The 55,874-nt window shown below is 73.4% G+C and carries 51 protein-coding genes, 4 tRNA genes and 1 riboswitch (1 of these 56 running past the window's edge); of the genes, 25 read left to right on the plus strand and 30 right to left on the minus strand.

Annotated features, from left to right (window positions below; all coding sequences use genetic code 11):
• From FSY66_RS06625 to FSY66_RS06635, 3 genes are all read left to right on the plus strand, one after another.
• Positions 1-120, plus strand: a 120-nt coding sequence (locus FSY66_RS06625; protein ID WP_144792580.1) for an S-layer homology domain-containing protein, incomplete at its 5' end; no start/stop codon positions are given.
• A gap of 133 nt (positions 121-253) precedes the next feature.
• Entirely contained in the window at positions 254-700 is a 447-nt protein-coding gene (arfB, locus tag FSY66_RS06630; protein ID WP_144792583.1) for an alternative ribosome rescue aminoacyl-tRNA hydrolase ArfB, read from the plus strand.
• A gap of 98 nt (positions 701-798) precedes the next feature.
• Positions 799-2,268 (plus strand): MFS transporter, encoded by a 1,470-nt coding sequence (locus tag FSY66_RS06635; protein WP_260853542.1) that lies wholly within the window; start codon positions 799-801, stop codon positions 2,266-2,268.
• A 210-nt stretch (positions 2,269-2,478) separates the two neighbouring features.
• Here FSY66_RS06635 and tpx read toward each other — a convergent pair whose 3' ends face one another.
• Positions 2,479-2,973: a thiol peroxidase gene (gene tpx / locus FSY66_RS06640; RefSeq protein ID WP_144792588.1), complete on the minus strand. Its 495-nt coding sequence runs from the start codon at positions 2,971-2,973 to the stop codon at positions 2,479-2,481.
• Positions 2,974-3,137: 164 nt separating this feature from the next.
• On the opposite strand from tpx, the gene FSY66_RS06645 reads away from it, so the two are divergent.
• Both FSY66_RS06645 and FSY66_RS06650 read left to right on the plus strand, forming a co-directional pair.
• A complete protein-coding gene (locus tag FSY66_RS06645) occupies positions 3,138-3,539 on the plus strand; it encodes a DUF3054 domain-containing protein (protein WP_144792591.1) in 402 nt (133 codons plus the stop codon).
• Positions 3,540-3,669: 130 nt separating this feature from the next.
• A complete protein-coding gene (locus tag FSY66_RS06650) occupies positions 3,670-3,948 on the plus strand; it encodes an Lrp/AsnC family transcriptional regulator (RefSeq protein WP_144792594.1) in 279 nt (92 codons plus the stop codon).
• A 111-nt stretch (positions 3,949-4,059) separates the two neighbouring features.
• Here FSY66_RS06650 and trpD read toward each other — a convergent pair whose 3' ends face one another.
• On the minus strand, positions 4,060-5,130 hold the full coding sequence (gene trpD / locus FSY66_RS06655) for an anthranilate phosphoribosyltransferase (RefSeq protein ID WP_144792597.1): 1,071 nt from the start codon (positions 5,128-5,130) through the stop codon (positions 4,060-4,062).
• Between the two features lie 171 nt (positions 5,131-5,301).
• Here trpD and ctaE point away from each other — a divergent pair, with 171 nt between their 5' ends.
• The 5 genes from ctaE to FSY66_RS06680 all read left to right on the plus strand — a co-directional run bounded on the left by ctaE (position 5,302) and on the right by FSY66_RS06680 (position 10,591).
• On the plus strand, positions 5,302-5,937 hold the full coding sequence (gene ctaE / locus FSY66_RS06660) for an aa3-type cytochrome oxidase subunit III (protein WP_144792600.1): 636 nt from the start codon (positions 5,302-5,304) through the stop codon (positions 5,935-5,937).
• Between the two features lie 67 nt (positions 5,938-6,004).
• Positions 6,005-6,793, plus strand: coding sequence for a cytochrome bc1 complex diheme cytochrome c subunit (gene qcrC / locus FSY66_RS06665; protein ID WP_144792603.1), 789 nt, complete (start codon positions 6,005-6,007; stop codon positions 6,791-6,793).
• 82 nt (positions 6,794-6,875) lie between these two features.
• Positions 6,876-7,979: a cytochrome bc1 complex Rieske iron-sulfur subunit gene (gene qcrA / locus FSY66_RS06670; RefSeq protein WP_260853544.1), complete on the plus strand. Its 1,104-nt coding sequence runs from the start codon at positions 6,876-6,878 to the stop codon at positions 7,977-7,979.
• A complete protein-coding gene (gene qcrB, locus FSY66_RS06675; RefSeq protein WP_186304480.1) occupies positions 7,979-9,676 on the plus strand; it encodes a cytochrome bc1 complex cytochrome b subunit in 1,698 nt (565 codons plus the stop codon). Before qcrA ends, qcrB begins: the two co-directional genes overlap by 1 nt.
• A 375-nt stretch (positions 9,677-10,051) precedes the next feature.
• Positions 10,052-10,591, plus strand: coding sequence for a GNAT family N-acetyltransferase (locus tag FSY66_RS06680; protein WP_144792609.1), 540 nt, complete (start codon positions 10,052-10,054; stop codon positions 10,589-10,591).
• A gap of 135 nt (positions 10,592-10,726) precedes the next feature.
• Here the strand turns inward: FSY66_RS06680 and ribH are convergent, their stop codons facing one another.
• The 11 genes from ribH to FSY66_RS06730 form a co-directional block, all read right to left on the minus strand.
• Complete coding sequence (gene ribH, locus FSY66_RS06685) at positions 10,727-11,206, minus strand: 6,7-dimethyl-8-ribityllumazine synthase (RefSeq protein ID WP_144792614.1); 480 nt, start codon at positions 11,204-11,206, stop codon at positions 10,727-10,729.
• Between the two features lie 92 nt (positions 11,207-11,298).
• Positions 11,299-12,027, minus strand: coding sequence for a GTP cyclohydrolase II (locus tag FSY66_RS12565; protein ID WP_186304481.1), 729 nt, complete (start codon positions 12,025-12,027; stop codon positions 11,299-11,301).
• Positions 12,024-13,430: a 3,4-dihydroxy-2-butanone-4-phosphate synthase gene (gene ribB, locus FSY66_RS12570; RefSeq protein ID WP_186304482.1), complete on the minus strand. Its 1,407-nt coding sequence runs from the start codon at positions 13,428-13,430 to the stop codon at positions 12,024-12,026. The genes FSY66_RS12565 and ribB overlap by 4 nt, the downstream gene beginning before the upstream one ends.
• 86 nt (positions 13,431-13,516) lie before the next feature.
• Positions 13,517-14,593, minus strand: coding sequence for a bifunctional diaminohydroxyphosphoribosylaminopyrimidine deaminase/5-amino-6-(5-phosphoribosylamino)uracil reductase RibD (ribD, locus tag FSY66_RS06695; RefSeq protein ID WP_260853546.1), 1,077 nt, complete (start codon positions 14,591-14,593; stop codon positions 13,517-13,519).
• Positions 14,590-15,381 (minus strand): nicotinamide riboside transporter PnuC, encoded by a 792-nt coding sequence (pnuC, locus tag FSY66_RS06700; RefSeq protein WP_144792618.1) that lies wholly within the window; start codon positions 15,379-15,381, stop codon positions 14,590-14,592. The genes ribD and pnuC overlap by 4 nt, the downstream gene beginning before the upstream one ends.
• Before the next feature lie 193 nt (positions 15,382-15,574).
• Positions 15,575-15,752: riboswitch (FMN riboswitch) on the minus strand.
• A gap of 48 nt (positions 15,753-15,800) precedes the next feature.
• Positions 15,801-16,466, minus strand: a complete 666-nt coding sequence (rpe, locus tag FSY66_RS06705; protein WP_144792621.1) for a ribulose-phosphate 3-epimerase — start codon at positions 16,464-16,466, stop codon at positions 15,801-15,803.
• 32 nt (positions 16,467-16,498) lie between these two features.
• Positions 16,499-18,100, minus strand: a complete 1,602-nt coding sequence (locus tag FSY66_RS06710) for an RsmB/NOP family class I SAM-dependent RNA methyltransferase (RefSeq protein ID WP_144792624.1) — start codon at positions 18,098-18,100, stop codon at positions 16,499-16,501.
• On the minus strand, positions 18,097-19,038 hold the full coding sequence (locus FSY66_RS06715; RefSeq protein WP_144792627.1) for a methionyl-tRNA formyltransferase: 942 nt from the start codon (positions 19,036-19,038) through the stop codon (positions 18,097-18,099). Before FSY66_RS06715 ends, FSY66_RS06710 begins: the two co-directional genes overlap by 4 nt.
• 9 nt (positions 19,039-19,047) lie before the next feature.
• Complete coding sequence (gene def / locus FSY66_RS06720; protein WP_144792630.1) at positions 19,048-19,596, minus strand: peptide deformylase; 549 nt, start codon at positions 19,594-19,596, stop codon at positions 19,048-19,050.
• Positions 19,597-19,643: 47 nt separating this feature from the next.
• Entirely contained in the window at positions 19,644-20,486 is an 843-nt protein-coding gene (locus FSY66_RS06725) for a cytochrome (RefSeq protein ID WP_144792633.1), read from the minus strand.
• Between the two features lie 141 nt (positions 20,487-20,627).
• A tRNA-Val gene (locus FSY66_RS06730) sits at positions 20,628-20,699 on the minus strand.
• A gap of 342 nt (positions 20,700-21,041) precedes the next feature.
• Here FSY66_RS06730 and FSY66_RS06735 point away from each other — a divergent pair.
• The 4 genes from FSY66_RS06735 (at position 21,042) to FSY66_RS06750 (ending at position 21,765) form a co-directional block, all read left to right on the plus strand.
• Positions 21,042-21,114: transfer RNA gene (locus FSY66_RS06735), tRNA-Gly, on the plus strand.
• Between the two features lie 66 nt (positions 21,115-21,180).
• Positions 21,181-21,251, plus strand: a tRNA-Cys gene (locus FSY66_RS06740).
• Between the two features lie 37 nt (positions 21,252-21,288).
• Positions 21,289-21,363 (plus strand) — tRNA-Val (locus FSY66_RS06745).
• A 198-nt stretch (positions 21,364-21,561) separates the two neighbouring features.
• Positions 21,562-21,765, plus strand: a complete 204-nt coding sequence (locus FSY66_RS06750) for an antitoxin (RefSeq protein ID WP_260853547.1) — start codon at positions 21,562-21,564, stop codon at positions 21,763-21,765.
• A gap of 179 nt (positions 21,766-21,944) precedes the next feature.
• Here the strand turns inward: FSY66_RS06750 and zapE are convergent, their stop codons facing one another.
• Positions 21,945-23,006, minus strand: coding sequence for a cell division protein ZapE (gene zapE, locus FSY66_RS06755; RefSeq protein WP_144792636.1), 1,062 nt, complete (start codon positions 23,004-23,006; stop codon positions 21,945-21,947).
• Between the two features lie 206 nt (positions 23,007-23,212).
• Between zapE and FSY66_RS06760 the strand changes: the two genes are divergently transcribed.
• Both FSY66_RS06760 and FSY66_RS06765 read left to right on the plus strand, forming a co-directional pair.
• Positions 23,213-24,121: a sulfurtransferase gene (locus FSY66_RS06760; protein WP_144792639.1), complete on the plus strand. Its 909-nt coding sequence runs from the start codon at positions 23,213-23,215 to the stop codon at positions 24,119-24,121.
• Entirely contained in the window at positions 24,118-24,579 is a 462-nt protein-coding gene (locus tag FSY66_RS06765; protein WP_144792643.1) for a SufE family protein, read from the plus strand. The genes FSY66_RS06760 and FSY66_RS06765 overlap by 4 nt, the downstream gene beginning before the upstream one ends.
• Positions 24,580-24,598: 19 nt before the next feature.
• On the opposite strand, the gene FSY66_RS06770 is transcribed toward FSY66_RS06765, so the two are convergent.
• Positions 24,599-25,990, minus strand: coding sequence for an alpha/beta hydrolase family protein (locus FSY66_RS06770; RefSeq protein ID WP_260853548.1), 1,392 nt, complete (start codon positions 25,988-25,990; stop codon positions 24,599-24,601).
• Positions 25,991-26,180: 190 nt separating this feature from the next.
• Between FSY66_RS06770 and msrB the strand changes: the two genes are divergently transcribed.
• From msrB to FSY66_RS06785, 3 genes are all read left to right on the plus strand, one after another.
• Positions 26,181-26,681 (plus strand): peptide-methionine (R)-S-oxide reductase MsrB, encoded by a 501-nt coding sequence (msrB, locus tag FSY66_RS06775; protein WP_144792649.1) that lies wholly within the window; start codon positions 26,181-26,183, stop codon positions 26,679-26,681.
• 133 nt (positions 26,682-26,814) lie between these two features.
• The gene (locus FSY66_RS06780; RefSeq protein ID WP_313955541.1) at positions 26,815-27,408 is read left to right on the plus strand and encodes a DUF3000 domain-containing protein; all 594 of its coding nucleotides are present in this window, start codon (positions 26,815-26,817) and stop codon (positions 27,406-27,408) included.
• Positions 27,409-27,476: 68 nt separating this feature from the next.
• Positions 27,477-28,805 (plus strand): HRDC domain-containing protein, encoded by a 1,329-nt coding sequence (locus FSY66_RS06785; protein ID WP_144792656.1) that lies wholly within the window; start codon positions 27,477-27,479, stop codon positions 28,803-28,805.
• Between the two features lie 159 nt (positions 28,806-28,964).
• Here the strand turns inward: FSY66_RS06785 and FSY66_RS06790 are convergent, their stop codons facing one another.
• The 5 genes from FSY66_RS06790 to FSY66_RS06810 form a co-directional block, all read right to left on the minus strand.
• Positions 28,965-29,318 (minus strand): hypothetical protein, encoded by a 354-nt coding sequence (locus tag FSY66_RS06790; RefSeq protein WP_186304483.1) that lies wholly within the window; start codon positions 29,316-29,318, stop codon positions 28,965-28,967.
• A 132-nt stretch (positions 29,319-29,450) separates the two neighbouring features.
• Positions 29,451-31,541, minus strand: coding sequence for a 1-deoxy-D-xylulose-5-phosphate synthase (dxs, locus tag FSY66_RS06795; RefSeq protein WP_144792659.1), 2,091 nt, complete (start codon positions 31,539-31,541; stop codon positions 29,451-29,453).
• 190 nt (positions 31,542-31,731) lie between these two features.
• Complete coding sequence (acnA, locus tag FSY66_RS06800; protein ID WP_144792662.1) at positions 31,732-34,413, minus strand: aconitate hydratase AcnA; 2,682 nt, start codon at positions 34,411-34,413, stop codon at positions 31,732-31,734.
• Between the two features lie 185 nt (positions 34,414-34,598).
• Complete coding sequence (locus FSY66_RS06805) at positions 34,599-36,134, minus strand: class I SAM-dependent RNA methyltransferase (RefSeq protein ID WP_144792665.1); 1,536 nt, start codon at positions 36,132-36,134, stop codon at positions 34,599-34,601.
• A complete protein-coding gene (locus FSY66_RS06810; RefSeq protein ID WP_396350883.1) occupies positions 36,131-38,254 on the minus strand; it encodes an APC family permease in 2,124 nt (707 codons plus the stop codon). The genes FSY66_RS06805 and FSY66_RS06810 overlap by 4 nt, the downstream gene beginning before the upstream one ends.
• A gap of 58 nt (positions 38,255-38,312) precedes the next feature.
• Here FSY66_RS06810 and FSY66_RS06815 point away from each other — a divergent pair, with 58 nt between their 5' ends.
• Positions 38,313-39,041: a potassium channel family protein gene (locus FSY66_RS06815; RefSeq protein ID WP_144792668.1), complete on the plus strand. Its 729-nt coding sequence runs from the start codon at positions 38,313-38,315 to the stop codon at positions 39,039-39,041.
• Complete coding sequence (locus FSY66_RS06820; RefSeq protein ID WP_144792671.1) at positions 39,038-39,796, plus strand: potassium channel family protein; 759 nt, start codon at positions 39,038-39,040, stop codon at positions 39,794-39,796. Before FSY66_RS06815 ends, FSY66_RS06820 begins: the two co-directional genes overlap by 4 nt.
• A gap of 7 nt (positions 39,797-39,803) precedes the next feature.
• Here the strand turns inward: FSY66_RS06820 and FSY66_RS06825 are convergent, their stop codons facing one another.
• From FSY66_RS06825 to dut, 4 genes are all read right to left on the minus strand, one after another.
• Positions 39,804-40,646 carry a DUF3159 domain-containing protein gene (locus FSY66_RS06825; RefSeq protein ID WP_144792674.1) on the minus strand — a complete coding sequence of 281 codons (843 nt, stop codon included), beginning with the start codon at positions 40,644-40,646 and terminating at the stop codon, positions 39,804-39,806.
• Entirely contained in the window at positions 40,646-41,116 is a 471-nt protein-coding gene (locus FSY66_RS06830; RefSeq protein WP_144792676.1) for a hypothetical protein, read from the minus strand. The genes FSY66_RS06825 and FSY66_RS06830 overlap by 1 nt, the downstream gene beginning before the upstream one ends.
• A complete protein-coding gene (locus tag FSY66_RS06835; RefSeq protein ID WP_144792679.1) occupies positions 41,113-41,925 on the minus strand; it encodes a DUF3710 domain-containing protein in 813 nt (270 codons plus the stop codon). Before FSY66_RS06835 ends, FSY66_RS06830 begins: the two co-directional genes overlap by 4 nt.
• 104 nt (positions 41,926-42,029) lie before the next feature.
• Complete coding sequence (gene dut / locus FSY66_RS06840) at positions 42,030-42,542, minus strand: dUTP diphosphatase (protein ID WP_396350884.1); 513 nt, start codon at positions 42,540-42,542, stop codon at positions 42,030-42,032.
• Between the two features lie 89 nt (positions 42,543-42,631).
• Between dut and FSY66_RS06845 the strand changes: the two genes are divergently transcribed.
• The gene (locus FSY66_RS06845) at positions 42,632-43,078 is read left to right on the plus strand and encodes a DUF3093 domain-containing protein (protein ID WP_144792682.1); all 447 of its coding nucleotides are present in this window, start codon (positions 42,632-42,634) and stop codon (positions 43,076-43,078) included.
• A 186-nt stretch (positions 43,079-43,264) separates the two neighbouring features.
• Here the strand turns inward: FSY66_RS06845 and FSY66_RS06850 are convergent, their stop codons facing one another.
• The gene (locus FSY66_RS06850; RefSeq protein ID WP_006214887.1) at positions 43,265-43,567 is read right to left on the minus strand and encodes a DUF4193 domain-containing protein; all 303 of its coding nucleotides are present in this window, start codon (positions 43,565-43,567) and stop codon (positions 43,265-43,267) included.
• A gap of 430 nt (positions 43,568-43,997) precedes the next feature.
• On the opposite strand from FSY66_RS06850, the gene sepH reads away from it, so the two are divergent.
• The gene (sepH, locus tag FSY66_RS06855; RefSeq protein ID WP_144792685.1) at positions 43,998-45,548 is read left to right on the plus strand and encodes a septation protein SepH; all 1,551 of its coding nucleotides are present in this window, start codon (positions 43,998-44,000) and stop codon (positions 45,546-45,548) included.
• Between the two features lie 27 nt (positions 45,549-45,575).
• Here the strand turns inward: sepH and FSY66_RS06860 are convergent, their stop codons facing one another.
• The 4 genes from FSY66_RS06860 to FSY66_RS06875 form a co-directional block, all read right to left on the minus strand.
• Positions 45,576-46,802, minus strand: coding sequence for an alkaline phosphatase family protein (locus tag FSY66_RS06860; protein ID WP_144792688.1), 1,227 nt, complete (start codon positions 46,800-46,802; stop codon positions 45,576-45,578).
• Entirely contained in the window at positions 46,799-47,389 is a 591-nt protein-coding gene (locus tag FSY66_RS06865; RefSeq protein ID WP_144792691.1) for a DUF5998 family protein, read from the minus strand. The genes FSY66_RS06860 and FSY66_RS06865 overlap by 4 nt, the downstream gene beginning before the upstream one ends.
• Positions 47,390-47,471: 82 nt before the next feature.
• Positions 47,472-49,340: a protein kinase domain-containing protein gene (locus FSY66_RS06870; RefSeq protein ID WP_186304484.1), complete on the minus strand. Its 1,869-nt coding sequence runs from the start codon at positions 49,338-49,340 to the stop codon at positions 47,472-47,474.
• A gap of 7 nt (positions 49,341-49,347) precedes the next feature.
• Positions 49,348-52,098, minus strand: coding sequence for a bifunctional acetate--CoA ligase family protein/GNAT family N-acetyltransferase (locus tag FSY66_RS06875; RefSeq protein WP_144792697.1), 2,751 nt, complete (start codon positions 52,096-52,098; stop codon positions 49,348-49,350).
• Positions 52,099-52,211: 113 nt separating this feature from the next.
• Between FSY66_RS06875 and FSY66_RS06880 the strand changes: the two genes are divergently transcribed.
• Complete coding sequence (locus FSY66_RS06880; RefSeq protein WP_144792961.1) at positions 52,212-54,752, plus strand: DNA gyrase/topoisomerase IV subunit A; 2,541 nt, start codon at positions 52,212-52,214, stop codon at positions 54,750-54,752.
• Positions 54,749-55,297, plus strand: a complete 549-nt coding sequence (locus FSY66_RS06885; RefSeq protein ID WP_144792700.1) for a GNAT family N-acetyltransferase — start codon at positions 54,749-54,751, stop codon at positions 55,295-55,297. Before FSY66_RS06880 ends, FSY66_RS06885 begins: the two co-directional genes overlap by 4 nt.
• 28 nt (positions 55,298-55,325) lie before the next feature.
• Here FSY66_RS06885 and FSY66_RS06890 read toward each other — a convergent pair whose 3' ends face one another.
• Positions 55,326-55,874 carry the 3' portion of a malate dehydrogenase gene (locus FSY66_RS06890; protein ID WP_144792703.1) on the minus strand. It continues 492 nt past the right edge of the window, so 549 of the gene's 1,041 nt are visible here — the last part of the coding sequence; its start codon lies off the right edge, out of view; the stop codon is at positions 55,326-55,328.

Raw genomic sequence — 55,874 nt, forward strand, 5'->3', positions numbered from 1 at the left:
GAGATCCACTGGGCCCGAGCCCAGGGCATCACCACCGGCTGGCCCGACGGCACCTTCCGCCCGATGCACCAGACCCACCGCGACGCCATGGCCGCATTCCTCTATCGTCTCGAGCACTGATGATCCCGGGCACTGATCGGCCCGGCCGGTGGAGTGGGAGGACGAGCCGGCATCGAGGGCCGCTCGGCGGGATCGGCTGAGCAGGCCGATCATCGACCTGGACGCGAGACCCCGAGGGAAGGACGGTGGCCGCATGGAGGATCTCAGGATCCCCCCGGGCCCCGGCATCCCCCGGGGTCTCGTCGTCCCCGCCGCCGAGCTCGACGAGCGGTTCACGCGGTCCTCGGGCCCCGGGGGCCAGTCGGTGAACACGACCGACACCCGGGTCCGGCTGCGGCTGGACCTCGCCTCCTGCACGGCCCTGACCGACGACCAGCGCCGACGCGCCATGGCGTCGCTGCGCTCCCGGCTCCGTGGGAGCGAGCTGGCGGTCGAGGCCTCCGAGCACCGCTCCCAGCTGCGCAATCGGAAGGCCGCCCGGCAGCGCATGGCGGAGCTGCTCAGGGAGGCGCTGGCGCCCCCGGCTCCGCAGCGCAGGCCGACGAAGCCCACGCGCGGCTCCCAGCGACGGCGGCTCAGGGCCAAGAAGGTCCGCTCGGGGATCAAGGCCGCCCGGAAGCAGCCCGGCCCGGACGCCTGAGCGGCTCGGGTGCCCCCCCTTTCCGGGCAGCACGGGGCATGCCCCGCGGCCGCGGCGGGCCGCCCGCCTCCGCCGAGGCGAGGAGTAGCATCCCTCGGGTGCCCGATCCCGTCTCGCCCGCAGCGCCCTCGTCACCCGCCGTCGATCCCCGCCGCTCCCGCATCCTCGCGGTGCTGCTGTCCTCGCTGTTCATGTCGCTCGTGGCCGTCAGCATCATCAACGTGGCGCTGCCGGCGATCCAGAGCGATCTCGATGCCACCTCCACCGACCTGCAGTGGGTGCTCTCCGGCTACGCGCTGTCCTTCGGCGTGGTCCTGGTGGCCGCCGGGCGCGCCGGCGACCTCTTCGGGCGCGAGCGGATCTTCGTGGCCGGGATGGCGCTGTTCTGCCTCGCCTCCCTGGCGGCGGCCCTGGCGCCCTCGGCCCTGGTCCTCAACCTCGCCCGCGTCGTCATGGGCATCGGCTCGGGGCTCATCAATCCCCAGGTCTCCGGGCTGATCCAGCAGCACTACCGCGGCAGGGAGCGAGCGTGGGCCTTCGGCCTGTTCGGCGGGATCGTCGGCATGGCGGTGGCGATCGGCCCGGTCATCGGCGGCCTGCTGATCGGGCTGCTGCCCTCCGGGATCGGCTGGCGCGCCACGATCGGCGTCAATGTGCCGCTGGGGGCGCTCATCCTCCTGCTGTCGCTGCGCTGGCTCGACCTGCGCAGGAGCCGATCGGCCGAGGACCACCGCTCGCACGACCTCGACCCGGTGGGCGCGGTCCTGCTGGGCCTGGCCGTGCTGACGATCATGCTGCCGTTCATGATCGCGGAGCAGGAGCCCGCCGCCTGGTGGCTGCTGCCCGTCGGAGCGCTGCTCGTCGCGGCCTGGGTCGGGTGGGAGCGCCGCTACCAGGCCCGGGGCAGGGCGCCGATGGTCGACCTGCGGCTGTTCCGCACCCGCAGCTACACGCTCGGCACCCTGATGATCGCCGTCTACTTCACCGGGGGGACCACCATCTGGGTCATCCAGGCGCAGCTGGTGCAGCAGGGCCTGGGCGAATCGGCGCTGGTCGCGGGGCTCCTGGCCCTGCCCGGCGCGATCCTCAGCGCACTGGCCGCGCAGCTGGGAGGGCGGCTCGTGACGCGGATCGGGCGCTGGACGGTGGTCACCGGCCTGGTCGTCGTCCTGTACGGCCTCGGCGCCACGATCCTCAGCACCCCGCAGATCGTCTCGGGGGCCGCACCGGTGTGGCTGCTCAGCGTCGTCATGGCCCCGATCGGCTTCGGTGCCGGCATGGTCACCAGCCCCAATCAGACGCTCACCCTCCGGGAGGTCCCGGTGGCCGAGGGCGGCACGGCGGCGGCCATCATGCAGACGGGCCAGCGCATCGGCACGGCCGTGGGCTCCGCCGGCGTCATGGGCGTCTACTTCCTCCTGCTCCCGCGCGGAGCCGATCAGGCGGCCGACGCGGCCTACCTCATCATCGGCACGATCGTGGCCCTGGCCCTGATCGTCGCGCTCGTCGACGCGTTCAGCTCCCCCGCCGGCGGACGCGTGGGCGGGCGGAGGGCGGTCGAGGACTGAGGCCTTCATCGCCGCGCCCGGTCCGCAGGCGTCGCCGGCGCCGGGTCCGCAGACGGGCGGGGGCCCGACATCATCGGCGCTCGGACGTGGACGGAGGCCGACGGCCGCATGCAGGATGCGGCCGCCGGCCTCCGATGCCCGGAGGGGCCCCGCGCCGCGCCGGCGACCGCCTGACCCGGCGGCCGGGGGGGGGTAGAGGGCCCGCGATCCTCAGGACAGGACGCTGACGACGGCCTGGTAGTCCGGCTCGTTGGCGATCTCGTCGACGAGCTGCGTGTAGACCACGCTGCCCTCGGGATCGATCACCACGACGCTGCGCGCGAGCAGGCCGGCCAGCGGGCCGTCGGCCATGGTGACTCCGTAATCCTCGCCGAAGCTCGAGCGGAACGCGGAGGCCATCGTGACGCCTTCGATGCCCTCGGCACCGCAGAAGCGCTCCTGCGCGAACGGCAGGTCCTTCGAGACGCAGACGACGGCGGTGTTCTCGAAGCCGGCCGCGAGCTCGTTGAACCGGCGCACCGAGGCTGCGCACGTCCCGGTGTCGACGCTCGGGAAGATGTTCAGCACGACGCGCCGGCCGCTGAAGTCCGAGGCCCGCACGGATCCCAGATCGGAGCCCACGAGATCGAAGTCGGGAGCCGCCTCGGCGGCCCTGGGGAGCTCGTCGACGGTGCGGACGGGTTCTGCCTTGAATGCGGTGTCCATGGTGCCGACCCTAGCGCGCCGAGCCGTCCCGGAGCAGTGACGGGGCTCAAGGGCCGGACTCGCTCCCGCTGCGCCCGTGGGCGATGATGGGGGCACCGGTGCCCGATGACGGGTACGGGCATTCCCCGCCCACGATTCAAGTTTCGCCTGAGAGTCGAGAGAAAATGACTGGACCTGTACCTGAAGTCGAAGTCCGCGACGAGCCCGCCCGACGCATCCAGCCCTTCGTGATCCTCTGGATCGCCCTGGACGCCGTCCTCGTGTGCGTCTTCGCCGCGATCGGGACCTCGTCGCACGGCGGGGACCCGTGGGCGTTCTTCGAGCCTGCGTGGCCCTTCCTCGTCGGGCTCGCGCTGGGCTGGCTCGGCGTGGCCTGGCTGCGCCGCCCCGGACGGGCCCTGGTGCCCGGTGCGCTGATCTGGATCGTGACCGTGGTCGTCGGCGCCCTGCTGCGGGTCGCGTCCGGGCACGGCGCCCCGCTGTCCTTCCTGCTGGTCACGTCGCTCGTGCTCGCCGTGTTCCTGCTGGGCTGGCGGCTGATCGCCCTGGCCCTCGTGCGGGACTGAGGCGCCCCGGCCGCGCGGCCCGCCACCCCTGCCGGGCCGGCGGGGCGAGCGGGTCGGATCGCTACAGTGGACGGCGGACGCGCCGGGCGCGATCCGCCCCGTCAGCACCCCGTCCGCTCAGGAGGCAGCCATGTTCACCGCCATCGTCATGATCAGCACCGATCCGGAGCGCATCCCCGAGGTCGCCCAGGAGATCTCCGATCTGCGCGGGGTCTCCGAGGTCTACTCCGTGACCGGGGAATGGGATCTGATCGCCCTGGTGCGCGTGCGCCGCCACGAGGAGCTCGCGGACGTGATCGCCGATCGCCTCTCGAAGGTCCACGGCATCCAGGAGACGGTCACGCAGATCGCCTTCCGCACCTACAGCAGCCACGATCTGGAGGAGGCGTTCTCCCTGGGCATGGACTGACGGGCCACCGACCCGGAGCGCAGCGGGCCCCCTTCCGACGCGGAAGGGGGCCCGCTTCCGCGCGGAGCCCTGTGCCGGGCACCCGGGGATCGCGAGCGGGGCCCGATCCGCTCAGGACCGGGTATGGGCCACCCAGCGGTCGAGCACCTGCTGCGCCGCACCGGTGTCGATCGACTCGGCGGCTCGGGCGATGGCGCCGGCCATGCGCTCCTCGAACGAGCCGGCGGCGGGCCCGTCGTCGAGGGCCATGAGCGCGGCAGCGGAGTTCAGCAGGACCGTGTTGCGCACGTGCCCGTCGTCTCCCGAGAGAACGCGGCGGGCCACGGCCGCGTTGTACTGCGCGTCCTGCCCCCGCAGGTCCTCGACCGTGCCGCGCGGCATCCCGTAGTCCTGCGGCTCGAGCGCGTGCCGGGTGATCTCCCCCTCGCGGACCTCCCAGACCTCCGAGGCCTCGGTGATCGTGAGCTCGTCGAGCCCGTCGCCCCCGCGGAAGACCAGGGCCCGGTGCCCGCGGTCGCGGAAGACCCCGGCCATGACCGGCGCCAGCGCGCGGTCGGCCACGCCGATCGCCGAGGCCTCGACGAGGGCGGGGTTCGTGATCGGCCCCAGGAAGTTGAACGCGGTGGCCACGCCCAGGGTCCTGCGCGCCGCGGCGGCGAAGCGCATGGAGGGGTGGAAGGTCTGGGCGAAGCAGAAGGTGATGCCGACCTCGCGGGCGCAGGACTCGACCATCGACACGGGCATGTCCAGCTGCACGCCCAGCGCCTCGAGGCAGTCGGCCGACCCCGACTTCGAGGACGAAGCGCGGTTGCCGTGCTTGACCACGCGGGCCCCTGCCCCCGCCGCCACGAGGGCGGACATCGTGGAGATGTTCACCGAGCGCAGGCGGTCGCCGCCGGTCCCGACGATGTCCACGGCCGGACCGGGCACGTCCAGCGGGCGGGCGTGGGCCACCATCGCGTCGGCCAGGCCCTTGAGCTCGTCGACGGTCTCCCCCTTGGCCCGCAGCGCGACCAGGAAGCCGGCCAGCACGGTGTCCTGGACGTCGCCCTGCATGACGGCGTCCATGGCGGACCATGCCTGGGCCGCGCTCAGATCTCGGCCCTCGATCAGGGCGGTGGTGATCTCGGGCCAGTCCGGCGGCGCCGAGGCGGACGTGTGGATGTCGCTGTCGGAAGTCACAGCCCGACTCTATCCCCGGCGCGGCGCCGCATCCCCGGCACAGCGCGGCACGGCTGCCTCGGGCCCTTCGAGCCCGCCGGATCGGGCCTTCCCGGAAGGGAACGGAATCCATGGTTCTCCCCGGGGTGTCTCAGTTGGTTCGCAGAACCGTTTGGCGACATAATGTCGATCGTGACGACTGCAACCCATGCCCCAGCCAGGCCCGCCCCGGTCATCAACCGCCCGAACCTCACCGCAGTGGGGACCATCGTGTGGCTCGCCTCCGAAGTCATGTTCTTCGCCGGCCTGTTCGCGATGTACTTCACTCTGCGCGCCACGGTTCCGGAGGTCTGGGACGAGGGCACCTCGCTGCTCAACATCCCCCTGGCCACCGTCAACACGATCGTGCTGGTGCTGTCCTCCGTGACCTGCCAGTTCGGCGTGTTCGCCGCGGAGCGCCTCCAGCCCCGACGCACCGGCGGCCTCTTCAACGTGGCCAAGTGGGGCATGGTCGAATGGTTCATCCTGACCTTCATCATGGGGGCGTTCTTCGTCTCGGTGCAGATCTTCGAGTACGCGACCCTGTACTCGCACGGCCTGAGCATCGCGTCGTCGGCCTACGGCTCGGCCTTCTACCTGACCACGGGCTTCCACGCCATCCACGTGACGGGCGGGCTCGTGGCCTTCCTCGTGATCATCGGCCGCGCCTTCCTGGCGAAGCGCTTCGGCCACTACGAGGCCACCTCGGCGATCGTCGTGTCCTACTACTGGCACTTCGTGGACGTCGTGTGGATCGCGCTCTTCGCGATCGTCTACTTCCTGCAGTGACCCGGCACCGCCGCCCCGACCGGCGCCTGCGCCAGCCCAGCACCACATCGAATCGAGGACTCCTGACGTGAAGGCTCTCTCACAAAAGCGTCGCCATCCGCTCGCCATCCTGGCGCTGCTCCTGAGCGCCCTGCTGCTCACCGGTGGTCTCTATGCAGTCGCCACCACCTCGAACCAGGCGCAGGCCGCGGAGGACTACACCGCAGAGGACGTCACCGAGGGCGAGGCCCTGTTCCTCGCCAACTGCTCCACCTGCCACGGCATGGACGGCCAGGGCACCGACGCCGGCCCCTCGCTCGTCGGCGTGGGCGCAGCGGCCGTCGACTTCCAGGTCGGCACGGGCCGCATGCCGATGCAGATGCAGGGCCCGCAGGCCCAGCAGAAGCCGGAGCAGTTCAACGACGAGCAGACCCGCCAGCTCTCCGCCTACGTCGCCTCGCTCGGCGCCGGCCCCGCGGTCCCCGAGGACGAGTACCTCGACACCTCCCAGGGCGATGCCTCCAACGGCGCCCAGGTCTTCCTGGCCAACTGCGCCATGTGCCACAACGCCGCCGGCGCCGGCGGCGCGCTGACCCGCGGCAAGTTCGCCCCGTCCCTCATGGGCGTCGAGGAGAACCACATCTACGAGGCCATGCAGACGGGCCCGCAGAACATGCCGGTGTTCAACGACGCGAACATCACCCCCGAGGAGAAGCGCGACGTCATCACCTACCTGAAGACGATCGAGACCAACACCGACCCCGGCGGCTTCGGCCTCGGCTCGCTCGGCCCGGTCTCCGAGGGCCTGTTCATCTGGACCCTCGGCCTGATGATCATCATCGGCTTCACGGTCTGGCTCACCACCAGGTCGGCCTGATCCTCCACCCGCACGCCGTGGCCCGGCGGCCTCAGCGCCGCCGGGGCCCAGCATCACGTTTCGAGAAAGAATGAGGGACCACATGGGTAGCCATCGTGACGGCCTCCCCGAAGGCAAGAAGGGGAACGTGCTCGACCGCGGCGCGGACACGCCCCGCACCTTCGAGAACCCGGGGATGCCCCCGCACAGCCCCAGGACCACGGACGTCGGCCCGCAGGCCGCCAAGCGCGCCGAGCGCCAGGTCGTGCTGCTGTTCGTCCTGTCGATCCTGGGCTCGATCCTGTTCTTCGTGGGCTACTTCGGGATCCGCGTCGACGGCGAGTTCTACGACGTGATGAACCCCGAGCCCACGTCCCAGCTGCGGCTGCAGAACCTGCTGCTGGGCGGCGGGATCGCGCTGGGCATGCTCGGCATCGGCATCGGCATCGTGCACTGGGCCAGGACGCTCATGCCCGATCACGAGGTCGCCGAGAGCCGTCATGAGATCCGCAGCGAGGCCGACCGCGCCGAGGCCGCCGACATCATGGACACGATCGTCGACGAGTCCGGCATCAAGCGCCGCCCGCTGATCCGCAACAGCCTCATCGGCGCCATGGTCCTGGCTCCCCTGCCCTTCGTCGGGCTGCTCAAGGACCTCGGGCCCTGGAACCTCCAGCCCATGAAGCACACCCTCTGGGACGAGGGCGTCCGGCTGGTCCGCGACCCCTCCGGCACACCGATCAAGGCCTCCGACATCACGCTCGGCTCGACCTACCACGTGCTCCCGGAGAACCTCCTGGGCATGGGGCACGACGAGGGCTACCTCAACGAGAAGGCCAAGGCCGTGGTCCTGGTCATGCGCCTGGACCCCGCCGACGTCGACGTCTCCGAGGACCGCACCGACTGGAACGTCGACGGCATCTTCGCCTACTCGAAGGTCTGCACCCACGTCGGCTGCCCGGTCGCGCTCTACGAGCAGCACACGCACCACCTGCTGTGCCCGTGCCACCAGTCGACCTTCGACCTCACGAAGGAGTGCGAGGTCATCTTCGGCCCGGCATCCCACCCGCTGCCCCAGCTGCCCATCACGGTCGACTCCGAGGGCTACCTGGTCGCCCGCAGCGACTTCCACGAGCCGGTCGGCCCGGCCTACTCGCAGCGCATCATGCACAAGAACCAGCTTGAGGACGAGAAGGAGAACGCCTGATGTCTGCACAGACCACTGACATGCGTCGTCCTCAGCACGACGAGTACCGCGCCGACACGAGCGTCGGGCGCATCGCCAACTACGCCGACACCCGCGTGGGGCTCTCCCCCATCGTCAAGGAGTTCGGCCGCAAGATCTTCCCGGACCACTGGTCCTTCATGTTCGGCGAGGTGGCGCTCTACTCCTTCATCATCCTGCTGCTGTCGGGCACGTTCCTGGCGCTGTGGTTCGACCCCACGATGGTCTCGACGGAGTACACCGGCTCGTACGTGCCCATGCAGGGCATCGAGATGTCCGGCGCCTACGCCTCCTCGCTGAACATCTCCTTCGACATCACGGGCGGGCTCTTCCTGCGCCAGCTGCACCACTGGTCGGCGCTGCTGTTCGTCGTGGCGATCGTCGTGCACATGCTCCGCGTGTTCTTCACCGGCGCGTTCCGCCGCCCGCGCGAGCTCAACTGGGTCGTCGGCGCGCTGCTGTTCGTGATGGCCATGGCCGCCGGCTTCACCGGCTACTCCCTGCCGGACGACGTGCTCTCGGGCAACGGCCTGCGCATCGCCGACGGCATGGCGAAGTCCATCCCGGTGATCGGCACCTACATCTCGATGCTGCTGTTCGGCGGCGAGTTCCCCGGCCACGTCGTCATCCCGCGCCTGTACATCCTCCACGTGTTCCTGATCCCGGGCGTCATCCTGGCGCTGATCGTGGTCCACCTGTTCATGGTCGTGGTCCACAAGCACACCCAGTACCGGGGCCCGGGCCGCACCGAGGACAACGTGGTCGGCTACCCGATCGGCCCGGTCTACGCGGCCAAGGCCGGCGGCTTCTTCTTCATCGTCTTCGGCATCCTCGCGGCGCTGGCCGGCATGGTGCAGATCAACGCCCTGTGGAACTACGGGCCGTACGATCCCTCCCCCGTGCAGGCCGGCACCCAGCCCGACTGGTACATCCTCTTCGGCGACGGCGCGCTGCGCCTCTTCCCGGGCACCTGGCCCTGGAACTGGGAGTGGAACCTCTTCGGCCTGGTCACCCTCCCGCTGGCGGTGTTCATCCCGCTGATCATCATGGGCCTGCTGATCGGGGCGATCTTCGCCTACCCGTTCCTCGAGCGCTGGATCTCGGGCGACGACCGCGAGCACCACCTGCTGGACCGCCCGCGCAACGCCCCGACCCGCTCGGGCCTCGGCGCCGCGGCGATCGTGTTCTACACCGTGATGATGGTGGCCGCCACGGGCGACCTCATCGCCACCCACTTCCACCTGTCGCTCAACGACGTCATCTACGTCCTGCGCACCCTGTGGATCGTGGGCCCGATCCTCGCGTTCATCATCGTCAAGCGCCTGTGCCTGTCGCTGCAGCGCAAGGACCGCGAGATCGCCCTGCACGGCCGCGAGACCGGCCGCGTCCAGCAGCTGCCGCACGGCGAGTTCATCGAGGTGCACGAGCCGCTGAGCGCGTACGACCGCTACGAGCTGGTCAGCTTCGACTCGCCCGCGCCCCAGGCCCCGCGCCGCAATGCCAAGGGCAAGGTCACGGGCGCGGAGAAGCTGCGCTCGCGCCTGTCGAGCTTCTTCTACGAGGACCGCGTCGCCCCGGTGACGCCGGCCGAGCTCGAGTCCGCTCACCACGAGCACCAGGACGACCTCGGCTCGATCGGCGCGGGAGGCAGCACCTCCGCCCGCGAGCTCGGCAGCTGACCTGACGGTCCGCTGTCCAGGCCCCCGGCTCCCTCCCGGAGTCGGGGGCCTCTTCCGCTCCCGGTCGATGCTCCTGGCGTCGGGCCCTCCGGTCGTCAGGCGACTGCCGCGGGCGGCCGAGGAGCCGCGGGGGGGGCAGGCAACCCGTCATGGTCACCGCCCCAGGATCGGCCATCGCCGGACGCGGCGGACGATTGGGTACGCTGAGAGCCCCCGCTGGGGATCATCAGGATCCGCCCGCACAGACCCCGTCCCTTCGGACCCGGCGACCTCCGCTCCTGCCCGAGCGATCCTGCCCGTCGGCCCCTTCCGCTCGGCGCGCCGAGCGGGCGGGCGCCGCAGAACCTGTCCCGCCTCACGATCTGGAGACACCGAATGACTGGGAAGATCGTCCTCATCGGACGCACTGCCGACCTGTCCCCCGCCCGCTCCGACAAGAGCCTGCTCAGCACCCGGCCGGCCTCCGCGGACGATGTGCCGGCGCTGGCCGATCTCTACTCCGCGGCCTACCAGGCCTCATCGTCCTCCGATGCCGTCGATGTGGCGTCGGCGGAGGAGGCCCGCGAGATCCTGACCAAGCTGTTCGAGGGCGAGTACGGCCGGGTCCTGCCCGAGGCCTCCCCCGTCGTGACCGACGAGGACGACTCGATCGTGGCCGCCGCCCTCGTGGTCGAGCGCCGCGCCGGGGAGGGCGTGCCCGAGGACCCCTATCTCTTCGAGCTGTTCACCCATGCGTCCTACCGGCGGCAGGGCCTGGGCGAGAAGCTGGTGCGCTCGGCGGCGTCGTCGCTGGCGGCCTCCGGCTACGACCGGCTGAGCCTGCGGATCTCGGAGGACAACTCCCCCGCCCTGGCGCTGTACCTGACCCTCGGCTTCAGCCGCTGGCAGGCCGCCGAGGAGGACGACGAGATCTGAGCCGGCGCCGAGCGGCCGCATGCCGCCGGTCCGAACGGCTGCGGCGGCGACGGCCCCGACGACGCAGGAGCCCGGCATCGCACTGCGCGATGCCGGGCTCCTGCCGTGCGGCCTGCGAAGCCCCCGGTCGCGGCCTCAGACGCCGAGGCCGCGCAGCGCGAGGGCGGCATCGATCGCCGCCACTGCGGCGTCGTAGCCCTTGTCCTCCTGCGAGCCCTCGAGGCCGGCGCGCGCGATCCCCTGCTGCTCGTCATCGGTCGTGAGGACGCCGAAGCCGACGGGGACTCCGGTAGCGGTCGAGACGTCGGTGAGGCCCATCGTGGCGGCCTGGCAGACGTAGTCGAAGTGCGGCGTGCCGCCGCGGATGACGATGCCCAGGGCGATGATCGCATCGGCCGTGCCCGCGAGCCTCCTGGCGGCCACGGGCAGCTCGAAGGACCCGGCCACGCGGACGACCCGCGGCTGCTCCACGCCGGCCTCCGCAAGGGCCCGCTGCGCGCCGCCGAGCAGCCCGTCCATGATCTGCTCGTGCCATCGCGAGGCCACGATGACCACGTCCAGTCCCGACCCGTCCAGGTCCGCGGCCGCCAGGGCCGGTGCTCCGTGTCCGCTCATGATGTGTCCTCTCCTGCTGCGATCGCGCCTCGCAGGCGACGCAGCGTCGTTGGGGGGGGGTCCGCTGATCTCGTGATCCGCGGGTGCTGGGCTCAGCCGCCGTCGCCCGGGGCCTCGCGAGCCGCGATGTCGTCGACGTGCTCCAGACGATGATCCATCCGATCGCGCTTGGCGGCCAGGTAGTCGTGGTTCTCAGGCCGGGCGGGGACCTCGTGCGGCACCATCTCGTCGACCTCGACGCCGAGCGCGCGCAGCTGCGCGACCTTGACGGGGTTGTTGGTCAGCAGCCGGATCCGCGCCAGGCCGAGCTCCCGCAGGATCGTGGCGGCCGCGCCCCAGTCGCGGGCCTCCGCGGGCAGCCCGAGCAGCTCGTTCGCCTCGACCGTGTCGGCTCCCCCGTCCTGCAGCTGGTAGGCGCGCAGCTTGTTGACGAGCCCGATCCCCCGGCCCTCGTGGCGGCGCAGGTAGACCAGGGTGCCGCCCTCGGCCGCGATCCGCTCGAGGCCCAGGTGCAGCTGCGGGCCGCAGTCGCAGCGGTAGGAGCCGAACACGTCGCCCGTGAGGCACTCCGAGTGCAGCCGCACGAGCGGCGCCCGGCCGTCCGGGCCCGGGCCCGCCGCCTGCTCCGCGGAGCCGTCCGGCAGGGCCGTCAGGCTCAGGTGCTCGCCGGCGGTCGCGCCGTCGGCATCGGGGATCTGCCACGCCCGCACCGAGAACCGGCCCTCGGCCGTCGGGATGACGACGGGCTCGGAGGCGGCGCGCACCTCGCGCAGGCCGTCCTGCCGGGCGGCCCCGCCGGAGCCGCGCGGATCGCGCCTCATGAGGAGGGCTCCGCGCGCAGGCGACGGGCGAGGTCGTCGATGCTGATCAGCGGCAGGCGATGGCGCGTGGCGAATCCGCGCAGATCCGGGAGGCGCTGCATCGAGCCGTCGTCGTGGACCAGCTCCGCGATGACCCCGGCCTGCGGCAGACCCGCCAGCCGGCACAGATCGACCGCGGCCTCGGTGTGCCCCCGGCGCTCGAGCACGCCGCCGGCGGCCGCCCGCAGCGGCAGGACGTGGCCGGGACGGGTCAGATCGGCCGCGGTCGAGGCCGGCGAGGCGAGCACCCGGGCGGTCGTGGCCCGGTCCTGCGCGCTGATCCCGGTGCTCACGACGTCGCGGGCATCGCAGGTCACGGTGTAGGCCGTGCCCTTCGCGTCCTCGTTGACGGCCGTCATCGGCGGCAGGCCGAGCTCGTCGGCCCGCTGCCCCGTCAGCGGCACGCACAGCACGCCCGAGCTCCAGCGCACGGTGAAGCCCACGAGCTCGGGCGTGGCATGCACGGCCGCGAAGACCAGGTCGCCCTCGTTCTCCCGGTCCTCGTCGTCCACGACCACCACGGCGCCCCCGCTGCGGATCTGCCGCACGGCCTCCTCGACCGTGTCCAGGGCGATCTCGTCCCGGTCCGCGGCCGCGTCCGACCACGAGGCCGGTGCGACCCGGAACGACGAGAGCCGCGCCGCGTACTTGGCCATGACGTCGGTCTCGAGGTTCACCCGGTCGCCGCGGCTCTTCTGCCCCAGTCCGGTCGCGGCCAGGGTGGCGGGGATGAGCCCGATCTCGAACCAGTGCTGGTCCAGGCGGGCCGCCCGCCCGGTCTGCTGCGGGGCGGGGCTGACCGCCGTGACCGTCAGGGACACGCCGTCGACGGCGATGGCCCCCTTCTGCGCGAGCAGCCCCGCGATCTGAGCCGGGATGCCGATCCGCAGGGTCTCCCAGGAGCCGTGGTCCACGCGCTCGAGGACGGTGCCCACCGCATCCACGTGGCCCTGGACGACGTGCCCGTCCAGCCTGCCGCCGGCCGGGGTGCAGCGCTCCAGGTTCACGGTGCTGCCTGCGCGCAGGCCGCCGAGGGTCGTGCGCGCGAGGGTCTCGCCCATCACATCGGCGACGAAGCGGTGCCTCCCGGCGCCGCCGCCGGCGGCGGCTGTAGCCGCGGCATCGACGCCGGTCAGCGGTGTGGCCGTGAGGCAGACCCCGTCGACGGACAGCGATCCGCCCGTCGGCAGGTCCTCGAGCACGGCCCCGGCCTCCAGATGCAGGCGCACCGACCCGGTGTCCCGCGCGGTCTCGGCGGCGGTCGCCTCGGCCCCGGTCAGGGCGTCCACCGTGGGCATCTCCGTGCCCTCGACGCTCTCGATCTGCACGATCGTGCCGCGCTCCGCGACGATCCCCGTGAACATGTCTGCTTCTCCGAACTGCCCCGTGGGGCGCTGACGTCCTCGACTGTGCTGTGCGCTGCGGCCTGTCTCCCCGATGGCGGGGCCGGTCAGCCCGACGGGCCGGGACGCGGTCTGAGATGCCAGAGCAGATCGGCCCCGAGCCGTCGCACCGGGCCGCCGTCGGCGGGATCCGGCTCGAAGGCCGGAGCGTCGCTCAGCGTGCGCACGGCGGGGATCTCGATCGAGGGGCGGCCGCCGCCCAGTACGAGCGGGGCCTGGTAGACCAGGAGCTCGTCCACCAGATCGGCCGCCAGGAAGGCGCTGGTCAGGCCGGCCCCGCCCTCGATCAGCACATGCCGCGCCCCGCCCTCCCACAGCCGCGCGAGGGCCTCGCGCGGGTCATGCGCGGCGATCCGCAGGAAGCGCCCGTCATCGCCGCGCATCGCCGCCTGCTCCGGGATCTGCCGGCGGCCGATCACGGCGCGCAGCGGCTGGCGGTCCGCGGGCAGCGGGCCGTCCGCGGTCCGGGCCGTGAGCCGCGGATCGTCCGCCAGGGCGGTTCCGGTTCCGACCGCGATGGCATCGGCGCGAGCGCGCAGGCCGTGCCCGTGCGAGCGCGCCTCGGGACCCGTGATCCATCGGCTCGTGCCGTCGGCGGCGGCGATCCGGCCGTCGAGCGACTGGGCGATCTTGGCGGTCACGAACGGGCGGGACTCCCGGCCGGCCCGCGACCATCGCTCGTTGAGCAGGCGCGACTGCTCGGCCAGCAGACCCGAGCGGACCTCGACGCCGGCAGCCCGCAGCCGCTGCGCTCCCCCGGCCCCGGCCTGGGTGTCCTCGACCGCGAAGACCGCGCGCGGGATGCCCGCCTCCAGGATGGCCCGGCTGCACGGGCCCGTGCGTCCGGTGTGATCGCACGGCTCGAGGGTCACGACGATCGTGGTGTCCCCCAGCTGCGTCCCCGCCGCCCGGGCCTGTCGCAGCAGGTCCGCCTCGGCATGCGGGGTCCCGGCCCCCAGATGCCGTCCGGTGTGCAGGATCTCGCCGCGGGAGCCGAGCAGGACGGCCCCCACGAGCGGGTTGGCGCTGCGCGGTCCCTCGAGGGCGAGCTCGAGGGCCCGGTGCATCGCGGCGGTCTCGGCGGCGCTGAAGCCGGCGGACGACGGGGCGGAGGACTCTGTCATCGCGCGCTGCTCCTCCGAGCGCCGGTGCGCGCGGGGGCCTCGGGGCCGGATTCCGAGGACGGCGCGACCCGGACCGTGACGTCGGGGAACGCGGTCTCCACGGCCACCGCCTCCGAGCGCCCGGCGGCCCCGTCGTCGTGCCCTGCGCGCTCGCGGCGCTGGACGCGCCACCACACGAAGAAGCCCGTGAGCGTGAAGCAGCCGTAGAAGAGGTACATGAAGGCCGAGGCCCAGTACCCGGCGGAGATCAGCAGCGGGACGCCCACCAGGTCGACGGCCACCCAGACCAGCCAGAACTCGGTCCAGCCGCGGGCCATCCCCCAGGTCGCCACGACCGAGCCCACGAAGATCCAGGCGTCGGCCCACACGGGCTCGTACGAGCCGAGAGCGCGGAAGACGGGAGTGAGGGCCGCGGTGCCCAGGACCAGCGCGGCGATGATCAGCGCCCGCTCGCGCCCGGAGGCCCAGCGGGGGGTCACCGCGATGCCGTCGCCGCCGCGGGCCCGTCGCCACTGCACCCAGCCGTAGACGGCCACGATGATGAACATGACCTGCCGTCCGGCCTGCCCCAGCAGATCGACCGGGTTCGGCGATCCGAAGACGGTGCCCATGAAGACCGTGAAGAGCAGCACGTTGCCGAGGATGCCGACGGGCCAGGCCCAGACCCTGCGTCGCATCCCGCCCAGGGCGGAGAGCAGGCCGAATACGTTGCCCAGGACCTCGCGCCACAGCACGAAGCCGTCGCCCACCCGCAGCTGAGCGCTGAACAGCCACTCGAAGATCTCCACCGCCGCGCCTCCCGGGCCCTCTGTCTCCGAACGGGCCGGGCGGGCGCCCGGTCCGGTGCGAGCCGACCCCGCGGGGTCGGCTCGGCACGGGTGCCCGGGATCGGGCGGGAGGACGAGGGCCGAGCGCGCACGAGGGCACCGCGACGCGGGCGCCCCGGAAGGCGACCCGGCCGCAGCGGCTCGGACGCGATCGACCGTGCTCCTCCCGTCCAGACTGTTCTGTCGGCACTGGAATCTCACCAGTCAGGCCGGGGACGCTGTCGTCCGGCGCGGGCTCCGGCGATGCCGGGGCGAGCGGTGCGGACGACGACGGCCACCGGTTAGCGGGCTGTCACCGCCGGCTCGGAATTCCACCGATCTCGGAGCACATCGTGTCGTGGCCCCGATTATGGCACGCGCGGCCGACGGCGCCGGACGGCTCAGCCCTGGGCGGAGCGCGCCGCCTCCCGCAGCCCGGCGATGGCCGACGCGGGATCGTCGGTGCCGTAGACGGCGGAGCCGGCCACGAACACGTCGGCGCCGGCCTCGGCCGCGCGCTCGATGGTCTCCAGGGACACGCCGCCGTCGACCTGCAGGGCCACCTCGCCGCCGCCGGCGCGGATCGCCTCGGCAGCGCGCCGGATCTTGGGCAGGGTGACGTCCAGGAAGCTCTGGCCGCCGAAGCCGGGCTCCACGGTCATGACCAGGAGCATGTCGATCTCGGTGAGCAGATCGAGGTACGGCTCCACTGCGGTGGCCGGGCGCAGGGCCAGCCCGGCCCGGGAGCCGAGCGAGCGCAGCTCGCGGGCCAGGCGGATCGGGGCGGTCGCGGCCTCGGCGTGGAAGGTCACGGAGGCGCAGCCGGCCTCGGCGTAGCCGGGGGCCCAGCGGTCCGCGTCCTCGATCATCAGGTGCAGATCCAGCGGCACCGGCGAGACGGCCTGCATCCGCTCGACCACCGGCAGCCCCAGGGTCAGATTGGGCACGAAGCGGTTGTCCATGACGTCGATGTGCGCGGCGTCCGCGCTCGAGATGCGCTGCAGCTCCGACTCCAGATTGGCGAAGTCGGCCGAGAGCACGGACGGATGGATGCAGCAGCGGGACATGGTTCCTCCAGATCGCACGGTGTGCTCCGACCCTATGGGGTCTTCTCGAACAGGGCCATGAACATGCCGTCCGTTCCATGCACGTGCGGCCACAGCTGGACCGTGCGCGCGCCGTCCTCGACGTTCGGCCCGCCCGGGTGCGGGGTCGACGGGTCCGCGGCGCCGTCGAGGGCCCCGGGCAGCGCCGCATCCCGCGCGGGCTGCGCCGCGTCGATCAGCCGGAGATCGGGGCGGGCCCGGAGGAGGTCGTCGACGGCCGCGATCGTCTCGGCCGCGTGCGGCGAGCAGGTGGCGTAGAGCAGGAGGCCGCCCGGGCGCAGGGCGTCGGCGGCGGCGGGCAGCAGCTGCGCCTGCAGCAGGGTCAGATCGGCGAGGTCCGAGGGCCTGCGCCGCCATCGTGCCTCCGGCCGGCGGCGGAGGGCGCCCAGCCCGGTGCAGGGGGCGTCCACCAGGATGCGGTCGAATCCTTCGGCGGCGACGTAGTGGTCCGGCTCCGCCAGGACCGAGGCGATCTCGCGGCCGTCGCCCCAGCGGATCTGCCAGGCCCTCTCGGGCAGCGCCGCCAGGGCGTCGTCCACCAGGCGGGCCCTGTGCTCGGAGACCTCATTGGCCAGCAGGGTCGCGCCGTGCCGATCCGCGAGCGCGGCCAGCAGCGCGGCCTTGCCTCCGGGTCCGGCGCACAGGTCGAGCCAGTGCTCCCCCGGGACCACCGGGCGGGCGGCGGCGAGGGTGCGGGCCACGAGCTGGGAGCCGGAGTCCTGGACGCGGATGCCGCCGGAGCGCACCCCCGCGCTGCGGCGCAGGTCCCCGCCCGCGCTGATCGCGGAATCCGGGGTCAGGGGGCCGGGCTCGGCACCCCCGTCGAGCTCCTCCTCGATGGCCCCGAGACCCGGCAGTGCCGTCAGGTGCACCGAGGCGGGCGCGTTGTCGGCCTCCAGCAGGGCCTCGATCTCGGCGGGCGAGCGGCCGTGGGCGCTCAGCGCCTGACCCATGGCCCGCACGATCCATTCGGGGTGGGCGTGGGCGATGCCCAGGCGCCGCTCCCGGGAGGAGCCCTCGCTGAGCTGCTCGATCCACTCCTCGAGCGGGCGAGCGGCGACCTTGCGCAGCACCGCATTGACCAGCCCCGAGGGCCCGGCGCCGATCTCCGCGCGCGTGAGCCCGACGGTCTGATCGATCGCGGCGTGCACGGGCACGCGCATGGCCAGGATCTGATGGGCGCCCAGGCGCAGGACATCGACCACCGGCGCGTCGAGCCGCTCGAGCGGACGGTCCACGCACCGGGCGAGGACCGCATCCCACGTGCCCTGATGGCGCAGGGCCCCGTAGGCCAGCTCGGTCGCGAATCCGGCATCGCGGCGGTCCAGGCGCTGCTCCCGGATCTGCCGGGGCAGCACGAGGTTGCCGTAGGCGTCCTCCCCGGAGACCTCGCGCAGGGTCCGGAACGCCGCCAGGCGCGCAGGGTCCGCCCCGCGGGTGCGCCGGGACGGGGCCGAGGACGAGTAGGAGCGCTGCTCGAGCGAGCGGCGGTGGCGCTGGCGCCCGGCGCGGTCGCGGCGGTCCCCGTCCGGGCGCCCGCCCGAGCGGCCTCGGCCGCCTCGGCCCTGCCCGCGTGCGTCGTCCGCCGGGCTCATGCGAACACCGTCCTCGTCGTGTCGTCGCCGCGGGAGGAGCCGAGCCGGCCGCGGGCCCAGTCGCCGGCGGCCATGGCCTGCTTGCCCGCGGGCTGGACCCGCAGCAGCTCGACGGCATGCGTCGCCGTGCCGACCAGGACCCTGCCGTCGCGGACGCGGGCCTCCCCGGGAGCCAGGTCCTCGGCCCCGGGGACCTCGACCACCCGGTCCACGAGCTTGAAGCGCTGCCCGTCCAGCTCGGTCCAGGGCCCGGGCTCCGGGATGGTGCCGCGCACGAGCCGGGCGACCTCGGCGGCGGAGCGCGTCCAGTCGATCCGGCTGTCCGCGGTCGTCAGCTTGGGCGCCGTCGTGGGCTCGCCCTCCTGCGGGCTCGGCCGCTCGCCGCGCTCGAGGCGCTGCAGGGCCTCCACCAGCAGCGGCGCGGTCTCGTGCGACATCCGCTGCAGCAGCGTGCCGGCCACGTCGTCGTCGCGCAGCCGCGTGCGGGAGGTGGCCAGCACCGGGCCGGTGTCCATGCCCTCGTCGAGCAGGAAGGCCGTGGCCCCGAGCTCGGCGTCGCCGTGGATCAGCCCGTGCTGGACCGGTGCGGCCCCCCGCCGCTGCGGCAGCAGGGAGAAGTGCAGGTTGACCCAGCCCAGGGGCAGCGCCTCGAGCGCGGGGCGCTTCAGCAGCGCGCCGTAGGCCACGATGGCCCCGGCCTGAGCGCCGGTCCCGCGGATGCGCTCGACGATCTCCTCATCCACGCGGTTGGCCTTGAGGACCGGCAGGCCGAGCTCGAGCGCGGCAGCGGCCACGGGCGACGGGGTCAGCACCCTCTTGCGCCCCACCAGGGCGTCGGTGCGGGTCAGCACGGCGGCGATCTCGATCCCGTCCGCGGCGGCCAGCAGCCGCAGCGGGGCGACGGCCGGCTCGGGGGTTCCTGCGTAGATGATCCTCACGGCTCCTCCTCAGCCTCCGAAGCTCGAACCGAGCGAGCCCGCACGCTTGTCGCGGACCTCGGCCACGGTGCGGGCGTAGTCGCCCGCGCGGATCCGCCGCCACGCCTCCCGGCGGGCCTGCCCCTCCAGCCGGTTCACGTAGAGCACGCCCTGCAGGTGATCGTGCTCGTGCTGGAGGCACCGCGCCAGCAGGCCCTCCGCCTCGAGCTCCCGGGCCTGTCCGTGCTCGTCCAGGCCGCGCACCCGCGCCCGGCTGCGGCGCGGGGTGTCGAAGCCGAGCCCGGGCACCGAGAGACACCCCTCGCCGCCCTCCTGCTCCTCGTCCCCCAGCTCGAGCTCCGGATTCACGAAGACCCCGGAGTCCCCCTCGACGTCGTAGACGAAGACCTGCAGGCCCACCCCGATCTGCGGGGCGGCCAGCCCGACCCCGTCGACATCGCGCATCGTCTCGAACATGTCGTCGACCAGCGTGAGCAGCTCCGCGTCGAAGCGGCGGACCGGGTCGGCCGCCGAGCGCAGGATCGGATCGCCGATCGTTCGGATCGGGCGGACGGTCATGGGGCTCCTCCTGGGGCGGGACAACGAGGGAGATTCTAGGCCGGGGCTCAGGCCGGAGGCGGCGGCACGGGACGCAGCTGCGCGGGGCCCGCGTCCAGGCGGGCCTGGTGGCCCCAGACCCGGCGCAGGGAGCAGAACCGATGCCAGTGCGCCTCGAGGACCTCGGGGACGGCCTGCTGGGCGGAGACCTCGGTCTCCCCCACCGCCACTCCGAGCAGGAGGTCGGCGGCGCCGTACTTCCAGGGCTCCCAGGTCCCGGCCTGGGCATCGACGAGCTGCTCCTCGGCCTTGAGCCCGGCCACGAGCTGGGTCACGACCTTGGGATCCATCTGCTTGACGTGCCCGTTCCGGTCGGTGCCCTTGGTCTTGTAGTCGATGAGGCAGATCCTCCCGCCGATGCGGGCGACCAGATCGAGGGTCCCCGCGTAGCCGACCGTCGCGTTCCAGACGGTGATCTCCGCGGCCAGCGGCTCGGGCCGGTAGAGCTGCCACCACTCGTCGAAGCGCTGGGCGTAGGCGCCCTCGCCGTGGGAGACCAGGATCTCCCGGGCCTCGTCGACCCGGGACTCGCGTCCCATGGCCCGCAGGGCGGTCTGCTCCGCGTAGTCGTGGACGCGGTCCCCGCGCAGCGCGGCCGCGTCCCGGTGGCGCTCGGCCGCGCCTGCGGCATCGCGAGCGATCTGGCGCAGACGGGAGGCGGATCCGACGGCCCCGGGCAGGCGATCATCCGTGATCACGGCCTGGGCGGCGGACCAGCCGTGCCACCCGCCCAGGTCCAGGGCCGCGCAGCCCAGCACGGTGGTGATGGAGGGGACCTCCACCTGCCCGGACTCCCTCCGGGCGTACATCCGCCCGTGCTCGGTCTGCTGCGCCAGTCGGGGCTGGGTCATGCGGACTCTCCATCCTGGACTCTGTGCCGGTGATCGCGGCGCCGCGCTGCGGCCCTGGGCCGCGCTGTGCCGGCGGGGACGGCTCCCATGCAGAAGGCCCCGGCCGGTGGAACCGGACGGGGCCTTCTGGCCGATCGGACGTGCGCGATACTGGGATCGAACCAGTGACCTCTTCGGTGTGAACGAAGCGCGCTACCGCTGCGCTAATCGCGCCTTTCGACCTGAACACCATAGCGCACCTCTCGCCCCGCTCGCCAATCGAGGCGCCCGGGCCCGCCGGCATCGCCCCGCAGCCGTTCTCACGGCCCGGCGATGACGCCGTGATGAGCGCGTCATGGCGGCGCGATGAGCGGCGGCCGCCGTCGATTTGCGCGCCGCGATCCGGGTGCCCTAAGGTTTCTGCCTGTCGGAACGGCGAGCAGCCGGAAGGACGCGGAGCGAGAGCCCCGTCGGACCAGCTGCTCACCGCTGTGCACGGCCCCGGCACCGAGCGAGAGCTGCGGACGGGCTGTGATACAGTTTCCGATCGAACGTCAGCCGGAAGGCCGATGATTCGCGGTTGTAGCTCAGCTGGTAGAGCATCACCTTGCCATGGTGAGGGTCGCGGGTTCGACTCCCGTCAACCGCTCGGAGCGCACGTTCCCCGAGTTCGTGCGATCACATGAAGGCCAAGTCCGCAAGGACGACAGGTCCCGGTGGGGTGGCCGAGTGGTTAGGCAGCGGCCTGCAAAGCCGTCTACGCGGGTTCGAATCCCGTCTCCACCTCGGTGCCCACACCAAGCTCGCTCCCCGTGGAGCACGAGCGCGATTGGCGCAGCGGTAGCGCGCTTCCCTGACACGGAAGAGGTCACTGGTTCGATCCCAGTATCGCGCACCACCTCGGCAAGGCCCCGACCGGATCCCCGGTCGGGGCCTTGCGCATCCCCGGCACCCGCCGCCCCTCTCCTCCGAGCGCAGCCCCCCGGATGCGGCGCCGCTCACCGCGGCGTCCCGCCTGGGTTCTCCCGCCCGTGCGCGGACGACGCGCCGTCGGGTCCGCAATGCCGACGCATCGATGCCCGGCAGTGGAGAGTGTGTGCCGTCAGATGACATCGAACGAGAGGAGACCGTCATGGTGGATCTCGGAGGAATGGCAGACAAGGCCAAGCAGGCTGCTTCGGACAACCCCGAGGCGGTCGACAAGGCCGCTGACACCGCCAACGACAAGACCGGCGGCAAGCACGAGGATCACATCAACACCGCCAAGGACAAGCTCACCGGCGGTGGCGACGAGAACTGATCCTCGGATCAGCTGCGTCGATCGGCCCCCGGGCCGATCCTCATGCGCCTGAGGGGCGGCACCATCCGGTGCCGCCCCTCAGTGCATCCCTGCCGAGCCCGGGACGCGGCAGCCCCGCTGCGGCCGCGTCCGCCGCTGCGATCGGGCCGCCCCCTCTCCCCCGCCCGTGCGGGAGGGGATCACAGCGACGGCTGCTCCGGCATCTGCCCCTCGCGCGCCAGGGCCGTGAGGCGCGAGACCGCCCGGGAGTACTTCTTCTGGTAGCCGCCGGCCATCATCTCCGGGGTGAAGAGCTGATCGAAGGGCACTCCCGAGCTCAGGATCGGCAGGTCGCGGTCGTAGAGCCGGTCGGCGAGCACGACCAGGCGCAGAGCCAGCGCCTGCTCGTCGACGGTGCGCACGCCCCGCCACACGATGCCGCCGAGACCCTGGACCATGGCCCGGTAGCGCGAGGGGTGCACGCGGATCAGGTGCTCGAGCACGTCCTCGAAGTCGTCCGCGGCCACCGTCGTGCGGTCGTCGAAGCGCCGGGCGGTCGCGGCCTCGAGCTGGTCGTCGGCCAGCGGGGCCGGGGCCTCGGGCAGACCGCGGTGGCGGTAGTCCTCGCCGTCGATGCGCACGACCTCGAACTGGTCGGAGAGCACCTGGATCTCGCGCTGGAAGTCCTGCGCCGCGAAGCGCCCCTCGCCCAGCGATCCGGGCAGCGTGTTGGACGTCGCGGCCAGGCGCACGCCGGCATCGGAGAGCTCGCGCATCAGGCGGGACATGAGCACGGTGTCCCCGGGGTCGTCGAGCTCGAACTCGTCGATGCACACGAGCGCGTAGCCGCTGAGGGCCTCGACCGTGCGGCGGAAGGTCAGGGCGCCCACGAGGTTGGTGTACTCGACGAACGTGCCGAAGGCCTTGGGGCCGGGAGAGTCGTGCCACAGCGAGGCCAGCAGGTGGGTCTTGCCCACGCCGAACCCGCCGTCGAGGTAGATGCCCTGCGCCGAGGTCTGCTTCTCCGGCCCGCCGAACATCTTGGCGAAGAAGCCGCCGCGCTTGGCCGCGGGGTCCTTGATCGAGGCCGCGAAGCGCTGGAGCTCCTGGACCGCACGGGCCTGCGAGGGCTGCGACGGGTCCGGGCGGTAGGTGTCGAAGGAGACCTCTCCGAAGCGCTCCGAGGGGCGGAACCCCTCGAGCAGCTGCTCCGCTGAGACGGACGGGACGCGCTCGGACAGGCGCTCGATCTGCGGACTCACTGAGGGACCTCTCTGGGGCGGCGACGGGACTGGGACGAGCCTACCGGCAGGCCTGCCCCCGGTGGTTCGCCCGTCGCGCACAGATCTGCCCGGCCCCCCGGGGGCGCAGGGGCCCGTGAGTACAGTGGGGAGCAGATCCCAGCGGGCCCGCACCGGCCCGCGCGCAGCCCCGGCGGGGCTGCGCCTCCCGAGCCCGAAGGAGCGACATGGCCGAGGCCGACGCCACCGATCCGAAGTTCGCCGAGTACGCCCACCCCGAGCGCCTGGTCTCGACCGAGTGGGTGTCCCGGCACCTGGACGATCCGCAGGTCGTCGTCGTCGAGTCCGACGAGGACGTGCTGCTCTACGAGACCGGCCACGTCCCCGGCGCGGTCAAGGTCGACTGGCACACCGAGCTGAACCAGCAGGCCGTGCGCGACTACCTGGACGCCGAGCAGTTCGCCGAGCTGATGAGCGCCAAGGGCATCGCGCGCGAGCAGACGATCGTCGTCTACGGCGACAGGTCCAACTGGTGGGCGGCCTACGCGCTGTGGGTCTTCTCCCTGTTCGGCCACGAGGACGTGCGCCTCATGGACGGCGGCCGCGACAAGTGGATCGCGGAGGACCGCGAGCTGAGCACGCAGCCCGCCGCCCGCGAGCGCACCGACTACCCGGTGGTCGTCCGCGACGACTCCCGCCTGCGAGCGTTCCGCCAGGACGTCCTCGACGAGCTCGGGTCGACTCCCCTGGTGGATGTCCGCTCCCCCGCCGAGTACACCGGCGAGCGCACGCACATGCCCGACTACCCCCAGGAGGGCGTGCTGCGCGGCGGCCACATCCCCACCGCCGCGTCCGTGCCGTGGGCCCGCGCGGCGGCCGAGGACTCGACGTTCAAGCCGCGCGCCGAGCTCGAGGCCATCTACCGCGACGAGATCGGGCTGGATCCGCAGAGCCCCGTCATCGCCTACTGCCGGATCGGCGAGCGCTCCTCGCACACCTGGTTCGTGCTCGAGCACCTGCTGGGCTACCCGCACGTGCGCAACTACGACGGCTCCTGGACCGAGTGGGGCAACGCGGTCGGCCTGCCCGTGGCCATGGGCGAGCAGCGCGGCGAGGCTCCGGAGGCCCGTCGATGAGCGGCTCGAGCACCCTCCCCGATCCCGTGCAGGAGCTGATCGAGGACTTCCAGGCCGTCCCCGACGCGGACCGGCTGCAGCTGCTGCTCGAGTTCTCCCGCTCGCTGCCCGACCTCCCGGAGCGCTACGGCGAGCACCCGGAGGAGCTCGAGCAGGTCGTGGAGTGCCAGTCGCCGCTGTTCCTCACCGTCGAGTGGGACGATCAGGCACGGACCGGCGACGACGACACCCCCGTCCGGCTGTTCTTCTCCGCGCCCCAGGAGGCCCCGACCACCCGGGGCTTCGCCTCGATCCTCCACGAGGGCCTCGACGGCCTGCCGGCCGGGCAGATCCGCGATCTGCCCTCCGATCTTCCCGAGGGCTTCGGACTGACCCATCTGGTCTCCCCGCTGCGCATGCGCGGGATGTCGGCCATGCTGGACCGGGTCCGCCGCCGGGTGGCCGAGCTGCCGCGCTGACACGTCCTCCCGGCCGGGTTCAGCCGTGCAGCTCCGGCAGGACGCGCCCGGTCCACTCCTGAACGGCGGACTCCCAGCGCTCGGGGTCGACGTTCCACTCCTTGGTGTGCCGGGCACGGTCGAAGCCGACCATCTCGACGCGGCCGCTGAGCTCGGCCAGGCGTCGGGAGGCGGTGTCGGGGACGAACTCGTCGTCGGCCGAGTGCAGGATCAGCGTGGGGGTCTGCAGCTGATCCGCCCGGGTGATCCAGTCCAGCGACCCCAGGTCCACCGGGGCCGCCAGCCCCGTGAGCCAGCGGCCTCGCCGCGTGGTGATCAGGGAGGTCGCCATCCTGGTGATCGTCTCGGGGATGCGCCGCGAGGCCGTGTGGTGCGCGAACAGCGAGAACCAGTCCACGACCGGCCCGGTGAGGACCATCCCGGCGATGTCGGAGCGGTAGATCGACAGGTCCGCGGTCTGCAGGCAGATCGCCCCGCCCATCGACCAGCCGAAGAGCACGATCCGCGTGGCGCCGCGCAGCTTGGCGTAGGAGATCGCCAGCTGGACGTCCTTCCACTCGGTGAAGCCCAGCCCGTAGCGCCCGTCCGCCGACGCCGGCGCCTCCCGGTCGTTGCGATAGGAGATCAGCAGCGAGGTCAGTCCGAGCCGCTGCGCCGTGCGCAGGGCGCGGATCGCCTCCATGCGCTGCGCGCCGCGCCCGTGGACCATGATCGCCCAGGGCCCGGGCAGCTGCCGGGCGGTCCCGTCCTCGTCCTGCGGCTCGCCCCGGGCGGTGTCGGCCTCAGCGTCGGTCCAGGCGTCGTCGTCCTGCCCCGCCGGCACGACCCAGCACGGCGCCGCGCCCATCTCCATGGGCAGCTCGACCTCGTGGAAGCGGAAGCCCGCGGCCCCCGGATCCGGGTACACCGTCCCGGCCCACCACCCGCGCGACGCCGCCGAGAGATCGCCGCTGTAGACCTCCTCGACCTCGCGGACGACCTCCCCGGCCGCCGGGGACCACGAGAGGATCTGCCCGATCCGCGCGTGGCCGGCGCCGCCGGCGAAGCGCAGGCTGTACACGCCGTCGACGGTGGTCTCGACCGTCGCCGCCAGCCGCACCTCGCCGGCCCCGGGCGCGGCCTCCGGGCTCCGGTCGGAGTCGCACGGGGTGTAGCCGGCGATCGCGAGGTCCTCGGAGCGGTACCGCGGAGGCACGACGACCTGGCGGGCCACGTAGGCCGCGACCGCCGAGGAGACGCCGAACGACAGGGAGGCCGCCCCCGCCGTCAGCGCCGTGCCGGCCACCGCTCCGCGGGACCAGTTCGACGAGTCGCGGGACCGGCCATCGCCGCCGGAGGACCGGGCCGCGCCTGGTCGGCGGGCCCACGGGAAGCGGACGGCCGGGGCATCGGGGCGGGAGAAGACGGGCACACCGGCATTCTGGCACGGGGGCCTGAGCATCGGCTCGGCGCCCGCCGACGGCCGGTGGCCGAGCGCGCCGCGGGCGAATATCCGCGGGCCGGGCGACGTTGCCCGGAGAGAGTCCCCCGCGGAGCGCATCCGGCGCGCCGCGTCGCCGCGGCCCGCGGAGGGCGGACGACCATCGACAGGAGGAGCGATCATGTCCGAGCAGACCGATCACCAGGGCGCGGCGGTTCCCGCCGGGACCTCCGGCCCCCGGGTCCAGCGCACGGAGGAGCAGTGGCGCGCGGTGCTCACCCCGCAGGAGTTCTCGGTCCTGCGCGAGGCCGGGACCGAGCGCCCCTTCACCGGCGAGTACTGGGACACCGAGACCGAGGGCGTCTACACCTGCCGGGCCTGCGATGCGGAGCTGTTCCGCTCGGAGACCAAGTTCGGCTCGCACTGCGGCTGGCCCTCGTTCTTCGCGCCCCTGGCCGAGGACCGCGTGCGCTACATCCGCGACTCCTCACTGGGCATGGAGCGCGTGGAGGTCCGCTGCGCGAACTGCGACTCGCATCTCGGGCACCTCTTCGCCGGCGAGGGCTACCCGACGCCGACCGACCTGCGCTACTGCATCAACTCGATCTCGATGCGCCTGGTCCCCGCGGAGGGCTCGGCGGGCCCGGGCGGCGGCGAGGCCGGGCAGCCCGACCGGTCCTGATGCCCCGGCCCCCGCTCGGTCACCGGGGCGCAGGAGCCGGCGGGGCGGCGTCGCACGCGGTCACAGCACGGCGGGACGGCGTGGCAGGCCGGATCCCCGAGCGGCCCCCGCCTAGGGTGGAGGAGTGACGGCGGTGAGCGATCTGAGCGGAGCATTCGAGCGGGTGGCGGCATCGCTGCGCCGCGCGCAGTGCCGCTCGGAGATCGAGCTCACCGAGATCTCCGCGCCCGACGCCCGTGCCGCGGATTCGATCGCGTTCTCCGCGACGATCCGCGAGCCCGCCTCCTCCCATCCGAGCGTCGCGGGCTCCCGCGACCCCGTCCGCGAGCAGGCCACCGGGCGGTTCCTGCTCATCCACGCGCCCGACCGCGCCCCGGAATGGGGCGGCGCGTTCCGGATCGTCACCTACGTCAAGGCCGAGGTCGAACGGGACCTGGGCCATGACGGCATGCTCGCCCAGGTGGCCTGGAGCTGGCTGCTCGAGGCCCTGGACCGGGCCGGCGCCGGCTACTCGCGCGAGGGCGGCACCGCCTCGCGCGTGCTGTCCGAGGGATTCGGACAGCTCGCGGACACCGAGGAGTACATCGACGTCGAGCTGCGGGCCTCCTGGACGCCGAGCGGCGAGGACCTCGCCGCCCATCTGGAGGCCTGGGCGGACATGGTCTGCACGTTCGCCGGGCTGCCGCCGCAGACCGACCGGGACGCCGTGGTGCCTCTGCGTCCCTAGAGGCGCCCGTCCCCGCGACCCGCGCCCTCCCCCGTACCGACCGCATCCCAGAGGATCTGACAGCCGCAGTGAGCAGCACGAGCCCCGCCCCGCGACCGACCCCGACCGTCGTCGAGGGATTCGAGGATTTCGAGATCCCCGAGACGGTGTTCCTGGACCGGCCCGCGGACGGTCTGCCTCCCCTGGTGGACACGATCCCCCGGCTCGAGCTCGCAGCGCGGCAGCTGCGCGAGGGCACCGGCCCGGTCGCGATCGACACCGAGCGGGCCAGCGGCTTCCGCTACGGGCAGCGGGCCTTCCTGGTCCAGCTGCGCCGCGAGGGCACCGGCACGGTGCTGATCGACCCCGAGGCCACCGGATCGCTGGCGATCATCGACGAGGCCCTGAGGGGCACCGAATGGGTCCTGCACGCCGCCACCCAGGACCTGCCCTGCCTGCGCGATCTCGACATGCACCCCGATGCCCTGTTCGACACCGAGCTCGGCGGACGCATCGCCGGGCTCCAGCGCGTGGGCCTGGCCGCCGAGACCGAGGAGCTGCTCGGCTTCACGATGGCCAAGGAGCACTCGGCGGTCGACTGGTCCACACGGCCGCTGCCCGAGCCGTGGCTGACCTATGCGGCCCTCGACGTCGAGGTCCTCGTCCAGCTGCGCTACGCCGTCGAGGACCTGCTGCGCGCCCAGGGCAAGTACGACTGGGCGCTCGAGGAGTTCGAGGCCGTGCGCACCGCCGCCCCGGCGCCGCCGCGCCGCGACCCGTGGCGGCGCACCTCCGGGATCACCCGGATCCGCAGCCGCCGCCAGCTCACCGCGCTGCGCAACCTGTGGACCGAGCGGGAGGAGCTGGCGCAGCACAGGGACATCGCCCCCGGCCGGCTCCTGCCCGACTCCGCGCTCGTGGCCGTGGCCATGGCCATGCCCCGCTCGGTCCCCCAGCTGCTGCGCACCCAGGGATTCCACGGCCGCGCCGCCGCCAAGGAGGCCCCGCGGTGGCTGCGGGCCGTCTCGGAGGCCCGGCAGGCCGAGGAGCTCGTGCCGCAGTCCGTGGCCTCCGACACGCTGCCGCCGGTCAAGGCCTGGACCGTCAAGCGGCCCTCGGCCGCCGAGCGGCTGAAGACCCTCAAGCCGGCGGTCGCGGAGCGGGCGGCGCAGCTCGGGATGCCCACGGAGAACCTCCTGGTCCCCGAGCACCTGCGCCGCTTCAGCTGGGACCCCCCGGAGTCCGCGCGGCTCGACGACGTCCGCGCCCGGCTCGAGGAGGTCGGCGCCCGCCGATGGCAGATCGACAATGCGGCCCCGGTGATCCTGCAGGCGCTGCAGCAGTCGTCGCCCGCGCCCGTCGAGGCCGACGCGCAGGCCGCAGCACAAGGCGCGGCACAGGCCGAGGCCCCGTCCTGACCCCTCGGCGGCGGCCGTGCCCGGGTCCAGGGCCCCGTCGCCGCGGGCGGGCACGCTCCCGGCCGGCAGACGGAACGGCAGGAGCCGCCGAGGTCGACCTCGGCGGCTCCTGCCGTTCGGGGGGCGGTGCGCCCTGGGCGCCCGCGCACGCTCAGCGGCTCAGAGGTGCTTGGTCTCCGGGGACTTCGTGGAGGCCGTCAGGTTGCCCGTGGCCGAGTCGTCGGAGGACGACGCGGCGCCCTTGGCGCGGTCGGCGGCGGAGGACGCCGTGTCCTTGGCCTTGCCGGCGGCGTTCGAGGCGGTCTCCTTGGCCTTGTCGGCCACGACCGGCGCCTGCTCCTGGACGGTGGCCTTGGCCTTGTCGGCGCCCTCGGAGACCTTGCGGCGGACCTCGGGATCGTTGGCGACGCCCTGGACCTTGGCCTTGATCTGGTCGAACGTCTCGCGGCCCGCGGCCGAGCCGGCGACGAAGCCGATGGCCAGGCCCGCCACGAAGATGACCTTCTTGAACATTCTTCTCACCTCTCGTCATGTCACGGGCCGTTCCGCCCGCGTCTCGTCCTTCAGACTACTGACCGTTCAGAGGCCGGACAATGAAATGCGGCCGTGGCGACCTGGGAATCCGCCCGCGTTCCGGGCCGGGGCTCAGGCCTCGGTGCGCCCGGGAAGCCGCAGGTCCGCGCCGTCCTCCTCGACCGGCCGGGCGTAGGGCACCCGGGTGCCGAGCACGGAGTCGATCGTGTCCCGGGTGATCCGCTGCGCGGTGAGACCCACGCGCTCCAGGACCTGCGAGCGGGATCCGTGGGCGAGGAACTCGGTCGGCAGGCCCACCTCGTTCAGGGCCGTGTCCACCCCGGCCCGGCGCATGCTCTGGCGGATGAGGCTGCCGATGCCGCCGGAGCGCACACCGTCCTCGACCACGACCACGAAGCGGTGCCGGGCGGCCAGCTCGGCCAGGGAGGCCGGCACGGGAAGGACCCAGCGCGGGTCCGCGACGGTGGCCGAGATGCCGTGATCGCGCAGGCGCTGGGCGACCTCGAGGCAGATCGGGGCCATGGCGCCGACCGAGACCAGCAGGACGTCGGTCTCGCGGGGCTCGGGATCGGCGGGCAGCGCACCGGCATCGGCAGCCGTGGCGCGTCCATCGCCGCGGGCCGGCTCGGCACCGCCCTGGGCGTCGTCCGTCTCGGCATCGAGGCTCTCGGCGGTGCGCAGCAGGATCTCGACCCCGTCGTCCAGCCGCTCGAGAGCGGGGATGGGCTCGCCAACGGTGCCCTTGGGGTAGCGCAGCACGCTCGGCGCGTCGTCGATGGCCAGCGCCTCCCGGAACTCCTCGCGCAGGGTGGCCTCGTCGCGCGGCGCAGCCAGGTGCAGGCCCGGCACCACCTGCAGCAGCGCGAGGTCCCACATCCCGTGGTGGCTCGGGCCGTCCGGTCCCGTGACGCCCGAGCGGTCCAGCACCAGGGTCACGCCCGCCCGGTGCAGCGCGACATCCATGAGCAGCTGGTCGAAGCCGCGGTTGAGGAACGTGGCGTACAGCCCGATCACCGGGTGCAGGCCGCCGTAGGCCATGCCCGCAGCCATCGTCAGGGCGTGCTGCTCGGCGATCCCGACGTCGACCACGCGCTCGGGGTGCTTCGCCTGCATGAGGTGCAGGCCCACGGGGATGGTCATGGCGCCGGTGATGCCCACGATGTCCTCGCGCTCGTCGGCGGCCGCTGCGACCTCCTCGGCGAAGACCGAGGTCCAGGACCGGCCCGAGCTCGTGGACGTGGGCCGGCCCGTGGCCGGGTCGATCGTGCCGACGGCGTGGAACATGTCGTCGACGTCGGCCACGGCCGGGGCGTAGCCGTGGCCCTTCTCCGTGATCGCGTGCACGAGCACGGGGCCGCCGAACTCCTTGGCGCGGCGCAGGGCGTGCTCGAGGGCCTCCTGGTCGTGGCCGTCGATCGGGCCGACGTACTTCATGCCCAGATCGGCGAACAGCCCGTTGTGCACCACGACGTCCTTGAGGCCCGCCTTCATGCCGTGCAGCGCGCGATAGGCGGCCTGGCCCACGGGGCCGGAGTCCTGCAGCGACTCGCGCACCGAGGCCAGCATTCGCTCGTAGCGCCGGTCGGTGCGCACGGTGTCCACCGACTGCTGGACCTCCGCCTTGAGCTCCTGGAGCTGGCGGGCCAGCCCCCCGACCGTCGGGGCGTAGGAGCGCCCGTTGTCGTTGACCACGATCACCACGCGGCGCTCGGGGTCCGAGGCGATGTTGTTCGCCGCCTCCCAGACCATGCCGCCGGTCATGGCGCCGTCGCCCACCACCACGACGGCGGTGCGGTCCGACTGCCCCGTGAGCGAGAACGCGCGGGAGATGCCGTCGGCCCAGGACAGCGACGACGAGGCGTGCGAGGACTCGACGACGTCGTGCTCGGACTCGCCGCGGTCCGGGTAGCCGGACAGCCCGCCCTGCTGGCGCAGGGTCGAGAACTCCTGGCGCCCGGTCAGCAGCTTGTGCACGTAGGACTGGTGCCCGGTGTCGAAGACGATCGGGTCGCGGGGCGAGTCGAAGACCCGGTGCAGCGCGATGGTCAGCTCGACGACCCCGAGATTCGGCCCCAGGTGCCCCCCGGTGGCCGAGACGTTCGTGACCAGGAAGCGCCGGATGTCCTCGGCCAGCTCGGTCAGCTGCTCGGGACTCAGGGCTTCGAGATCCTCGGGGCTTCCGATGCCCTCCAAGATCGACATGCTTCTCCTCGTGGCGCACCCCGTCCGCGGGGCGCGCACCTCGAAATCCGTGTCCGACGATCGTACGCCGGTCTCCCGCGGCGCACGACGAGGCCCGCCCCGAGCAGTCGGGACGGGCCTCGGACCGCGCTGCCGGCGGCCCGCGACGGTCACACCGCGCTCATGCGGCGGATCATCGCGGTCCGGCGCCTCAGCGGCCTGCGATCTGGCGCAGGACGTACTGCAGGATGCCGCCGTTGCGGTAGTAGTCGGCCTCGCCGGGGGTGTCGATGCGCAGATCCGCGTCGAACTCCACGGCGGAGCCGTCCTCCTTGGTCGCCGTGACCTTGACGGTCTCCGGGGTGCGGCCCTCGTTGAGCTCCGTGACGCCCGTGATCGAGAAGGTCTCGGTGCCGTCCAGGCCCAGCGAATCGGCCGACTCGCCCTGGGGGAACTGCAGCGGCAGCACGCCCATGCCGATCAGGTTCGAGCGGTGGATGCGCTCGTAGGACTCGGTGATGACCGCGCGCACGCCCAGCAGGCTCGTGCCCTTGGCCGCCCAGTCGCGCGACGAGCCCGAGCCGTACTCCTTGCCGCCCAGCACGACCAGCGGGGTGCCGGCCTCCTGGTAGTTCATCGCGGCATCGTAGACCGCGGCCTGCGGGCCGCCCTCCTGCGTGAAGTCGCGGGTGTAGCCGCCCTCGACGCCGTCCAGGAGCTGGTTCTTGATGCGGATGTTGGCGAAGGTGCCGCGGATCATGACCTCGTGGTTGCCGCGGCGGGAGCCGTAGGAGTTGAAGTCCTTGCGCTCGACGCCGTTCTCGATGAGGTACTTGCCCGCGGGCGTGTCCGACTTGAACGAGCCGGCCGGGGAGATGTGGTCGGTCGTGACCGAATCGCCCAGCTTGAGCAGCACGCGCGCGCCCTCGATGTCGGTGACCGGGGAGGTCTCCATGGTCATGCCCTCGAAGTACGGGGGCTTGCGCACGTAGGTCGACTGCTCGTCCCACTCGAAGGTCTTGCCGGTCGGGGTGTCCAGGCCCTGCCAGCGCTCGTCGCCGTCGAAGATCGTCCCGTAGGAGTCCGTGAACATCTCCGTCTCGATCGAGTCGTCGATGATCTGCTGGACCTCGCTCGGATCCGGCCAGATGTCCTTCAGGTAGACGTCATTGCCCTCGGAGTCCTGGCCCAGCGGCTCGTTCTGGAAGTCGAAGTCCATGGTTCCGGCCAGGGCGTAGGCGACCACCAGCGGCGGCGAGGCCAGGTAGTTCATCTTGACGTCCGGGTTGATGCGGCCCTCGAAGTTGCGGTTGCCCGACAGCACCGAGGTCACGGCCAGGTCGTTGTCCTGCACGGCCTGCGAGATCTCCGACTCGAGGGGGCCCGAGTTGCCGATGCAGGTGGTGCAGCCGTAGCCGACGATGTAGAAGCCCAGGGCCTCGAGCGACGGGATCAGGCCGGACTTCTCGTAGTAGTCCGTGACCACCTTGGAGCCCGGGGCGATCGAGGTCTTGACCCACGGCTTGGAGGTCAGGCCCTTGTCGACGGCATTGCGGGCCAGCACGGCCGCGGCCATCATCACCGAGGGGTTGGAGGTGTTGGTGCAGGAGGTGATCGACGCGATCGAGACCGCGCCGTTCTCCAGCTCGAACTCGCGGCCGTCCGGCATGGACACGCCGGCCGACTCGGGGGTCTTGTCCGAGACGTAGTTCTTGACGTCGCGGTCGAAGACCTGCTTGGCCTGGTCCAGGGCGATGCGGTCCTGGGGGCGCTTGGGCCCGGAGATCGAGGGGACGACGGTGGAGAGGTCCAGCTCGAGGTACTCCGAGAAGGCCGTCTCCTCCTGCGGGTCGTGCCACAGGCCCTGCTCCTTGGCGTAGGCCTCGACCAGGGCCAGCTGCTCCTCGGTGCGGCCCGTCAGGCGCAGGTAGTCCATGGTGACCTCGTCGATCGGGAAGATCGCGGCGGTCGAGCCGAACTCCGGGGACATGTTGCCGATCGTGGCGCGGTTGGCCAGCGGCACGGCCGCGACGCCCTCGCCGTAGAACTCGACGAACTTGCCGACCACGCCGTGCTTGCGCAGCATCTCGGTGATCGTGAGCACGACGTCGGTGGCCGTGGCGCCGGCGGGGATCTCGCCGGTGAGCTTGAAGCCCACGACGCGCGGGATGAGCATGGAGATCGGCTGGCCGAGCATGGCCGCCTCCGCCTCGATGCCGCCCACGCCCCAGCCCAGGACGCCGATGCCGTTCTCCATGGTGGTGTGGGAGTCGGTGCCGACGCAGGTGTCCGGGTAGGCGCGGTTCACGCCGTCGACCTCGCGGGTCATCACGACGCGGGCCAGGTTCTCGATGTTCACCTGGTGCACGATGCCCATGCCCGGGGGGACGACCTTGAAGTCGTCGAACGCGGTCTGGCCCCAGCGCAGGAACTGGTAGCGCTCGCCGTTGCGCTGGTACTCGATGTCCATGTTGCGCTCGATGGCGTCGGCGTTGCCGAAGGAGTCGATCTGCACGGAGTGGTCGATGACCAGCTCGGCGGGCGAGAGGGGGTTGACGCGGGCGGCGTCGCCGCCGAGGTCCTCGATGGCCTCGCGCATGGTCGCCAGGTCCACGATGCAGGGCACGCCGGTGAAGTCCTGCATGATCACGCGACCCGGGGTGAACTGGATCTCGGTGTGGGGCTGGGCCTCCGGGTCCCACTCCGCGAGGGCCTTGATGTGCTCCTGGGTGACGTTGGCGCCGTCCTCGGTGCGCAGCAGGTTCTCCAGCAGCACCTTGAGGCTGTACGGGAGCTTCTTCGCCCCCTCCAGCGCGTTCAGACGGTAGATCTCGTACTGGGTGCCGTTGACGTCAAGGACGTCCTTGGCCCCGAAGCTGTCCACGGTGCTCATATGCCCGGAACTCCTCTCGCCGCGGTGGTGGTGCCGAGGCTCCGGGCGCTGCCGGAGTCCTCGCGAGGAGGGCCGGTCGGCAGCAGCGCGGTCTCGGCAGACTCCCGCCAATATATCCCCATCGGGACGGGGATTTCCTCCCTGGCCTCCACAGCCGCCGTCATCTGTGGTAAGTAAGGCTAGCCTCACTCGCGCTCGAGGACCGTGACCGTCTCCAGATGGTGGGTGTTCGGGTAGAGGTCCAGCCCGCGCAGGCTGCGCACCGCCCAGCCGCCGCGGCGGAAGCGGGCCAGATCGCGGGCCAGCGTGGCGGGATCGCACGAGACGCTGACGATCCGCCGCGGCCCGAGCGCGCAGATCGCATCGACGACGACCTTGCCGGCGCCCGCGCGCGGCGGGTCCAGGACGACGACGTCCGGTCGGGGCGCCGCCGCGGCGCTCCGACCGCGCCCGGACCCCGCTCGGGACCCCCGGGCCGCTCCGCGCAGCCGCTGCGGGATCCGCACGAGCTGCGGCCAGCGCTGTGCGAGCACCTGCTCGACCGACCCGGTGACCGCCTCGACCTGCCGGGTCCGGGCGAAGGTCGCCGCGGCGTCCGAGCTCGTCAGCGGCGAGCCCTCGACCGCCAGGACGCTGCCCTCCGGCCCCGCGGCATCGGCCAGAGCGGCCGTGAGCAGCCCGGCCCCCGAGTACAGGTCCAGGCCGGCCTCCCCGGCCTGGAGCCCGGCCGCGTCCTCGACGAGCTCGAGCAGCCGGCCCGGGGCGCTGCGGTGGACCTGCCAGAAGCCCCCGGCCGAGACCTGCCAGCTGCGCCGCCCCACGCGCTCGCGGGCGCGGAGGCCGCCGCTGAGCACGACCGGCTCCGGGCGCGGACCCCGCTGCTCCGGATCGGCCTGGAGCACGAGGGCCGCCTCGCCGGCTCCCCCCGCGGCCTCGTGCGCGGCCTGCAGGGCCGGCAGCGCATCGCGGCCCAGCCGCCGAGCCAGCTCGCCGAGCTCCGCGCGCTGGGCCGTGACCAGCACCGACGGGGCGTCGTCGGAGGGCGCGGCGAGGTCCAGCCGCGCGGCCCCCGTCCAGTCCACGTCGGCGACCCGCAGCGCGCGCAGCGCCGGGACCATGAGGGGGAAGTCCTCGACCGCCGTGAGCTCGGCCGCGCGGTGGGGGTGCATGGCGGGGCGGCCGCCGGGGTCGATCGCGAAGTGGGCCCGGGTGCGCCAGCCGAGGCCGTCGGCGCTCTCCCCCGGCAGCGCCTCGACCTCCGGGTCGAGGGCCGCGATCTCCTCGGCCGCGAAGCCGCCGATCCCGCCGAGCAGCTCCCGCAGGACCTCGCCCTTGAGGCGGCGCTGCAGCCCGAGCTCCAGGTGCCCGAACTCGGCCCCGCCCACGGGGGCCCGGCCCTCGGCCCAGGTGCGCACGGAGTCCGCCGGCCCCCAAGGATGGCTCTCCCGCCGCTCCGGAGCCGGCTGCCGGATCCCGATCACGTCGCCGCGCCAGAATCGCGCCCGCTCCTGCGCCTCCGTGAGCCGGACCCGCACGCGCTCGCCCGGGGCGCCGTGGCGCACGAAGACCACGCGGCCCTCCGCCGTGCGGGCGACCGTGTGGCCGCCGTGGGCCGGCGCGCCCAGCTCGAGCTCGAGGATCTGCCCGGCGGCGTCATGGCCGTCGGGTCCTGGCGCGGCAGGCGCGGCATCGGCCTCGCGGCGGCGGGATGGCTGTGTCATGCGTCCTTCCATGGTGCGCGGCGCTCCTGATCGGGGCCCTCCCGGGCGGGCAGCGGCGGCAGGGGCCGGAAGCGTCGGGCGTCGCTCGGCGCGGCGTCCTCCAGCCGGGTCTCGGGCGCCCCGGTCCGCTCCGGGCCGGTCTCCTCGGGCGCCTCCTCGGCGGAGGAGACCTGGGAGCCGAGGGTGTTGAGGTGCCACGGCACCGAGGCGATCATCACCCCTCGCTCGTGGCGCAGGCGGCTGCGCAGCGCGCCGGTGGCCTGGTTGTGCAGGAAGCGCTCCCAGCTCGTGGAGACGACGTACTCGGGCAGGTAGACGACCACGAGGTCGCGCGGCGAGCGCCGTCGGACCCGCCGCAGGTGATCGATCACCGGCTGGGTCGAGCTGCGGTAGGGGGCGTCCAGGACCCGCAGCGGCACCGGGATCTCCAGGCGCTGCCAGTCCTCGAGGATCCGGGCGGTGCGCGCCGAGGACACGTCCACGACGAGCGCCTCGAGCGTCGAGGGGCGCGAGGCCCTCGCATAGGCCAGCGCGCGCATGTCCGGCTTGCGCACGGACGGCACGATCAGCATCGCGTGCACGCGCGACGGCAGCGCCAGCACGGGCGAGTCGGGGGCCAGGCTCAGGGCCTCGTCGACGGCGTCGTAGTGGCGCCGGATGCCGCTCATGAGCACGCTCAGGACCACCAGGCACAGCACCGTGATCCACGCTCCCTGGGTGAAGCGCGTGACCAGCACGACGAGCAGGACGGCCCCGGAGATCACGGCCGCCAGCAGCGCGAGCCCGAGCGAGGCGAGGATGCGGCGCCGCCGGGCGGAGGAGGGCTCCGAGCGGCGGCGGCGCAGCCAGTGGCGCACCATCCCCGCCTGGGTCAGCGTGAAGGAGACGAACACGCCCACGACGTAGAGCTGCACCAGGGCGTTGACGTTCGCCCCGAAGACCGCGGTGAGCAGCGCGGCGACGACGAGCAGGGCCGCGATGCCGTTGGTGAACGCGAAGCGGTCGCCGCGCGCGGCGAACTGCCGAGGCAGGCAGGAGTCGCGGGCCAGTCGGGAGGCGAGCACCGGGAAGCCCGTGAAGGCCGTCGAGGCCGCGAGCACGAGCACGAGCACGGTCGCCAGGATGACGACGTAGAACATGGGCGTGTCGTGGCCGAAGACCGCGCGGGCGAGCTGGCCGAGCACCGGGTTCTGGTAGAAGTCGGCGTCCGGGGCCCGGCCGTCCATGCGCAGCTGCCGGGCCGGGTCCAGGACCAGCTGGATCCCCGTGGCCCGGACCAGGTGCATGGTCCCCAGCAGCAGGACCACCGAGAGCACGCCCATGACGGTGAGGATGACGCGGGCGTTGGCCGCGCGCGGCCGGCGCAGGAACGGAACGGAGCCGGCGACCGATTCGACGCCGGTCACCGCGACCGCCCCCGAGGAGAAGGCGCGCAGGACCAGGACCGCCAGCGCGAGCCCCGTCCATCCCCCGTCGGGCTGCTCGAGCGGCAGGACCTCCCAGTGGGCCGAGGTGGCCTGCTCGAGGGTCCCTGCGGCCGACTGCACGAGCCCCGTGCCGATCATCAGCAGCAGGACCGCGACGAAGAGGTAGGTGGGCACCGCGGCTGCGCGCCCCATGAACTTCAGGCCGCGCAGGTTCAGCAGCCCCGCGATCAGGATCCCCGCCAGCGCGATCTCGATGCGGTGGTCGATCAGCCCCGGGAAGGCCGCCGCCAGGTACTGCACCGCCGCCGACATCGACACGGCCACCACGAGCGTGAAGTCGATCATCAGCGAGGCGCCCACGACGACACCCGCCCGCGGGCCGAGGTTGGAGGTCGCGATCTCGTAGTCGCCCTGCCCCGAGGGATAGGCGCGCAGGTTCTGCCGGTAGGCCAGCACGATGACCACGGTCACGACGACGACGGCCAGGCCGACCCACGGCGAGAGCAGCACGGCCGAGGCGCCCGCCAGGGCCAGGGTCAGGACGATCTCGTCGGGGGCGTAGGCCACCGAGGACAGCGAGTCGGCGGAGAACACCGGCAGCCCCGTGCGCTTGGACAGCGCCGTGTCCTCGTAGCGCTCGTTGTGGTAGGGCCGTCCCACGAGAGCGGTCCGCAGAGCCCCGAGTTTCGTCACGGGGACAGGGTAGTGGCTGCGCCCGTCGTCGCCTGCGCGGTGACCTACCCTTGAGCCCATGCCGCACTTCGTGATCATGGGCTCGGGCCGGGTCGGGGCGATGATCGCCCACGCTCTCGAGGACGCCGGGCACACCGTCGCTCTGATCGACCAGGACGAGCGGGCCTTCCGCAAGCTGCACGGGGCCTTCGCGGGCAGCCGCATCACGGGCCAGGGCTTCGACCGCGAGGTCCTGCGCCGCGCCGGCATCGAGCGGGCCTACGCCTTCGCGGCCGTGTCCTCCGAGGACAACTCCAACATCCTGGCCGCACGGGTGGCCCGCGAGACCTTCGACGTCGCGCACGTCGTGGCCCGCATCTACGACCCCGCCCGCGCCGAGTTCTACCAGCGCCTGGGCGTGCCGACCGTGGCCGCGGTGCGCTGGACGGCCGATCAGGTCCTGCGCCGGCTGCTGCCCGAGCAGTCGATCTCCGGGGACTACCAGGAGGCCTCGGGGCGCCTGCAGCTCGGCGAGCTGACCCTGCACGACTCGTGGGCCGGACTGCGCCTGACGGCCATCGAGGAGGCCGCCTCCGTGCGCGTGGCCTTCATCACCCGCTTCGGGGAGGGCGTGCTGCCCGGGGCCGCCACGACCTATCAGAAGGGGGATCTGGTCCACGCGATGATGCGGGTCGAGGAGATCGACGACGTGGTGCGCGTGCTCGCCCATCCCCCGTCGCCGGAGATCCGCGACGCCGGGCAGAAGGACCTGCTCGAGCCCTCCGAGGCGACGGGAGGGCGGCGATGAAGGTCGCGGTCATCGGAGCGGGGGCCGTCGGCTCCTCGATCGCCCGGGAGCTGTCCCGCAGCGCCCACGACGTGCTGATCATCGACGAGAAGCCCGAGGCCATCGGGCGCATGGATGCCCCCGAGGCCCGCTGGAGCGTGGGCGATGCCTGCGATCTCGAGGTCCTCGCGGATGCGGGCCTGGACGAGACGGAGGTCGTGGTGGCGGCGACGGGCGACGACCGCGTCAACCTGGTCGTCTCCCTCATGGCGCGCTCCGAGTTCGGCGTGCCGCGCACGGTCGGGCGGGTGAACAACCCGCGCAACGAGTGGCTCTTCGACGACTCGTGGGGCGTGGACGTCGCGGTGTCGACGCCGCGGCTGATGACCGCGCTCGTGGAGGAGGCCGTCGAGGTCGGCGACGTCGTGCGCGTGCTGACCATGCACCACGCGACCGCCTCGATCAGCGCGTTCACCGTCCCGCCGGAGCACCCGGCGATCGGCTCCCGGGTGGGGACCGTGCCGTGGCCCGGCGACGCCGTCCCGGTCGCGATCCTGCGCGACGGCCAGCCGCTGGCGCCCAGCCGCGACGACGTCATCGAGGCCGACGACGAGCTGTTCTTCCTGGTCTCGGGCGACGGCGAGGACGAGCTGCGCGACCTGCTCGGCTCCGCCGCGCAGCGGCGGGAGGAGCCCGCGCCGTGGGCGGACCCGGCCGCCGACGGGGCGTTCGACGAGTCGATCCCGGGCGAGCCCTCGGGGCAGGCGGCTCCCTGAGGCGGGCTCAGGCCGGGTCGTCGGCGATGTCCTCGCGGGTCGAGCGCTGCAGCCCGTCCTCCGGGGCGACGGGGTCGACGGCCGCGGGCCTCGAGACGAGCCAGCCGAGCCACAGGACCGCGGCGTAGAGCGGGACGCCCATCGTCAGCCGCGCGATACCCAGCCCCACGACGTCCTCGGCCAGGTACAGCGGGACCTGCACGAGCAGCCGGGCCGCGAACATCGCGGTGACCAGGCCGGTGGCCAGGCGGTAGCCGCGCATCCGGCGCGGGTCCCGGCGCCAGTCCAGCCCCTCGCCGCGGATGAAGCCGAAGAGCACGCCCAGCAGGGGCCATCCGGCGGCGATCGAGGCGCCCATGACGATCAGGTAGACGAGATTGATCCACAGCCCCGTCACGTAGTACTCGATCGCCTCGCCGCTGCGCCAGGCGAAGATCGCGCACACGAGCACCCCGATGAGCCCGGCCATCGCCTGGACGAGGCTCTGGCGCTGGGCCAGGCGGGCGATCGTGAAGACTCCGGCGACCCCCAGGGCGCAGATCAGCGCGAGCCCCAGGGCCTGTCCCGCCACGAAGACCACGAGGAAGACCGCACCCGGCAGGATCGCCTCGGCCAGACCGCGCCACCCGCCCACGGCATGCAGGACGTCCAGCTGCCCCGCCTCGGTGCGGCGCATGCCGGAGCGCCGGGCGTAGGCGGTCATGGACTCGGCGACCGACGGCGAGGGACGGGAGCCCGCCCCGGGGCGGGCCGCGTCCTGCCGGGCCTCGTCGCCCTGGCGGAGGCCGTGCTCCGCGGGGGCAGGGTCCTCCCGCGGGTCGTGGGCGGGGCCGGGTGCGGGGCTGCTCATCACTGCGCCTTCCGGGCGATGATCTCGAAGCGGGGATTGAAGATCGTGGGCTGTCCCTCCGAGCTGCACAGCAGGCCCGAGCAGCACAGCTCGGTCCCGGCGCGCACACCGGGCACCGATCGCTGGCCCTGCCACACGAGGCGCACGGCGGTGCCCTCGGAGGCGGGGCGGCGCGGGTCCCGGACCACCAGCAGCGCCTCGCTCGACGGGCGCTCGGCAGCGGCCGCGACCCGGATCTCCGCGACGCGGCCGCTCGCGCGCACCCGGCGCCGCGCCCCGGTGCGCGAGGCGCGATCCGCGCCGCAGGCCGCCCGCGCCTCGTCGAGCGACGCGCCGGGCGCCTCCAGCGCGGCGATCCTCGGGTGCGAAGCGGTGATCGGGGCCGGGCCGGGGGTCAGGCCCGCATCCTCGACCTGCTCGTGCTCCCCCGCCGCGTGGCTGCCGGCGGGCTCGGCGGCGACCGTGCTCATCGCGTCTCCGTGATCTCCGGCCCCCGCTGCGGGGGCGCCATCGGAGCGCGCTGCTGGACGGCCGGCCGGGTCGCTGCGCTGCCGGTGCCCGAGGAGGTGCCCGCGCCCCTGCCCTCTTGTGCCGCCGCCTGGCCCTGGGCGGGGCGGCGGACCGCGCGGCGCCTGGCCACGGGCTTGGACTGCACGCCCTCCGGGACCTGCAGCGGGAGCAGGTCCCGCGGCGGCATGGGCTCGGAGCCGCGGCGCACGACGACGGTGCGGATCATCTCGTCGAACTCGGCGGAGGCCTTCGGCTCGATCGCCGCCGGGCCGGAGATCACCGCGCGCAGGAACCAGCGCGGGCCGTCGATGCCGATGAACCGCGCCGGGCGGTACCCCTTGGTGCCGTCGCTGGTCGTCGCGGGGAAGCGCGCGCGCAGCTCCGTGCCGAACGGGCCCTCGACCGCCTGCGGGGCCCCGTCGCCGCGCCGGAGCGAGTCCATCAGGTCCTTGCGGATCTCGTCCCAGATCCCCGTCGTCCGCGGCGCCGCGAAGGCCTGGAGCTGGACGGTCGAGCCCTTGTGATCGAGGTTCACGGCGCGGGGGCGGTTGCCCTTCTCGTTGACCTCCAGGCGGATGCCCACGCCCTGGACCTGCGGGATGAGCAGCGAGCCGAAGTCCATCCGGCCCTCGCGGTCCTCGACCTCGGAGATGTCCCAGGGGCCGCCGGCGCGGAGGTCCTCGCCCGCGTCCTCGGCGTCCTCGCGGAGGTCCTCGGCCGGAGCCGCCGCGGCAGACTCCCGCTCCTTCTTCTTCCTGCGTCCGAACATGTCGTCTCTCCTCGGAATCGATCGCCGCCTCGCGGACGGACGCGGCGACCTCGTGGTCTGGGTCTCGGGGCCTGCGGCCCCGGCGGCCGGATCGGGCCGAGCGGTCAGCGGGTGCCCGACGAGCCGAAGCCCGTCCCGCCGCGGTCGGAGGCCGCCAGCTCGTCGACCTCGTCCAGCTCGACGGCGGCGACGCGCTGCAGCAGCAGCTGCGCGATGCGGTCCCCGCGCCCGATCCGGAACGGCTCGTCCGGGTCGGTGTTGAGCAGGGCCACCTTGATCTCGCCGCGGTATCCCGAGTCCACGGTCCCGGGGGCATTGAGGACGGTGACCCCGTGCCGGGCCGCCAGCCCGGAGCGCGGGTGGACGAGGCCGACCCAGCCGGGCGGGACGGCCACGGCCAGCCCCGTGCCGATCAGGGCGCGGCGCCCCGGCTCGATCACGGCGCCGTGGCTCGCGCGCAGGTCCATGCCGGCGTCGCCGGGCTTGGCGTAGGCGGGCAGCGGCAGATCGGGGTCCAGGCGGCGCACCTGCAGGCGCAGGGGGGCCTGCTGCGCGCCGCGCGCATCGCGGATGTCGTCGGTCTCGGCCGGTTCTGCGGCGGAAGGGTCGATGAGCACAGTGCCCCACTGTAGACCGCGGCGCCGACGCCCTCCGGAGGCGCCGGGGTCCGTCCGTGGACCGCGCGAGTCATGGGATGATGTCCCCCATGACTGATGACGACGTGCTGTACCGGGAGAAGCTCGATCCGGCGTGGTGGATGTGGCTGCTCTTCCTGGGGCTGGCCGGCACGGTGCTGATCGCCCTGGCCCCCATCGCCACCTGGCTCGGGATCCTCGGGGCGGTCGTCGTGATGATCATCTGCCCGGTGCTCGCCTATGCGCGCGCGACGTCCATCGTGGTGACCGAGGATCTCCTGCGCGTCGGGCGCGCCAGCATCGAGCGCCGCTTCGTGGGATCGGTCGAGGCCTTCACCGACTCGGAGGACGTCCGCCGTGCCCGCGGCCCCGAGCTGGACGCCCGCTCCTACATGAGCTTCTCGGCCTCGGCCTCCGGCCTGTGCCGCATCGAGATCACCGACCCCGTGGATCCCACGCCCTACTGGCTCGCCGCGACCCGGCACCCCCACGAGCTGGCCCAGGCGCTGACCCGCTGAACCGTCCGCGCCCCCACGCGGGAGCGCCCCCGAGGGACGTGCCCGTGCCCGAGCGGACGACGAAGCCCCCGACCGCCACGGCGGTCGGGGGCTTCTGCTGAGTCGATGTGCCGAGCCTGCGCGGACGGCGGCCGGGCCGCGGAGCGCTCGGCGCGCTGCGGGATCCGCAGCGGCCGCGGGCGCCTGTCAGCCGGCGCACTCCACGCAGATCTTCATGCCGTCCTTCTCCTCCGCGATCTGCGAGCGGTGGCGCACCAGGAAGCACGAGCCGCAGGTGAACTCGTCCTCCTGCGCCGGCAGGACGACGACGGAGAGCTCTTCGTGGGAGAGGTCGGCGCCCGGGAGCTCGTAGCTGTCGGCGGCCGTGGCCTCGTCGTCCTCGTCGGCGTTCGGGTGCTGCGTCTCGTTGCGACGCGTCTTCAGCTCCTCGATGGAGTCTTCCTTGAGCTCCTCTTCCTGCTTGCGAGGGGCGTCGTAGTCAGTTGCCATAGTGGTGATCCCTAATCCATGCGACGAAGACTGCGGAGGGGCGGATGTCATCCCCTCACGGGGCCCTGGAGGGAGGGCCCGCACCGGCCTTCCGGCCTCGTGTCGTGAGGATTGTTCACTATGGGCCCCGGAAAGACCAATGCGTCCGCTCACGACGGAAAAGTTGCTCCCGGTTGCCGGGAGCGGCCCGCGCGAGCCCGGTCTCGGGGTCGTTCTGCCGGGGTTCGCGGACCCGGCAGAACATGTCGTGCGGCACCCGGGCAGCGCGCCGGGCGGCGCCTCGATGCGCGTCGATCGGCCGCGGCCACTAGACTCTGCCCAGATGCGGACTGGGACCGCGCCGCACCGCCCCGGCACCGGGTCGAGACGAACCGGTCGGCCCGCGGCGCCGCCCCCCGCGACCGAGCACCCTGCGGAAGGCTGGAGAAGGATGGACGAGCTGCGCCTGGAAGGCGTCCACGACGACGGCGAGCACCTGGTGCTCAGCGACTCCTCGGGCCGCCGCAGCCTCCTGGCGGTCGACCAGCAGCTGCGCCAGGCCGTCCAGCGCGCTCGCCGCACGCCGCCGCGCCGTCCCCGCCAGGGGGCCGAGTTCGGCCCCCGCGACATCCAGGCCCGGTTCCGCTCCGGCGCCTCGCTCGAGGAGATCGTCGAGGAGTCCGGGTGGGAGCCCGAGCGCGTCCGCCGCTACGAGTGGCCGATCCTGGCCGAGCGCGGCCACATGGCCCGCGAGGCGCAGAAGGTCGAGCTCGGCACGCGCCGCACCGAGGGCTACCGCTCGGCGTTCGAGGGGGCTCCCCTCACCCTGGCCCAGACCCTGGAGACCCGTGCCCCGGAGCTGGGGATCGCGGCCGCGTCGTTCGACTGGGATGCCTGGCAGCGCCCCGATCTGCTGTGGACCGTGGCGGTGCGCTTCCGCGTGGTCGATCCTGCCAAGGCCCCCCAGGATCTGGTGGATCAGCAGGCCATGGCGCAGTGGGTCTTCAACCCGGCCAATCTCTCCGTGTCCCCCGAGCCCGGCTGGGCCGAGCACCTGACGGCCGAGCAGGGCCAGGACCGCCCGCGCGACGGCGTCTTCGGCGAGACCCGCGCCCCTCGTCCGACGCCCCGGGCCGCCGGATCGGCCGAGCCGGGCCAGGAGGCGCAGGCGCAGGCCGGGGCGGCCCGGGGCGAGCAGGCCTCGACCGCACAGGATCCGGACGGCCGGGCAGCGGGGGCCCAGGCCCCGGACCGGCAGTCGGCGGACGAGCGGGCCTCGGCCGACGAGGCCCCGTCCGAGGATCCGGCACCGCGGCCCGAGGCGGTGCGCGAAGCGGTCGAGCGCGTCGGCGATGACGACGCCCGCACCACCGAGGAGCTGCTCGACGTCCTGGACGCGCGCCGCGGTCAGCGGCTGGGGACGGACGAGGAGGCCGACGACCGGCTCGCCGCGATCCTGGGCCGCTCGATGGGCCAGGTCGACGCCAGGCCGCGCCCGATCTCCGCGCCCGAGGACGACCAGCTCTTCCAGCAGACCATCCAGACCGGACGCCCCGTCGGCGCCGAGGCTCAGCAGCCCGGGACCGCGCAGGAGGCGGACGCCGGCCAGAGCGCCGAGACCGGGACGACGGGGCCCTCGGGCGAGGACGACGAGCCCGCCGAGCAGTCCGAGGCCGACCCGGCGACGGATCCCACGCATCACCACGAGGCCACGATCCACCATCTGGGCCGCGCGGATGCCGGGACCTCCCACGAGTCCGACATCGTGGAGATCACGGACGACGAGGACGATGCGCCCGCCCAGCCGACGCCGCTGCGCTCGGCCGCTCCCGGACCGTCCGACGGCTCCGCCGCCGACACGGGCGACGAGGCCCCCTCCTCCGAGCCGGAGCAGGACGAGGCCGACCGCAGGCCCCGCCCGCGAGGCCGCATCGGCGGCAAGCGCACCCGGTCCTCGGTCCCGAGCTGGGACGACATCGTCTTCGGCGCCAAGAACGACTGAGCGGCCGCGCTCCGAGCCCGCCGGGCCTCAGGCCAGGCGCAGCAGCGGCACGCGCGTCTCGGCCGGGGTCGGGGCACCGTGCTGGCCCACCATCTCCAGGGTCCGCGCGCTGATCCGCGTGAGGTCGTGCAGGGCGAGGTCCTCCTCGAGCGGGGTGACGACCAGATCGCCGATGCGGGGCAGGACATCGGCACGCAGGTCCTCGCGGGCGCCGAACCAGCCGTCGTCGAGCAGCTGCTCGCGGGTCTGCACGCGCACCCGCCGGCCGAGCTCGGAGGCCTCCCAGCGGGTCCGCACCCTCTCCTGGAGCTCCCGGCGCTCGCCCGCCGAGGAGGTCTCCCGCAGGTGCAGCTGCAGGCAGCGCGGCTCCCCAGCACTGGTGCGGACATCGTCGAGCAGCCCGGGCACCCGGGTGAGGTCCACCCGCCCCTCGGGCGGGACGTCGACCATGCCGTGATCGGCGCTGAGCACCACGGCGGTCTCCCCCGGCAGCCGGGCGCACAGCCGCCGCAGGGAGCTGTCGAGCTCCTCGAGCTCCCGGGTCCACTGCTCGGAGCCCCAGCCGCGGCGATGGCCCGTCTTGTCGAGGTCGTCCCAGTAGAAGTACATCAGCGCCCGCCGGCCGGCCCGCAGCTCGTCGTGGGCGGCCCTGGTCCGGGCGAACACGCCCTCCGCCCCCACGAAGCGGCCCCCGCGCAGCGCCGCCGTGGTCAGCGCCGAGCGCTCGAACTTCCCGCGGCTGACGGTGACCGCATCGATCCCCTGCGCCTGGACGCGCTGCAGCACCGTCTCGTGCGGCTGCCAGTCCAGGGGGTCGACGCGCGAGTCCCAGCCGCCGAGCATGTTGACGGCCTCGCCGAGCTCCGGGGAGAACGAGTCGTAGCCGGTCAGCCCGTGCGCGCCGACCGGAAGGCCCGTGCCCAGCGCGGCCAGCGACGACGCGGTCGTCGACGGGAACGCGGCATCGAGGCCGCCGAGATCCTGCGCCGCGCGCAGGAACGGCGCATAGGAGCTGCGAGCCGCGAGCTGCTCGGCGCCCAGGCCGTCCACGAGCACGACGACGATGCGCTCGGCCTCCGGCAGCCCCAGGACATCGGTGAAGCCATCCGCCCCGATGGCCGCCGCAGCGGAGGTGAGCAGGTCGGCGATGCTGCGCCGGCCGTAGCGCGGCGGCCGGGGCCCGGGGCTCTCGGCACGGTCCTCGGCCGGGACGGCCCAGAGCCCCGCGTCCGCGGCCTCGGCGGGCTCGCTCATCGCGTCGCCCGCTCGACGGCGCTGCGGCGCAGGGCCCGCGCGAACTCCCGGGCACCCTCGACGGCTTCGACGCCGTCCGCCTCGGCGCTGATCCGCAGGGCCACGTCCTGCACTGCCGAGACGCCGGTGTAGCCGTGGTCGGCATCGCAGTTCGGGTCCTCGCAGCCGGCCGGCTGCAGGTCGATGTTCTGGGTCCCCGTCCAGGCGATGTTGAGGTTGACCTCGCTGATCGGATGCCCGGAGCGGTACTGCTGCGGCTTGTAGTAGGCATAGGTCAGCGTCACCGAGCTCACGTTCGCGGCCGCGACGGACTCGGTCGAGGCCAGCGCCAGGACCTCCTGGCCCGCCTCGTCGTACTCCTGGTCGTCCACGTGGGTGACGTGCAGCAGGCCCTCGGACAGGACGAGCACGGTGATGTGCCGGTGGATCTCGTCGCGGTCGAACGTGGTCTCGAGCTGCACGAGGTGCGACTCGGGAGCCGCCCCGTCCAGGGCATCGGCCACCACGTCGGCCACCAGCTGCGGGTAGTAGCCGGCGCGCTCGATGTCCTGGCGCAGCTGCTCGCCGCGCGGTCCTGACTGCGTCATGTGCTTGGGTTCCTCCTCGTGCCTGGGTCGTCCTGCGGGGTTCCTGCGCCGTCCGGCGGCGGACGGGCCGCCGCATGGCGGCTCAGCCGCCGTCGAGCTGATTGCCCGTGTCCTGGCCGCTGCCCAGCTGCGTCCCGTTCAGCCCGTCTTCCGGACCCGGTGTCACGGTCGTGGTGGGCACGCTCGTGGCGCTCTGCGAGGCCGTGGGCTCGGGGGTGGGCTCGGCCGGGTCGACCGCCCCGCCCCCGGCGCCGTTCACCAGGATGACGACCAGCACCACGACGGCCGCGAGCAGCAGCGCCAGGACGCCGAGCACCGCCCAGCCGGCCGCTCCGCCCACCCCGATGGCCGACAGCGGCCCGCCACGGGAGGCGCCTGCCGCCGTGGCGCCGGAGCCCTGCCCGGGATGCACCCCCTCGCGGGGTCCGTCCTGGACGCCGAGGGCGGAGGCCGGTGCGGCAACGGGGTGCGTTCCCCCGCCGTGCGGGCCGTGCGGGTCCTCCGCGTAGCCCACGGCGGCTGCTGCGCCGCCGGCGGCCGTGCGCGCCTCGGCCGGGGTCCGCAGCGTGTTCTCCCGCAGCGTCGCGGATCCTGCGCCGGCCGCTGCCGCGAAGCCGGTCGCGCTGCCGTGCGCCGACGCCTCGCCCACCGGCGTCTGCGAGCCCGCCCAGGAGATGCTGCGCTGCGGGGCCGCGCGCTGCGGACCGGTCATGGCCGGTGTCGCGCCGAGCAGCCCGGCCCGCGAGCGCTGGCCCTCGGGCAGCGGCCCCTGGACCGCGGCGGCGGCCTCCCCGTCGATCGGCGGGGCCTGCGCCGGCACGGCGTATCCGCTGCGGTCCATCCCCGAGGGCATGCCGCGCAGCGCCGTCCCGGCGGGGCCCGAGGCCGGGCCGACCAGCGGCTCGCCGCCCGGCGGGACGGCGGCGTCGGGATGCTCGTGCAGCCGGCCGCCGGGCGGCGCCTCGATCTGCCCGCCGGCCGGCTGCGGCCCCGTCGCGACGGACTGCGGGGTGCGCTCGCCCGCATCGGCGGCCTGGGCGATGTTCTCGCCGGTGCGCTCCTGGCGCGGCGGCTGCGCGAAGCCGGCCACGATGTCCTGCCAGGCCTCGGGCAGGGGGTCCAGCGTCTGGAAGATCTCGACGATCTCGCCGTCGCGCGTGGTGGCCTCGCCGAAGTCCGCATCCGCCGTGGGCTCGAGCCGCTCCATCAGGGACAGGGCGCCGTCGTGGCGCACCGAGGGATCGGCGTCGAGCAGCGCGGCCACCTCCGCTCCGAGCAGCGAGTCCTCGCCGAAGACCTCGAAGGCGTCCTCGGGGGCGGGGGCCGTGCCGCGGTCCGCGTCCGGGCGCACCATGCGCATGGCCACGACGCCGGCGGCGAAGAGGTCCTGCGAGGGATCCGGGTCGGCGCCCCGCAGCAGCTCGGGGGCGATGTAGCCGGGGGTGCCGACGACGGTTCCGATCCGGGTCAGGCGCGCGTCCTCCCCCTGGGTGGCGATCCCGAAGTCCGCCAGCCGAGCCCGGGGCCGACCCGTGCCGGTCGCATCCATCATGAGGTTCGCCGGCTTGACGTCGCGGTGGATCCAGCCCTCGGAGTGCACGAAGTGCAGGGCCGAGATCAGCTGCCGCAGGATCTCCTCGGCCACCCGGTCGGAGAACGCACCGTGGTCCCGGATGACGCTCTCGAGCGTGCCGCCGTCGCTGAGGTCCATGGCGATCACGACGTGCTCGTCCTCGGCGGCCCAGCCGTACGGGGCCAGGACGTGCGGGTGATCGATCTTGACGCTCTGCTCGCGCACGAAGCGCAGGAGGTCGGCGGAGTCCCGCTGGCGCAGGACCTTGGCGGCGCAGACCTTGTTGCGCCGCTGGTCCCAGGCGCGCCACACGGTCCCTGAGCCGCCGCGGGCGATCGGATCGATGAGCGTGTACCGGCCGGCGATGGTATCGCTCATGCCCCGCTCACCTCCGCATCGCTCGTCGTGCGCTGTCCGTTCGGTCCTGCGCATTGCCCAGGCGGATGTCGGCCTCCAGCACAGTCAGTCGTTCGCTCGACAACAGTACCGGGTTCAGCTCGAGGCGAGCGATCTGCGGATGCCGGTCCTTCAGCAGCGACACGCGCATGACGAGCTGCTCGAGCTGCGTGACGTCGAGCGGCGGCTGGCCCTCGTGGCCGAAGAGCTTGCGGGCCGCCTTGGGCTCGCGCACCATGCGCCGGATCTCCAGATCGGTCAGCGGGGGCACCCGGTGCGCGTGGTCGTCGAGCAGCGTCACGGCGTCGCCGGCGACGCCGAAGGACAGCACCGGGCCGATCAGCGGGTCCTCGGTGGCGCGCAGGACCACCGCCTGCCCCGTGGGGGCCATGGCCTGCACGTCGAGCTGCTCCGCGCCCGCGCTGATCCCGCGCCGCATCGAGGCCACGGCGTCGCGCAGCTGCTCGGGCGTGTCGATGTTCAGCCGCACTCCCCCGAGATCCAGGCGCCGGCGCAGGTGCTGGTCCGCGCTCTTGAGCACCACCGGGTAGCCCAGGCGCGCCGCGGCGGCCAGGCCGTCGTCGACCTCCGAGAACCGCTCGGTCGGCAGGACCTCGATGCCGTAGGTCGCCAGCAGCTGCGCGGTGCGCTCGCGGTCCAGGCGCAGCAGCATCTCGCCGCGGATCTCCCGCGACCACGTCTCGAGCAGGGCCTCGGCCTCCTCGTCGTCGAGGTCCTCGGGAACCGTCGCGAGGTCGTCCTCCTCGTCGCGCCAGTGCGCCCACCGCTGCAGCGCGTCCAGCGCGGTGATCGCCGCCGAGGGGGCCTGGAAGACCGGCAGCGTGCGCCCCTGCGCATCGGCATGCACGCGGGAGGAGGCCGCCTGCTCGACGTCGCCGGTCGCCGCCAGGACCACCGGCTTCCGCGCGGCCTCGGGATCGGCCCGGCGGCGCTCGTCGATCGCCGCGCACAGGGCATCGGCGAGCTGATCGCCGCCGACCCCCGCGATCGGGATCACCGCCACGGCGACCGCATCGGCCCGGGGATCCTCGAGGGCCGCGAGGGTCTCTCCCACGACGGCCTCGACGGCCTCCTGCCCGCCGCGGGAGGTGTCCACCCTGTCGCTCATGCGCGCGATCGGCATGTCCAGACGCATGGCCGTGTCCTCCATGAGGCGGGCCAGGGCCATGGCGTCGGCGACGAGGGCGGTGCGCCGCCCCCCGGGCAGGGGCTGGGACGTGCCCACCGAGGCCACGTCCATCAGCAGATCGGAGGTGGCCACGCGCACGACGCCGGCCTGGGCGAGCATCGCATCCAGGGCTCCGGCCGGGGCCTCGGTGGTCCGCCCCGTGTGCCCGGGCGGCAGCCGCAGTCCCGTGACCTCGGACTTGGAGACCACCACCGGCTTCGTCAGCGCCAGGCGGCGGGCGATGCGCGTGAACTTGCGCGGATTGCCGAAGGACTGCAGCGACAGCCCGCACACGGCGGTGGCCTCGTCGTCCTCCCAGTACTGCATCATGTCGTTGCCCGAGACGTCGGCGCGGTTGCCGGCCGAGACCATCGTCGACACGCCGACCCCGTGGCGCACGGCGGCCGAGGACAGCAACATGCCCAGGGCCCCGGACTGGCTGAACAGCCCGAGCGTTCCCGGCCCCGGCACGACGGGCAGCACGGTGGCGTCCATGGACTGCTCGGGGTCGTGGTTCAGCAGCCCGATCGAGGCCGGCCCGACCACCCGCATGCCGTGGCGCCGCGCGGTCGCCACGAGCTGCTGCTGGCGGGCGGCGCCCTCCCGCCCGGACTCCGCCCAGCCGCCCGTCATCACGACGACCGCGTGGGCGCCGGCGCGGCCGCATGCCTCCACGACCTCGAGCACCGCGTCCATGGGAACGGTCACCACGGCCAGGTCGACGTCGCCCTCGATCTCCTCGGGGCTCGAGACGTGCGTCATGCCGTCCTGCTCGAAGGGCACCGGGTTCACGCCGTAGAGGGGGCCGCCGAAGCCGCCGGCCACGAGATTGGCCACGACCCGGTGCCCGCCGTTGCTCGGATCCGCGGAGGCGCCCACGACCGCGATGGAGCGCGGGGTCAGCAGGCGGGCGGTGGAGCGGGCCTCCGCGCGGTGCTCGCGGGCCACCATCACGGAGATCGAGCGCTCCGTCGGGTCGATCGGGAAGTCCAGGGCCACCACGCCGTCGTCGAAGCGGCGGGCGACGTCGTAGCCGGCCTCGACGAACACGTGCAGCATCGAGCGGTTCTCGGGCAGCACCTCCGCCGTGAAGCGGCTGATGCCGTTCTCGCGGGCCGCGGCGGCCAGGTGCTCGAGCAGGATCGAGCCGATGCCGCGGCCCTGGTGCGGGTCCGAGATCATGAACGCGACCTCGGCCTCGGGGGCCTCCCCGGCGCGGTCGTAGCGGCCCACGCCGATCAGCTGCGAGCCCAGCAGGATCACGAAGCACACGCGGTCGCGGTGGTCGACCGTCGTGTAGCGGGCGAGCTCGCGGCGGGTGAGCGTGGTCTTGTGGGAGAAGAACCGCAGGTAGATGGTGTTCTCGGACTGCTGGTGGAACATGTCCAGCAGCAGCTGCTGATCGTCCGGGCGGATCGGGCGCAGATGCGCCGTGGCGCCGTCGCGCAGGACGACGTCGGCCTCCCAGTGCCTGGGGTAGCCGGGGCCGTCGCCGGCCTGGGGATCGGGCGTCCGAGGGCTGTCGTCGGAAGGTGCAGTGTCCGGGGCCATAGACTGCAGGCTACAGAGGATCGCGGCAGGCACCGTGATCTGAGCAACAGTTCCGCGCGATGACCGCGCGAGTCGTCGCGGCCCGCGCCGCGGTTGAGGAGAAGCACCACCCCATGGCCCCCCGCAGGAGCAAGGCCCAGAAGTCTGCGCTCGACGAGCTGCCCGCCGACTTCCGGGAGAACGTCGTCGACATCGACGTCACGCGCGAGATGGAGGACTCGTTCCTCGAGTACTCGTACTCCGTCATCTACTCCCGGGCCCTGCCCGACGCCCGCGACGGGCTCAAGCCCGTGCAGCGGCGCATCCTCTACATGATGGACGACATGGGCCTGCGCCCCGATCGCGGGCACGTGAAGTCCGCGCGGGTGGTCGGCGAGGTCATGGGCAAGCTGCACCCCCACGGCGACTCCGCCATCTACGACGCCATGGTGCGCATGGCGCTGCCCTTCGCCCAGCGGATGCCGCTCGTCGACGGCCACGGCAACTTCGGCTCGCTCGACGACGGGCCCGCCGCCTCCCGCTACACCGAGGCCCGGCTGGCCCCGGCCGCCCTGCAGCTGACGGCGGATCTCGGCGAGGACGTCGTCGACTTCGTGCCGAACTACGACAACCAGTTCCAGCAGCCCTCGGTGCTGCCGGCCGCGTACCCGAACCTGCTGGTCAACGGGGCCACCGGCATCGCGGTGGGCATGGCCACGAACATGGCCCCGCACAACCTGCGCGAGACCGCGGCCGGCGCCCGGCACCTGCTCGAGCACCCCGACGCCTCCCTCGAGGACGTCATGGCCCTCATCCCCGGCCCCGACCTGCCCTCGGGCGGCCAGATCGTGGGGCTGGACGGCATCCGCGACGCGTACCGGACGGGCCGGGGGTCGTTCCGGACCCGGGCCACGGTCTCGATCGAGCAGGTGAGCCCGCGCAAGCAGGGCATCGTGGTCACGGAGCTGCCCTACATGGTCGGCCCGGAGAAGGTGATCGACCGGATCAAGTCCGCGGTGCAGTCCAAGAAGCTCACGGGCATCTCCGACGTCGTCGACCTGACCGACCGCGCCAACGGGCTGAACCTCGTCATCGAGATCAAGAACGGCTTCAATCCCCAGGCCGTGCTGGCGGCGCTGTACAAGCACACCCCGCTCGAGGAGTCCTTCGGCATCAACAACGTCGCGCTCGTCGAAGGGCGGCCGCGCACGCTCGGGCTGCTCGAGCTGCTGCGGGTCTACAACGAGCACCGGCTCACGGTGGTCCGGCGGCGCACCGAGTTCCGGCTCGGCAAGCGGCGGGACCGGCTGCACCTGGTCGAGGGCCTGCTGATCGCGATCGTCGACATCGACGAGGTCATCCAGATCATCCGCTCCTCGGAGCAGACCGCCGAGGCCCGCGAGCGCCTCATGACGATCTTCGATCTCACCCGGGCGCAGGCGGATCACATCCTTGAGCTGCGCCTGCGCCAGCTGACCCGGTTCTCCCGCCTCGAGCTCGAGCGCGAGCAGGAGGACCTGCAGCGCGAGATCGGCGAGCTCGAGGCGATCCTGGGCTCCGAGGCGCGGCTGCGCGAGGTCGTCTCGGACGAGCTCGCCGAGGTGGCCGAGCAGCTCGGCGACGACCGCCGGACCCGCCTGCTCGAAACCGACGACGCCCCCGCCCTGACGGCGGCTCCCGCGGCGAAGGCCCCGGCCGGGCCGGCCCTGGAGATCGCCGACGACCCCTGCTGGGTGTTCCTCTCGACCACCGGGCGCATGGCCCGCACCGACGACCGCACCCCGCTGGCCGAGCCGGGCAGGCGGCTCAAGCACGACGCCCTGCGCTCGGTCGTGGCCACCTCGGCCCGCGGGGAGATCGGCGCGCTCACCTCGAGGGGGCGGATGATCCGCGTCCCCGTGATGGACCTGCCCGCCCTGAGCTCCTTCGACGGTGCTCCCCGGCTCGACGAGGGCACCGCGGCCGGCGACTTCCTGTCCCTGGGCAAGGGCGAGCGGCTGATCGGCCTGGCTCCGCTCAGCGAGGTCGTGGCCATGGGCACGCGGCAGGGAGTGGTCAAGCGGCTGAATCCCGACCACCCGCTGAACCGCGACGAGTGGGAGGTCATCAGCCTCAAGGACGGCGACGAGGTGATCGGTGTCGGCCCGGCCCCCGAGTCCGCGCAGCTCGTGTTCATCACGGAGCAGGCCAAGCTGCTGACGTTCTCCGCCGAGCTCGTGCGGGCCCAGGGCCGCACCGCAGGCGGCGTGGCCGGCATCCGACTGGCCGACGACGACGCGGTGCTCTTCTTCGGCCCGGTGGCCTCCGGGGATCCCGAGGCCCGCGTGGTCACCTTCGCCCGCGCCGACGGCTCGCTGCCGGAGCTGGGCGGCTTCTCCGTGAAGGTCACTCCCCTCGCCGAGTACCCGGCCAAGGGCCGGGCCACGGCCGGGGTGCGCTGCCATCGGCTGCTGAGCGGAGAGCAGGGACTCGTGCTCGCCTGGGCCGGGCACGGGCCCGCCAAGGCGGTCTCGGCCGCCGGCGTGGCCCGGAAGCTGCCGGCCGAGTTCGGCCGCCGGGACGGCTCGGGCGTCGCGGCGGATCAGCTGCCGGATGCGATCGGCCCGGCCTGGAGCCCCGTGGCGGCCGCCGGCCAGGACGAGGCGGACCCCGCGCAGGACGGGGGCGGCGCATGAGCGCCTCGGGCCAGGTCGTGATCGAGCGGGCCGAGCCGCGCGATGCGGCCGTGCTGCATGAGATCGCCCGGCGGACCTTCCCGGATGCGACCCCGCCCGACGCCGACCCCGCGGCGATCGACGAGTTCGTGGCCTCGAGCCTGTCCGAGGAGATCTTCCGCGGGCACATCGACGATCCGGGCAGCCGGGTCCTGATCGCCCGCACCGGCGGGGCCGCGGTGGGCTACGCGCTGCTGCTGCTCGATCGCGTCCTGCCCGCGGGCGAGGACCCCGGCCCGGGGCTGCCGCGCGAGCGCGGCCTGTTCCTCTCGAAGCTCTACCTGCTGCCCGAGGCGCGCGGCTCCGGGGCCTCGCGCGCGCTGCTGCAGGCCTGCTGCGAGACCGGGCGCCGGATCGGGGCCGATCTGCTGTGGCTGCAGGTCAACGAGCACAACGCCCGGGCGAACGCCTTCTACGAGCGGATGGGGCTGCGCCGGGTCGGCGCGGCGTCGTTCCGGCTCGGACCCCGGGTGCACCGCGACCACGTCCGCGCCGTCGCGCTGTGACCCGAGCGGCGCCGCGCACCGGCCCGGGTCAGGCCCTCGGCCCGAGCAGACCCGCGGCGGCCACGGCGTCGCGCTCGTCGATCAGCTCCGCGACCGAGCGGTCGATGCGCTGCCGGGCGAAGTCGTCGATCTCCCATCCGGGCACGATGCTCCACTGCCCGTCCCGGCAGGTGACGGGGAAGGAGCTGACGATCCCCTCGGGCACCCCGCAGGACCCGTCGGAGGCCACCGCCATGGAGGTCCAGCTGCCCTCCGGCGTGCCGTCGACCCACAGGCGGACGTGGGAGATCAGCGCGTGGGCGGCCGATCCCACCGAGGAGCCGCCGCGCACCTCGATGATCTGCGCCCCGCGCCCGGCCACCGCCGGGATGTAGGTCTCGGCCACCCAGCTCCGGCCCAGCCCGCGTCGGGCCAGCACCTCCTCGGCGGGCCGTCCTGCGACCGTCGCGCGGGAGAGGTCCACGAACTGCGTGGCGGAGTGATTGCCCCAGATCGCTGCGCCGTCGACCTCGGAGGCGGCCGCGCCGCAGGCCTGGGCGAGCTGGGAGTGCGCGCGCAGGTGGTCCAGCCGGGTCAG

The organism is Kocuria palustris (assembly GCF_007666205.1).
In the GTDB taxonomy this organism is placed as follows: Bacteria; Actinomycetota; Actinomycetes; order Actinomycetales; family Micrococcaceae; genus Kocuria; species Kocuria palustris_A.

Bases quoted from the DNA above. Each gene is read 5' to 3' on its own strand.
- arfB (WP_144792583.1), top strand. From the start codon at position 254: ATGGAGGATCTCAGGATCCCCCCGGGCCCCGGCATCCCCCGGGGTCTC.
- tpx (WP_144792588.1), bottom strand. From the start codon at position 2,973: ATGGACACCGCATTCAAGGCAGAACCCGTCCGCACCGTCGACGAGCTC.
- FSY66_RS06645 (WP_144792591.1), top strand. From the start codon at position 3,138: ATGACTGGACCTGTACCTGAAGTCGAAGTCCGCGACGAGCCCGCCCGA.
- FSY66_RS06650 (WP_144792594.1), top strand. From the start codon at position 3,670: ATGTTCACCGCCATCGTCATGATCAGCACCGATCCGGAGCGCATCCCC.
- qcrA (WP_260853544.1), top strand. From the start codon at position 6,876: ATGGGTAGCCATCGTGACGGCCTCCCCGAAGGCAAGAAGGGGAACGTG.
- qcrB (WP_186304480.1), top strand. From the start codon at position 7,979: ATGTCTGCACAGACCACTGACATGCGTCGTCCTCAGCACGACGAGTAC.
- FSY66_RS06680 (WP_144792609.1), top strand. From the start codon at position 10,052: ATGACTGGGAAGATCGTCCTCATCGGACGCACTGCCGACCTGTCCCCC.
- ribH (WP_144792614.1), bottom strand. From the start codon at position 11,206: ATGAGCGGACACGGAGCACCGGCCCTGGCGGCCGCGGACCTGGACGGG.
- FSY66_RS12565 (WP_186304481.1), bottom strand. From the start codon at position 12,027: ATGAGGCGCGATCCGCGCGGCTCCGGCGGGGCCGCCCGGCAGGACGGC.
- ribB (WP_186304482.1), bottom strand. From the start codon at position 13,430: ATGTTCACGGGGATCGTCGCGGAGCGCGGCACGATCGTGCAGATCGAG.
- ribD (WP_260853546.1), bottom strand. From the start codon at position 14,593: ATGACAGAGTCCTCCGCCCCGTCGTCCGCCGGCTTCAGCGCCGCCGAG.
- rpe (WP_144792621.1), bottom strand. From the start codon at position 16,466: ATGTCCCGCTGCTGCATCCATCCGTCCGTGCTCTCGGCCGACTTCGCC.
- FSY66_RS06710 (WP_144792624.1), bottom strand. From the start codon at position 18,100: ATGAGCCCGGCGGACGACGCACGCGGGCAGGGCCGAGGCGGCCGAGGC.
- def (WP_144792630.1), bottom strand. From the start codon at position 19,596: ATGACCGTCCGCCCGATCCGAACGATCGGCGATCCGATCCTGCGCTCG.
- FSY66_RS06725 (WP_144792633.1), bottom strand. From the start codon at position 20,486: ATGACCCAGCCCCGACTGGCGCAGCAGACCGAGCACGGGCGGATGTAC.
- FSY66_RS06760 (WP_144792639.1), top strand. From the start codon at position 23,213: ATGGCCGAGGCCGACGCCACCGATCCGAAGTTCGCCGAGTACGCCCAC.
- FSY66_RS06765 (WP_144792643.1), top strand. From the start codon at position 24,118: ATGAGCGGCTCGAGCACCCTCCCCGATCCCGTGCAGGAGCTGATCGAG.
- msrB (WP_144792649.1), top strand. From the start codon at position 26,181: ATGTCCGAGCAGACCGATCACCAGGGCGCGGCGGTTCCCGCCGGGACC.
- FSY66_RS06790 (WP_186304483.1), bottom strand. From the start codon at position 29,318: ATGTTCAAGAAGGTCATCTTCGTGGCGGGCCTGGCCATCGGCTTCGTC.
- dxs (WP_144792659.1), bottom strand. From the start codon at position 31,541: ATGTCGATCTTGGAGGGCATCGGAAGCCCCGAGGATCTCGAAGCCCTG.
- acnA (WP_144792662.1), bottom strand. From the start codon at position 34,413: ATGAGCACCGTGGACAGCTTCGGGGCCAAGGACGTCCTTGACGTCAAC.
- FSY66_RS06805 (WP_144792665.1), bottom strand. From the start codon at position 36,134: ATGACACAGCCATCCCGCCGCCGCGAGGCCGATGCCGCGCCTGCCGCG.
- FSY66_RS06815 (WP_144792668.1), top strand. From the start codon at position 38,313: ATGCCGCACTTCGTGATCATGGGCTCGGGCCGGGTCGGGGCGATGATC.
- FSY66_RS06820 (WP_144792671.1), top strand. From the start codon at position 39,038: ATGAAGGTCGCGGTCATCGGAGCGGGGGCCGTCGGCTCCTCGATCGCC.
- FSY66_RS06825 (WP_144792674.1), bottom strand. From the start codon at position 40,646: ATGAGCAGCCCCGCACCCGGCCCCGCCCACGACCCGCGGGAGGACCCT.
- FSY66_RS06830 (WP_144792676.1), bottom strand. From the start codon at position 41,116: ATGAGCACGGTCGCCGCCGAGCCCGCCGGCAGCCACGCGGCGGGGGAG.
- FSY66_RS06835 (WP_144792679.1), bottom strand. From the start codon at position 41,925: ATGTTCGGACGCAGGAAGAAGAAGGAGCGGGAGTCTGCCGCGGCGGCT.
- FSY66_RS06845 (WP_144792682.1), top strand. From the start codon at position 42,632: ATGACTGATGACGACGTGCTGTACCGGGAGAAGCTCGATCCGGCGTGG.
- FSY66_RS06850 (WP_006214887.1), bottom strand. From the start codon at position 43,567: ATGGCAACTGACTACGACGCCCCTCGCAAGCAGGAAGAGGAGCTCAAG.
- sepH (WP_144792685.1), top strand. From the start codon at position 43,998: ATGGACGAGCTGCGCCTGGAAGGCGTCCACGACGACGGCGAGCACCTG.
- FSY66_RS06860 (WP_144792688.1), bottom strand. From the start codon at position 46,802: ATGAGCGAGCCCGCCGAGGCCGCGGACGCGGGGCTCTGGGCCGTCCCG.
- FSY66_RS06865 (WP_144792691.1), bottom strand. From the start codon at position 47,389: ATGACGCAGTCAGGACCGCGCGGCGAGCAGCTGCGCCAGGACATCGAG.
- FSY66_RS06870 (WP_186304484.1), bottom strand. From the start codon at position 49,340: ATGAGCGATACCATCGCCGGCCGGTACACGCTCATCGATCCGATCGCC.
- FSY66_RS06875 (WP_144792697.1), bottom strand. From the start codon at position 52,098: ATGGCCCCGGACACTGCACCTTCCGACGACAGCCCTCGGACGCCCGAT.
- FSY66_RS06880 (WP_144792961.1), top strand. From the start codon at position 52,212: ATGGCCCCCCGCAGGAGCAAGGCCCAGAAGTCTGCGCTCGACGAGCTG.
- FSY66_RS06885 (WP_144792700.1), top strand. From the start codon at position 54,749: ATGAGCGCCTCGGGCCAGGTCGTGATCGAGCGGGCCGAGCCGCGCGAT.